The sequence below is a fragment of the Streptococcus sp. HSISS3 genome (assembly GCF_000448605.1).
Taxonomy (GTDB): domain Bacteria; phylum Bacillota; class Bacilli; order Lactobacillales; family Streptococcaceae; genus Streptococcus; species Streptococcus raffinosi.
Genome location: NZ_CM002130.1, coordinates 1,530,787 through 1,572,471, shown reverse-complemented (window position 1 = coordinate 1,572,471; position 41,685 = coordinate 1,530,787). Strand labels below are relative to the sequence as shown.

Here is a 41,685-nt window from a genome sequence, read left to right as displayed (position 1 = left end):
ATCAATGGCTTTCTTACCTCAGCTTTAATGGTAACCGCCGTTATGTAGCTGTGGCAAAACTTGCTCAACAAGAAAGCAAACCAAGCGGTACTATCAATATTGAAAATCTCTCTAACCTTGGTTTTGATGTTCATATCACCAATGTTTCTGGTGGCGACAAGGCTATCCAAGGCGTCAGTGTTCCAGTTTGGACAGTTAAAGACGGCCAAGACGATTTGGTATGGCACCAAGCTGACAGACAAAGTGATGGTAGCTACAAGGTTCGTATCAATGTTGGTGACCATAAGTCTGAAGCAGGCGAATACATTGTTCATCTCTACTATGTCCAAGACGGTAAGATGGTAGGTATCGGAGGCACTAGCACAACTGTTCCAGTTCAAAATGCAACCCGCCACAACCTTCCAGCTTCAGGTTCATATACCTTTACGGCTCGTTCTGGCATCAAGACTCAACCTTTGGTAGCTAACCCAGATGTTAGTTACTACGATGCTGGTATGTCAGTCAACTATGACAAGGTTGTCAATAATGACGGCTATACATGGCTTTCTTATCTCAGCTATTCAGGAAATCGTTTCTATGTGGCTATCACACCAACAAGTGTGACTAAACCAGTAGAACAACCAGTTCAACCAAGTACACCATCTTCTGGTACCTATACTTTCAAGGAACGCTCTAGCATTAAAGCAGAACCAAGTGTGGCAAGTCCAGAGTTGGCCTACTATGCTGCTGGCATGTCCGTTAACTATGACAGATTGGTGACTGCAGATGGTCATACATGGCTCTCTTACCTTAGTCGTGGAGGTAGCCGTCGTTACATTTCTATTGATGGTAAGGCAACAGCAGTTGCTCAACCAACAAGTCCAAGCCTAGCAGCAACCGGCACTTATACCTTTACCCAACCTAGCTCTATCAAGACTCAACCAAGTGTTGCAAGTCCAGAGTTAGCCTACTATGATAAAGGTATGTCCGTTCGCTATGACAAGGTCCTTACAGCTGATGGCCACACCTGGTTGTCTTATGTAACCTATAGCGGTGCAAGACGCTATGTGGATATTTCTTAAGAGTTGTAACATCACTCTCTTTTGAGGGTGGTGTTTTTTTAGTTTCAAGAGTTGAATAAATATATTGTTCAATATGTTTTGGAAATATTTGCCGTAAATTAGCGAAAGTTGTAAAATCAAGGTGAAAGTATAGGATTCGTTCTATACGTAGCTAATTCATCAAGTTATTGAAAGAAAATGATATAAAACGGAGGTACTGAGCATGTTAGATATTTTTGTTTTAGAAGAAGATTATTTTCAACAAGCTCGTCTTGAGGATGCTATCCACAAGTCCAAACAAATATATATTTTAAGAATTGGGAAGGTTGATTTATATGATAAACCCGATCAATTATTAGAGCGTATTACGGAAAGGGGTTCGCATTTACTGTTTTTTCTAGATATTGGATCTGACAGTGATGTCGAAGGGGGAATATTGGTTGCTCAACAGATTCGTGAGCGAGATCCGTATGCAAGTATTGTTTTCATCACAGCACATCCCGAACTCCTACCTTCAACCTTTCAGTATCGCTTAGCTGCACTTGATTTTATTGATGAGAATTTGCCTGATAATGAATATGAAGATAGGCTTATTTCTGATATTGGATTAGCACTTTCTAAAAATGGTTTGAGCCAAATAGAGTGTGCTTTTACGGTAGATACAAAGAATGCAACTATACAAGTTCCTTTTCATAAGATTCTTTATTTTGAAACATCTCCAACAGTTCATAAGGTGATTCTTCATACAACAGAAGAGCAAATCGAGTTCTATGGTCAATTGTCAAAAATTGTGAAACAAGATTGCAGACTATATAAATGTCATAAATCATTTGTTGTAAATCCCGAAAACATTGTGAGATTGGACAAAGAGTTAGGTATTATTTATTTTGAAAACGGAGAGTCATGCTTGGTTTCAAAAGCTAAACAAAAAGAGATTGTTGCTAAGATGCTTGTTCCAAAAAACATGGCAGTTTGATGTATATAGTATTTTTGTTTTAAAATGTTATTTTCTGATTATGACGAAATTTGAGTATTTTATGACAAGTATGAAAAAACTTAATTTTTGATGCTATACTTTTTGATGTAAAAAATTTAAGGAGATTTTTCTATTATGAAGTATAGTTATTTCAACTTTACTAGTCAACGTTTCTCAATTCGTAAGTACTCTTTTGGTGCTGCTTCTGTGCTTTTAGGGGCTTTACTACTTTCTTGGTGTACAGACTGCTCATGCTGATGAGCAAACGGCTGTTTCTGAATCAACTGCAAGTATTACTAGCGATAATGGAGTTGTATCAGAGAAAGTAACTTCTTCAAATACTGAGATTGTTCTTTCTGAAGCTACTGTTTCAGTTCCAAAGGATAGTTTGGAACCTGCTAAAGCATCTTCAAGTGCTGTGACTCCAGAAAAGACAAGTGAAAGTTCTCAGCATGTTGAAACAGTTACTACGAATGAAACTCACAAAGTTGAAAATACTACTGAAGCGATATCAACAGTAGAAGAAAAGGTTAACGTAGCGACAAATACTGATAAGTCATCTGATAAAAAAATTACTATTCCAAGCATTTCAAATGAGGCAAATAAAAAATTAAGTCCGAGGTACGTGAAGATAAGGAGACTGAAAAAGTTACTGTAACAGAGAAAATTTCTGAACCAAAAGTTCCTGAAATTATAACTGATAATAAGCCATCAACACCAAGTACTGGTTATTCGAGATTATTTAGTGTTGGAAATATTAGACGACCAATGTCGACTAATCCTAGAATTGGAGATGATTACCCAGCAGCTTGGAGGTTTGCTGAAGGATACGACCAATGGGGCTATGCGATGGGTAATTGTACATCTTTTGTTGCTTATAGATTAAAAAATGTAAATCATATTGAACCACCTCGAGCATTGGGAAATGGAGCTCGATGGGGTGCTACTGCTAGAGGGTATGGCTATCGTGTAGATAAGACTCCAGCTAGAGGATCTGTAGCCTATTTCGATGATGGCGGGTATGGACATGTTGCATGGGTAGCGGATGTCCGTGGTAATAATGTTATTATTGAGGAGTACAATTGGTATATCAATGGTGTATGTGATCATAGTTACCATACTCAAACATTACCTATTTCCCATTATACAGGTTACATCCATTTTAAAGACTTAAAAGGTGGGAATACAAGTATTCCTGATGCTCCGATGCCAACAAATAATACGGTAAGTAGTCTAGCATCGTCTGGAACTTATCAATTTACTGAGCGAGTAAGTATTAAATCCGAACCAAAAATGTCTGCCCCAGAACTAGCCTATTATGAAGCGGGAAATACTGTCAATTATGATAAAACACTTCAGTCAGATGGTTATGTCTGGATTTCTTATCTATCATATTCAGGAAACCGTCGCTATATTCCAGTACAAAAGCTTTCAACTGTAGAAAGTGCTTCAACTATATCTAATCCTTCTAAACCATCAATTCCTAATAGTGGTGTTTATACTTTTAAAGGCTATGCAAGTATCAAAGCAGAACCAAAGATTTCTGCACCTGAGTTGGCATACTATGATGCTGGAAATACCGTGAATTATGATAGTCTTATTCAGGCAGATGGTCACTATTGGATTTCTTACTTATCATATTCAGGTGCACGTCGCTATATTGCTATTAGCTAAGACATAGGGGTCACCCTATTATAGAAGATCGCAGGAAATATTTTTATATTATTTTATGAAATTGTATTGAAATATAGAAATAAAGATGTTATATTTGTAACGAAAAACAAATAAAAGGAATATTAATCATGAAAAATACAAGTAAACTTATTGGTTTAGTATTAGCCCTTATCGTAGTTACCCTCGCTATCTTTTTGGTGACTAAATTTAACAGCCATGAATCAGCGCGTGTTGGCACAAGTAGCAGTTCAGTCCAAACGGTTAAAAAGTCATCTTCAAGCTCAAGTAAGGTCGTTAAGAAGGATAAAAAATCAACTCGATCATCATCTTCGGCAGTCACAAATGAAGAAAATGACAATCAGGCCTCAGCAGTAGCACCTAAGGCTTCTTCTCAAGAACAAGCTCAAGCAGGTACTACAGATGGCGGACAAGTGGCTGAAGCAACAACACCAGCTTCTCAAGTTGGAGGAGTTGAGGGTGGTCGAGGTGCTTGGAAAGCTACTTCTGGAACATTGACACTTGATGAGGAAACCCCTGTCTATGCTGCACCAGATAAAGACAGTGGGGTTGTTTCTAAAATGCCTGCAGGTGATGTTGATTGGGATAAATATGAAATTTTACCTGATGGAAACTGGTATAGTTTTGTCAAAGATGGGCAACGTTATTACATTTCATATTCAGATGTAGGACATTGATATAAGGTTCAAAAATGAAACATGATGGCATTTAAAGCTATCGTGTTTTTACTTTATTTTCCATTTTTTTGGAAAAACAACGAATATATAAGTATAATCAGTCATTTTTTTCGATTATGACGAAAATCGGACAGTTTATGATTTAAGTGGGAACAAGTCAAAAAATTTGGTATACTAGTGGACAAGTGAGAAATATAAAGTATTTTTTGTAAAACACTTGTAATATTTGTCACCTAATGTTACAATCAATCGGTAATAACAATTTGATAGAGAGAAATAATAATATGAAACGAGAAAAATTTTTACACGAACAACAACGTTTTTCAATTCGTAAATATTCTTTTGAGGCTGCGTCAGTTCTTTTAGGAGCTAGTTTGGTCTTTGCGGGCCAAGCTTTGGCTGACGAACACCACGAAGTCGCAACGACTTCAGATGCCACTTTGCGTGCGACTTCAGATAGTGATGCCTTAACAGCGGCTGATATTTTCAGTGGCGTAGCAACGAATGGAGTGACATCAAGTGAGAAAGCTAGCGAAACTTCAACAACAAGTCAAACAGCTAGTGAAACTGCTACTAGCGAAGCGACAAGTGAAGTCAGTGCCTCACAAACAGCTGATAAAGCATCTGAAACTGCAGTTGCCCCTTCAGCTGTGACAAATCGCTCAAATCTAGCTGAAAAAGATGCTAACCTTGATGTATCTAGTATGGTGAGAGCGGCTGTTAATACTAGCTTGGTGAGCGCACCAACAGCAACTACTGACAGCGACCTTCCAAGCCAAGGAACTTATGTCTACAAGGAACGTACAGAAATCAAGAATCAACCTAAGGTTTCTGCCAAGGCTGAATTTTATGTGAATCCAGGGGATAGCGTCTTCTACGACCAAGTCGTGACAGCTGACGGCTACCAATGGATTAGTTACAAATCATACTCTGGCGTGCGTCGTTATGCTCCAGTGAAACCAGTGGCAGCTGGTAGTGGCAGTGGTAATAGTGGTAGTGGGGATGGTAAGCCTTCTAATGGCGCTCAAGTTACAACAGGGGCTTTGAACATCCCAGCGACAGGAACTTTCTACTTTACACGTGACACAGATATTAAGAAAGAGCCAAAAGCAGACCTCAAACCTACTTTTGTTTTCAGTAAGGGTGATCATGTCATCTATGACAAAGTTTTGACTGCGGATAATCACCAATGGATTTCTTACATTGGTTATGACTATGTTCGCTACTATGCCGATATTGCGACTTTGACACCTGCTAAAGCTGAAACACCAGCTGCTAAACCAACAGAGACTAATCAAGCAAAACCAGAAACTACTGGTGCTGAAAAACTTCCAGCAAGTGGTACTTATAATGTGACACGTAGCTTGAATGTTAAAAACGAACCTAAGGCCTCTGCAGAAACACTTTATACCTTGGAAAAAGGCTACAAAGTGAACTATGACAAGGTCTTGACTGCGGATAACCACCAATGGATTTCTTACATTAGTTACAGTGGTACACGTCGTTATGTGGATATTGCGACTTTGAAAACTACTGAGTCTAAGCCACAAGAAAACCGTGTTTCAGGTGACCTTACTATAAGCAACCAAACGTCTAACGGCTTTGATGTTGTGGTTACCAATGTTTCAGGTGGTGGCAAGACAGTTCAAGAAGTGCGTGTCCCAATTTGGTCAGATAAGAATGGTCAAGACGATCTCACTTGGTACCATGCCGACAAACAATCAGACGGTAGCTATAAGGTTCATGTAGATAAAGCCAGCCACAAGGGTGACGCTGGTACTTATTCTGTGCATCTTTACTATATGTTGGATGGTAAACGAACTTATATTACAGAAACCACAGCTACAGTTCCTGAATCTCAAGTAGCAGGAAAATTAACGATTACCAACCAAACGTCTAACGGCTTCGATGTTGTGGTTACCGATGTTTCAGGTGGTGGCAAGACAGTTCAAGAAGTTCGTGTTCCAATTTGGTCAGATAAGAATGGTCAAGATGACCTCACTTGGTACCATGCTGATAAACAATCAGACGGTAGCTACAAGGTTCATGTAGATAAAGCCAGCCACAAGGGCGATGCTGGTACCTATGCTGTGCATCTTTACTATATGTTGGATGGTAAACGAACTTATATTACCGAAACTACAGCCACAGTCCCTGAAACTCAAGTAACAGGAAAATTGACGATTACCAACCAAACGTCTAATGGCTTTGATGTTGTCGTAACTGATGTTTCAGGTGGTGGCAAGACAGTCCAAGAAGTGCGTGTTCCAATCTGGTCAGATAAGAATGGTCAAGATGATCTTACTTGGTACCATGCCGACAAACAATTAGACGGTAGCTACAAGGTTCATGTAGATAAAGCCAGCCACAAGGGCGATGCTGGTACCTATGCCGTGCATCTTTACTATATGTTAGATGGTAAGCGAACTTATATTACCGAAACTACAGCCACAGTCCCTGAATCTCAAGTAGCAGGGGAATTGACGATCACCAACCAAACGTCTAACGGCTTTGATGTTGTCGTAACTAATGTTTCAGGTGGTGGCAAGACAGTTCAAGAAGTTCGTGTTCCAATTTGGTCAGATAAGAATGGTCAAGATGACCTTACATGGTACCATGCTGATAAACAATCAGACGGTAGCTACAAGGTTCATGTCGATACAGCCAGCCACAAGGGCGATGCTGGTAGCTATTCTGTTCATCTTTACTATATGTTGGATGGTAAACGAACTTATATTACCGAAACTACAGCCACAGTCCCTCAATCTAATGAATCCCATGTAACAGGGAAATTGACCAATAACGGTTCTTATTACAGTGTTCGTGGTAAATACGATGATATTATTATTGTCAATAAAAAACACGGTCTTTCTAAGGACTATAACCCAGGTGAAAATCCTACAGCTAAAGCAGCCTTTGTTCGTCTTCGTGACGATATGATTAACCAAGGTTTGAATGTTGGACGTTCATACAGTGGTTTCCGTTCTTACGATTATCAAAAGACTCTTTACGACAACTACGTAAGCCGTGATGGTCAAGCAGCTGCGGACCGTTACTCAGCTCGTCCTGGATTTAGCGAACACCAAACTGGTTTGGTCTTTGACTTGACTGATAAATCTGGTAACTTGCTTGAGGATGCACGAGCTAGTCAATGGCTTAAAGATAATGCACATAACTATGGCTTTATCGTGCGTTTCCAAGCAGGTAAAGAAGCTTCAACTGGCTACATGCCAGAAGCATGGCACATCCGCTATGTGGGTAAAGAAGCTAAAGATATTCACGATTCAGGCTTGAGTTTGGAAGAATACTTCGGTATCGAAGGTGGCGATTATGCTACTAGCAGCAAACCTGCTGAAAGCAAACCAGCCACTACAGGTGCCATTAACCTTCCAGCGACAGGAACTTATACCTTCACAGGTCGTGCGTCAATCAAGGCAGAAGCTAAGGTTTCAAGCCCAGAATTGGCCTACTATGATAAAGGTATGAGCGTTAACTACGATAAGGTTTTGACAGCTGATGGTCATCAATGGCTTTCATACATGACAGCAAGCGGTGCCCGTCGTTACGTTGATATTGCAACAGTTAAAGCTACAGAAACTAAACCAGAAGCCAAACCAGTTGCTAAACCAGCGGACCAACCAAGTCTTCCAGCGACAGGAACTTATACTTTCACAGGTCGTGCGTCAATTAAGGCAGAAGCCAAAGTTTCAAGCCCAGAATTGGCCTACTATGATAAGGGTATGACTGTAAACTACGACAAGGTTTTGACAGCCGATGGTCATCAATGGCTTTCATACATGACAGCAAGCGGTGCCCGTCGTTACGTTGATATTGCAACAGTTAAAGCTACAGAAACTAAACCAGAAGCCAAACCGGTTGCGAAACCAGCGGACCAACCAAGTCTGCCAGAATCAGGCACTTATACCTTTACAGGTCGTGCGTCAATCAAGGCAGAAGCTAAGGTTTCAAGCCCAGAGTTGGCCTACTATGACAAGGGTATGAGCGTTAACTATGACAAAGTTTTGACAGCCGATGGTCATCAATGGCTTTCATACATGACAGCAAGCGGTGCCCGCCGTTACGTTGATATTGTTGCAGCTAAGGCTGAAGCAAGTCAACCAACTGCGAAACCAAGTCTCCCAGAGTCAGGCCGTTATACCTTTACAGGCCGTGCGTCAATTAAGGCAGAAGCCAAGGTTTCAAGCCCAGAATTGGCCTACTATGATAAGGGTATGAGCGTTAACTACGATAAGGTTTTGACAGCCGATGGTCACACATGGCTCTCATACATGACCGCAAGTGGTGCTCGTCGTTACGTCGATATTGCTTAATGAGATAAAGAATCAGGTTGGACAACGTGTCCAGCCTTTTTTGATAGCCTCTCTTTATCAGGAGATTGAATTTTTCAATTTTTGTGACGTCTTTTGGAGTGCTATAATGGTTAATATAGAATCGAGGTTACTATGAAAATCGCATTGGTACAGATGGATGTTGCTCACGGACAGCCTGCTGAAAATGTAAAACACGTGAAAGAGATGTTGGAAAGGGCGCTTGATGACAATCCCGATGTTATTGTGCTTCCTGAAATGTGGAATACAGGCTATGCTTTAGATGAACTTGACGGTATTGCGGATAAGGATGGACTGGAATCTCAAGCTCTCTTATCTCATTTTGCCAGAGAACATGCTGTGGCTATTCTCGGAGGGTCTGTTGCCATTGAGAAAGATGGCAAATTCTACAATACAACCTATGTCTACAATAAGTCTGGGGACTTAATCAATACCTACAGTAAGGTCCATCTTTTCGGATTGATGGCGGAGGACCAGTATATGTCGGCTGGGACTGTGGAGTCTGTTTTTGAGCTTGATGGTGTGACAGCGGCTAGTGTTATTTGTTACGATATTCGTTTTCCTGAATGGGTGCGAACACAGATGGCGCAAGGGGTCAAGGTGCTTTTTGTGGTAGCTCAGTGGCCTGAGCCTCGTGTGCAACAATGGGAGATTTTACTCAAGGCGCGTGCGGTTGAAAACCAAGCCTTTGTGGTAGCTGTTAACCGTGTCGGAGCAGGACCAGACGATGTCTTTTCGGGACATTCCATGGTTATAGATCCTCTGGGAAATGTAGTCTTGCAGGCCAAGGAACATGAGGAGGGCATTTTTACGGCTGATATTAATCTTGAAGAGGTGGACCGAGTTCGAGGTCAAATTCCCGTTTTTGAGGACCGTCGCACGGACTTGTATCATTAAGGAGTGTTTATGTTATTTGAAGAATCTGATTTATTGAAAGAATTGCCAAAACAGTTTTTTGCAGGGTTGGTAGCCAAGGTGAATGCCAAGATAGCTGAAGGTGCAGATGTGATCAACCTTGGCCAGGGAAATCCAGACCAGCCGACTTATGACCATATTGTTGAGGCCTTATGTACCTCAGCCCATAATCCAGCTAGCCACAAGTATTCTCAGTTTCGTAGCAATCGTCCCTTCAAGGAAGCAGCTACAAGTTTTTACAAGAAACATTATGGGATTGATTTGGATGCGGAGCGTGAGATTTGTGTCACAGGTGGGGCTAAGATTGGCCTTGTGGAATTGCCTTTAGCCTTGATGAATACTGGTGACCTTTTGCTCCTGCCTGACCCAGGTTACCCTGACTACTTGTCGGGAGTGATTCTGGCCCGTGTAACCTATGAGACCTTTCCTTTGACGGCTGAAAATGATTTTTTGCCAGATTTGGAAGCTATTCCTGAGGAGACAGCTCGTCGTGCTAAGTTTATCTATATCAATTACCCTAATAATCCTACGGGGGCTGTGGCGACAAAGGCATTTTATGAAAAATTGGTTGCCTGGGCTAAGACCTACGAGGTAGGAGTGGTGAGTGATTTGGCCTACGGGGCTTTGGGTTATCAAGGGGATGAGAATCCTAGTTTTTTATCGGTACCCGGTGCCAAGGATGTAGGAATTGAGTTTTATACCTTCTCAAAAACCTTTAATATGGCAGGTTGGCGCTTGGCTTTTGCGGCTGGAAATGCTGAGATGGTTGAAGCCTTAAACCTCATTCAGGACCACCTTTTTGTGGGAATTTTTCCCGCTTTGCAGGATGCTGGGATTGCTGCCCTCTTAGATCCTAAATCTGAGGAGGCAGTGGCCAAACTAAATGCGGTTTATGATAGCCGTCGAGATGCTTTTACGCAAGCAGCAGCTAAGATTGGCTGGCAGGCCTTTCCATCTAAAGGTTCCTTCTATGCTTGGATGCCTGTACCTGAGGGCTACACCAGTGAAAGTTTTGCAGATCTTTTGCTTGAGAAGGCCCATGTTGCTGTGGCACCAGGCAAAGGATTTGGACCAGCGGGAGATGCTTATGTTCGTATCGGACTGCTAGTAGAGCCTGAACGTCTTGTCGAGGCCGTCAATCGTATTGCAGATTTGCATTTATTTGATCATTAAATAGCATTTATGAAACAAGTGGTTGGAAAATACTGCTTGTTTTTTCATATTTTTGCATTTTTCTCTTGACAAATGAATAAAAATACAATAAACTAATCACATATTTATTCAAAAGGAGTGCATAAATGAAAATTTCAATCGTTGGTATCACTGGTTATAGTGGTTTAGAGTTAGTTAAAATTTTGAATAATCATAAAAAAGCAGAACTTGTTTCTATTCACGCAACCAAGGAAGTAGGCCGACGATTGTCTGAAGTGTATCCCTATTTGACAGGTGTTTGTGATTTAGAAATAGAAGCTTTCGATGCCCAAAAGATTATGGAAAAGGCAGACTTAGTCTTCTTTGCCACACCTTCTGGAGTTGCTAGTTCATTGGCAGAAGAATTTGTTCAGGCTGGCTTTCCTATTATTGATTTATCTGGAGATCATCGCTTGCCGGCTTCCATTTATGAAAAATGGTATAAAAAATCACCTGCTAAGGAAATGATTTTGAATAAATTTACATACGCATTGTCAGAATATACAGATGTAAAGGATAAAAAATTTATTGCCAATCCTGGATGTTACGCGACGGCGACAGAATTGGTCTTGATTCCTTTGGCTGCTGCTGGTTTGATTGAGATAGATAGCGTCATCGTGGATGCTAAGTCTGGTTTGACTGGTGCTGGTAAGGCGCTTAGTGAGTCTAGCCATTTTGTCAATGTTCACGATAATTATGTGACCTATAAGCTCAATCATCATCAGCATATTCCAGAGATTGTCCAGACTTTGAGGGCTTTTGATGCTGATATGCCGGAGATTCAGTTTTCAACGTCGCTTTTACCGGTTAATCGTGGGATTATGGCTACCGTTTATTGCAAATTAAAGAAGGATGTAGCTGTCTCTGATGTCGCTTCAGCCTTTGCAAAAGCTTATGATGATAAACCTTTTGTACGTGTGCAAGATAATTTACCAGAGCTCCATAATGTCATTGGATCGAATTTTACTGATATCGGATTTGCCTATAATGAGAAAACCAATGTTCTGACGGTTATTTCAGTCATTGATAATTTGATCAAGGGTGCTGCTGGCCAAGCGGTTCAAAATCTCAACCTCATGCAGGGGTGGGATGAGACAGAAGGTTTGCTTATGACACCGTCATACTTGTAGAGATAAGAACAGAAATAGGAGAAAAAATATGAAAGTCATAGATGGAACGATTGCCAGTCCGCTTGGTTTTTCAGCTGATGGGCTACATGCAGGATTTAAAAAGAGAAAAATGGATTTTGGTTGGATTGTCTCTGAAAAGCCAGCCAGTGTGGCAGGGGTTTACACGACCAATAAGGTTATTGCAGCTCCTTTGATTGTGACCAAGACCTCGGTAAAAAAGGCAGGGAAAATGAAGGCTATCGTTGTTAACTCAGGTGTGGCTAATTCTTGTACAGGGACCCAAGGATTGGAGGATGCTTACACCATGCAGGAGTGGACCGCTGAAAAGTTAGGTGTTGAACCAGATTTGGTTGGTGTGGCTTCTACAGGGATTATTGGTGAGTTGCTACCAATGGATATCTTGAAAAATGGTCTTTCCAAGATAGTGGTTAATGGTAATGCTGATGATTTCGCCAAGGCAATTTTGACGACAGATACAGCGACTAAGACCATTGCTGTGACGGAGACTTTTGGACGTGATGTTGTGACTATGGCTGGTGTTGCTAAGGGTTCAGGTATGATTCACCCTAATATGGCGACCATGCTCGGTTTTATTACCTGTGATGCCAATATTTCCAGTGAGACTCTCCAATTAGCCTTGAGTCAAAATGTAGAAAAGACTTTTAATCAGATTACGGTTGACGGAGATACTTCGACTAATGATATGGTGCTTGTCATGTCAAATGGTTGCACGCTCAACGAAGAGATTCTGCCAGATACACCCGAGTTCGATAAATTTTCAAAAATGCTGAATTTTGTGATGCAAGAACTGGCTAAAAAGATTGCCAAGGACGGTGAAGGTGCCAATAAGCTCATCCAAGTTGATGTGGTCAATGCTCCGAATGCCCTTGATGCCCGTATGATGGCCAAATCTGTTGTCGGTTCCAGTCTGGTCAAAACAGCCATCTTTGGTGAGGATCCTAACTGGGGACGTATTTTAGCTGCTGTTGGTTATGCTGGTGTGGATGTACCTGTGGATAATGTAGATATTATGATTGGCGGCCTGCCGGTCATGTTAGCCTCTAGTCCTGTGACCTTTGATGATGAAGAAATGAAAGACATCATGCATGAGGACGAAGTGACCATAACAGTAGACCTTCATTCAGGCCAAGAAAAAGGAACCGCATGGGGTTGTGATCTCTCTTACGATTACGTTAAGATTAATGCCCTCTATCACACTTAGACTGTCTAAGGAAAAGGAGTTAACTGATGCTTACTGAATATATTGTAATTAAGATTGGTGGAGTAGCCAGTAAACAGCTAACTCCTGAGATACTGACTAAACTGTCAGAATGGCAGCAGGCTGGTCAAAAAATAATCATCGTCCATGGGGGTGGCTTTGCAATCAATCAACTCATGGAGGAACATGACATCCCAATCCACAAGATCAATGGTCTGCGGGTGACGAGTCAGTCAGATATGGGGCTAATCAAAGAAGCCTTAGTTGATATGGTTGGGAAAAACTTAGCAGGTGAGCTTACAACTGCAGGTTTGCCAGCCTATCAGGTCGTAGATGAGCTTCCAGACCTTGTCCATGCTGATTTCTTAGATCAAGAGACTTATGGCTTTGTGGGTGAGGTCAGCCATATCACTAATCAGACCCTAGTGGCACTCCTTGCTCAAAGCAAGCTTCCTTTGATTCCTAGCTTGGGTTACAGTGAGCAGGGTGATTTGCTCAATATCAACGCCGATTACCTTGCTAGAGCTGTGGCAATTAGTCTAGGTGCCAAAAAACTTATTCTTATGACAGATGTCAAAGGTGTTTTAGAGAATGGACAGGTTTTGGAGCATCTGAATCTTGTGGACGTTCAGAAAAAAATAGATTCAGGTGTGATTACTGGGGGCATGATTCCTAAAATTCAAAGTGCTGTTCAGACGGTTGAATCTGGTGTTGAGCAGGTCATTATTGGTGATAACCTGACAGATGGTACCATAATCAAGGAGTAAACGATGACAAAACTATTTTCAAATTATAAACGGGCAGCGATTGATTTTGCTTCGGCCCATGGTAATTATTTGACAGATACAACTGGCAAGACCTACTTGGATTTTTCATCTGGTATTGGGGTAACTAACCTTGGCTATCATCCCCATGTCAATCAGGCTCTAACAGAGCAGGTGGGCAAGATTTTGCACCAGCCTAATCTTTATGATAATCAGTTGCAAGAAGATGTTGCTGGACTTTTAATTGGTGACAAGGATTATCTGGCCTTTTTCTGTAACAGTGGTGCAGAGGCCAATGAGGCAGCCATTAAAATCGCCCGTAAGGCATCGGGTAAACAAGAAATCATTACCTTCCAAAATTCCTTCCACGGTAGAACCTTCGGATCCATGTCTGCCACTGGTCAGGATAAAATCAAACAAGGTTTTGGTGAAGGTGTGCCCCATTTTAGCTATGCCATTTTCAATGACATAGACAGTGTTAAGGCCCTAGCCAATAAAGAAACGGCGGCCATTATGCTTGAGTTGGTCCAAGGGGAGTCAGGTGTTCAACCTGCGGATAAGGACTTTGTTAAGGCCTTGTCTGAGTACTGTCAGGAAACTGGAATTTATCTCATCGTAGATGAGGTTCAGACAGGTATTGGTCGTACTGGTAAGCTCTACGCTTATGAGCACTATGGCATTGAACCAGATATCTTTACCTTGGCTAAAGGTTTGGCAAATGGGGTGCCAGTTGGAGCCATGCTTGCTAAGTCATCTCTTGGAGAAGCCTTCTCTTACGGAAGTCATGGCTCTACCTTTGGAGGCAATAAGCTGGCTATGGCGGCTGCTAAGGCCACGCTTGAAGTTATGTTAGCACCTGGTTTTCTTGACACTGCTCTTGAAAATGGAAATAAGCTACAAGCAAAATTGCAGGCGGCTTTATCTGATAAAGAGACGGTTACCACTGTCCGTGGCTTGGGTTATATGATTGGAATCGAGACTACTGGCAATCTAGGAGAATTGGTTCAAGCGGCCAGAGATAAGGGATTGATTGTCTTAACTGCAGGAACCAATGTGATCCGTCTTTTGCCACCAATCACACTAAGTGATGCTGAAATTGAAAAGGGTGTGACCATTCTATCAGAAATATTTGACTAGACAATAGAAAAATCACTTGACCGTTAATCAAGTGATTTCTTTTACTTATTGTCAGTAGCAATCTCGCTGAGAAGCCCTTTAGAGGTTGTTGTTGGTAGGATGCGGACACGATTAAGTGAGAGGAGGCCATCCTTAGCACTAGCCAGTCCTTCGTTGGTAGTCAGTCCTAACTTGTAAGTTTTCTTAGCCAAGTCCAAGGTCGTTTGGTTGTAGCGACCTGACGGATAGGCAATGGTATTGACCTTGGTATTGAGTTTATCTTCAAGAAAGTCAATAGAATCCGTTAATTCAGCCTTTTGCGTTGCCTTGTCATTGACAGACAAATCAGGGTGGTTAACCGTATGAGATTGGAAGCTCATGCCGTGTGCCATCATTTCTTTCATCTGTTTAACAGTGAGATTTCCAGCGTTCCCTTTCTTGACAAAGCCAGTGATAATATTATTGGTTGCCTTAGCCTTGTATTTTTTGAGAATAGGATAGGCAATCGTATAGAAGTCTTCGTTACCATCGTCAAAGGTCAGCCAGACAACCTTCTTAGCAGGTAGGGCGTTTTCAGTGAAGGCTTTGTAGGCTTCTTCAGGAGTTAGGAAATAGTAACCGGCATCTACCATGGCCTTTATTTGTGCTTCAAAATTGTCCGGAGCAACAATCAGGTTGGCGTTAGAGGCCTCAGATGGATCCATAACGTGAACAGCATGGTACATGAGGATAGGAATTTGAACAGGATCGTCATAGGTCTTCCAATTGGCTGTACTCTTAGACTGACTCGTCTGGGCATGTTTTTGATTGGTTTTCGACTGGTTTGGACGGTTTAACATAAAAACGGCCAAGATACCGAGAAGTGCCAGATTTATGACAAGTAGAAGAAAATTCATCTTCTTTCGTTTAGGTTTGGTTGATTTTTGAGCTTGAAAAGTCATTGTATCCCCTTTCAAATAGGTCTAACTATTATTTTAACAAAAATAAGGTGGAATTGCACAGAATTTTCAGTAAAAAAGGATACTTGCCACCTTAAATGGCAACAATATTCTGTCAATTCCGACAGAAATATGGTACAATTAAAAAAATGTATGTTTTTAAGGAGAAATCGTAAATGTCTATTAAAATTGGATTACTTGGCTTTGGTACAGTAGCTAGTGGTATTCCTTTCCTCTTGCAGGAAAATGGTGAAAAGGTTCTTGCAGCCTCACGTGATCAGCTTGAAATTGCAAAAGTTTTGGTCAAAGATGACGAGGAAAAAAATCGACTTCTTGCTGCTGGTAACGACTACAATTTTGTCACAAATGTTGACGAAATCCTTAACGACGATGACATTCAAATCGTGGTCGAATTGATGGGACGTATCGAGCCAGCCCGCACCTTCATCACTAAAGCGCTCGAAGCTGGTAAAAACATTGTTTCTGCCAATAAAGACTTGATTGCCACTCATGGAAAAGAGTTGATTACCCTTGCTCAAGATAAGGGTGTGGCTTTCTACTACGAAGCTGCCGTAGCTGGTGGTATTCCAATTTTGCGTACTTTGGCTAACTCTTTGACATCTGACAAGGTGACACGTATCCTTGGTGTGCTCAACGGAACATCTAACTTTATGATGACTAAGATGGTTGACGAAGGTTGGTCATACGAAGATGCCCTCAAGACTGCTCAAGAACTTGGTTATGCTGAAAGTGATCCAACCAACGACGTTGAAGGTATTGACGCTGCTTATAAAGCCGTTATCCTAAGCCAATTTGGTTTTGGTGCTACAATTGATTTTGACGATGTGTCTCACAAGGGAATTACGAACATCTCTACTGATGATGTAGCTGTCGCTCAAGAATTGGGTTATGTCATCAAATTGGTTGGTGATGTGCGTGAAGTAGAATCAGGAATTTCAGCAGAAGTATCACCAACATTCTTGCCAAAAAATCACCCACTTGCTAGTGTCAACGATGTTATGAATGCAGTCTTTGTTGAATCTATCGGTATTGGCGAATCAATGTATTATGGTCCAGGTGCTGGTCAAAAACCAACAGCAACATCTGTTTTGGCAGACATTATCCGTATTGCTCGTCGTCTTTCAGATGGCAATGTTGGGAAACCATTCAACGAGTTCCGTCGTGACTTGCCGTTGGCTAATCCAGCGGACGTTAAGAGCAACTATTACTTTGCCCTTGATACGCCAGACGAAAAAGGAAAAATCCTTCACTTGTCTCAAATCTTCAACTCAGAAGATATTTCATTTGAACAAGTTTTGCAACAAAAAGCAAATGGCACAACAGCTCGTATCGTTGTGATTACACATGCTATGTCTAAGACACAACTCCAAGCGGTTACTGAGAAACTTGAAGCAGCAGAAGACTTCACTGTTGTTAACACATTGAAAGTTTTGTCTAACTAATTGATAAGCCCGTATTGGTGCGTATAAGAAAGGTATCAAGGAGAAAAGTCGCTGATGGCTTTCCTCCTTTTGGTGTATTATTATGAAAATTACTGTTCCAGCAACATCTGCCAATATTGGTCCAGGCTTTGACTCTGTGGGTGTTGCCGTTTCTAAATATTTGACAATCGAAGTGCTTGAACCGGCAGATGCATGGCATATTGAACATGATTTGGGAGATATTCCGTCAGATGAAAACAATCTCCTCATTTCAACAGCCTTGCAAGTTAAGTCTGATTTGAAACCTCATAAATTGGTGATGACATCAGATATTCCCTTGGCGCGTGGGCTTGGTTCTTCAAGCTCTGTTATTGTCGCAGGGATTGAGTTAGCCAATCAATTGGCAGTTCTGAAGCTCTCGGACGATGATAAACTTGATATTGCAACCAAGATTGAAGGCCACCCAGACAATGTTGCCCCAGCTATCTTTGGAAATCTTGTTGTAGCCTCTTATGTGGATGAACATGTTAATAGCATCGTGGCAGATTTTCCGGAGTGTGCCTTTGTGGCCTTTATTCCGAGCTATGAACTCAAGACCTCTGATTCACGTGGGGTGCTTCCAAGTGACTTGCCTTACAAAGAAGCTGTAGCTGCATCATCCATTGCCAATGTTGCCATTGCTGCCCTCTTTGCAGGGGATTTGGTCAAGGCGGGACGTGCTATCCAAGGAGACATGTTCCACGAACGCTATCGCCAAAAATTGGTCAAGGAATTTGCGACCATTAAGGAATTGTCAGGCCAATACGGTGCCTATGCAACCTATCTCTCAGGTGCTGGTCCAACAGTAATGACTCTGACACCCAAGGACAAGTCTGCAGCCTTCAAAGCAGCTATCGATGGTCTTGGATTAGACGGTGAAACCTTCATCCTATCTGTGGATAAAGCAGGTGTTGTCGTTGACTAGAAAGAATCAAGGGTTGCTCTTTGGACTTGCAACCTATATTCAATGGGGATTTTTATCCCTTTTTTGGAAGCTTTTAGCAGGTGTTTCAGCCTATAATACCTTCTCATGGCGGATTGTCTTTACTGTAGTGACCATGCTGGTTTATGCGCTAATAGCTAAACAAAATACACGTTTTAAAGGGGAACTTGTGGAACTTTGGCAGGATAAGAAGGCCTTGCTTCGTATGCTGCTTGCCAGCTTTCTCATAGCAGCCAACTGGTTGATTTATATCTATGCTGTGGGTCATGGGCAAGCGACACAAGCTAGTTTAGGTTATTATATTATGCCTATTATTTCTATCCTGTTTGCTCTTATTTTTCTTCGAGAATCTCTGAGCAGAACCATGTGGGCAGCAGTAGTTTTAGCTTTTATAGGAGTATTGGTTCTTGTTCTTAATACAGGAAAACTTCCCATGGTTTCTTTAGGATTAGCCCTGAGTTTTGGTTTTTATGGCTTGATCAAGAAGGGGGTCAAGTTGTCTAGTGATGTGGCTATGTTAGTGGAAAGTGGTTTTCTTCTTCCTTTTGTAGTAGTCTATTTGGCCTTCTTTTCACCAGAGTCATTTTCCTCATACTCGAGCATGGAGATGTTTCTCCTAGCCATCTCAGGTGTGGTGACGGCTGTTCCCCTTCTCTGCTTCTCTGAGGCAGTTAAAAGGGCACCGCTTAACCTTATCGGCTTTATCCAGTACCTTAATCCTACCATTCAACTGCTTGTGGCTATTCTCATTTTTGGTGAGACTGTTACTATGGGAGAATTGAAGGGGTTCATCTTTATTTGGATAGCTATCTTGGTCTTCGTGACCGGTCAATTAGCGACTATTCGTAGAAGTTCCTGATGTCTGTCAGGGACTTTTTATGAGTTTGTTATAAAAAAGGCCAAGTTTATCTGACAATTTTAGAACTTTAAGATATAATAGTAGTATTAGATTAAAATAGCGGAGAATTTTATGCGAAAAATGAAAAAGCTTGTGGGCTATGTGTTCTTACTTGCTATCCCAGTTGTCATCGCTGCAGCCCTGTTTATCTATAACGGTTCAGGTTATCGCTTGTCAGAACAAGATGCAGCAGATGTTGCCTACAAAAATGCAGGTGTTAAAACCTCTGAGATTTCCCAATCAACAGTCTCAAAAACACGTACAGGCTTGCATGGCAGTTATAAGGTTAGTTTTACAACACCAGACAACCACTTTGATTACACCATTGATGGTCAATCTGGGTCTATTTTGAGTCAGAAGAGCGACCATCCAACTTCTAATGATGAAGATGATGCTCAAAAGACTGACGACGATAAAGACAAGACACAACCTAGCGAAGATAAAGATACCCCACCGGTATCTAAAGACGCCGCTCAAACGACAGCCCTTAATCATGCCGGCTTAGCTGCTGGTTCTGTTACGAACTTGACGACAGATTTGAAGACTGAAGGAGACGGTAAGGTTTATAATATCAGTTTTGATTACGCAGCTAGTGGTCTACGTTATAAATACGCAGTTAATGCCGAGTCAGGAGCTATCGTCGCCTACACAACAGAGTACATCTCAGGAAGCGCTGCAACCCCAGCCCAATAGCTTTTTAGTTGTCTGAAAACCTTCCGTAGTTGTTAGCAAAAGTCCTTGCATTTTCTCTGAAATGGTGTAAACTTAAGGTGAAAACGGTAACAGTATTTTCGAAAGTTACCCAAAATCAAGGAGGCTTTGACCATGAAAGAATTTCAAGCATTTAAAGACACGCTTAGCAACAAGGCTCTCAAAGCCATTTACGAAGAAAGTAAACTGGAAGTTCAAGATGAAACGACCGAAGGCACCGAAGCCTTCTCACTAGCCTTAGCAACCCAAATGGCTATCAATCTACTCGAAAGCTATGAAAAATGGCTTGAAGAAGAAAGAGCTAAGGAAGAAAAATAAGATGAAATCCTTGTCGACAGATAGGGGTTTTTCTAATGGGAATAAAATGAGGAATTGAATTCATGTTTAAAGGTGAAATCTGTAGTCTGACTTATTTGCAAATTCAGGGCCCCACAATTTCATTTGTCTTGGTCTTAAAATTGTGATAAAATAAGACCATTCAGAGGTGCTTTGAAACCCATTTGTCACAGGAAGCGGTGGTACTGAGAAATCCGCACAAATGTCAAAGCTGGTTGCTGATGGTCAAATTGAATCAAGAAAGCTGTGAGTGGTTACCACTCAAAACTGGGTGGTACCGCGGATACATATTCGTCCCTGTCATGGTTATGGCAGGGATTTTTTATAGCTTTTAAAGAAGCAAGACCGAAGGTCGCAGGTGAATTTAGAGATATTGATGCAGACGGAGCGAAAGCGAGGTCTACGTTCCTATCAGAGGAGGGTGACATGAAGCAATCTTTTGAGACCAGTAAATTGTACTATGGTTTTCCCATTTTTATCTTGGGTTACCAGGACCAGACCTATGGCTATAATGTGACGACTTGTAGTTCTTCTTATAGTCTAGGAGATTGGCTGGTCATTGGTGTTGGTGCTGAGGAAAATGCAGCTGACCAGATTAAGCATTATCAGAAGTTCACTGTGAACATCCCTGATGAAAACTTCATGCTTGAGATGGAACAGGCTGGTTTCATCAGCCATCGGGAAAAGTTGAAACACCTGGGGCTTGACTACGAGATTTCTGAACGGACCCAGGCACCGATTTTGGAGGCTTGTCCAGTCGTATTGGACTGTCAGGTAGATCGGATTATCGAGGAAGATGGCATCTGCCATATCTTTGCCAAGATTCTTGATCGACTGGCTAATCCAGAACTCTTGGACGATAAAGGCCATTTTAAAAATGACTGCTTTGCACCGACTTACTTTATGGGAGATGGTCATAAACGTGTCTATCGCTATCTAGATAATCGTGTCGACCCCATGGGAAGCTTTATCAAGAAAGCGAGGAAGAAGGATGACAAGAGCTGAGTTACCAGAACGAATTGAAACGGAGCGTCTGGTCTTACGAGTCCGTACAGTAGCTGATGCAGAGGATATCTTTGACTTTGCCAGTCTCCCAGAAGTCTCCTACCCAGCGGGCTTTCCGCCCGTTAAGACCTTGGAAGATGAGATTTATTACCTAGAACATATCCTTCCAGAGCGCAATCAAAAGGATAATCTCCCAGCAGGATACGGCATTGTAGTCAAAGGGACTGATACAATCATCGGCTCAGTTGATTTCAACCATCGCCACGAAGACGATGTGCTGGAGATTGGCTATACCTTGCACCCAGACTATTGGGGCCGCGGTTATGTTCCTGAAGCAGCGCGTGCCTTGATTGATTTAGCTTTTAAAGAACTGGGGCTTCATAAGATAGAATTGTCTTGCTTTGGCTACAATATCCAAAGTCAACGTGTCGCTGAGAAACTTGGTTTTACCCTTGAAGCTCGTATCCGAGACCGCAAAGATGCCCAAGGCAATCGCTGTGATGATTTGATATATGGCTTGCTGAAGAGTGAGTGGGAGGTGGATTGATGCATGTTTTCATCATTGGAGCTCCAGCTGCAGGGAAAATGACCATTGGTCAGGAACTTTCGAAACTCACCGGTGCGACTCTTTTTTTCAACCATCAACCAATTGATTTCGCACTCGAAATCTATCAGGATTTTACGGAAGAAATGTGGGAATTTGTTCGTAGCGTTAACTTTTCTTTTCTTGGAACAAGCGCCAGGCATCATCGGTCGGTGATTTTAACAGGTGTAACTGATTTTTCAAATCAATACCATCTTATGTATTTGAAGAATATTCAAGATTTATTAAATGAGTATCATCAAGAGATTCTCTTTGTTGAATTAGAAACGTCTCTTGAGGAGCGCTTACGTCGCAATCGAACGGAGAATCGGTTGAAATACAAACCCTTGAAACGGAATTTTGAGGTATCTGAAAGAGAAATTTTAGAGACTGATAAAACAGATCAACTTAATTCTCAAAAGCAACCGAGTGGTCTTCACCACTACCTGAAAATTGATAATACGAATCTGTCTGCAGAAGAAGCCGCAAAGCAGATTCAAGAAAAAATGAAAACAATAGAGAAAGGACACACACATGTCTAAAGAACTTTCACCTAAATACAATCCAGCCGAGGTTGAGGCTGGTCGTTACCAAAAATGGCTTGACGAAGATGTTTTCAAGCCTTCTGGCGATAAAAAAGCTAAGCCTTACTCAATCGTTATTCCACCACCAAACGTAACTGGTAAACTTCACCTTGGTCACGCTTGGGATACAACTCTTCAAGATATCATCATCCGTCAAAAACGTATGCAAGGTTTCGATACGCTTTGGCTTCCTGGTATGGACCACGCAGGGATTGCCACTCAAGCTAAGGTTGAAGCGCGTTTGGCTGAAGACGGCATTTCTCGTTATGACCTTGGCCGTGAAAAATTCCTTGATAAAGTTTGGGAATGGAAAGACGAGTATGCCTCAACTATCAAGCAACAATGGGGTAAGATGGGACTCTCTGTAGACTACTCTCGTGAGCGTTTCACCCTTGACGAAGGTCTATCAAAAGCTGTTCGTAAAGTCTTTGTAGAACTTTACAAAAAAGGCTGGATTTACCGTGGTGAATTTATCATCAACTGGGATCCAAAAGCTCGTACAGCCCTTTCTGATATCGAGGTTATTCACAAGGATGTCGAAGGTGCCTTCTACCACATGAACTACATGTTGGAAGACGGTTCACGTGCCCTTGAAGTGGCAACAACACGTCCTGAGACTATGTTTGGAGATACTGCTGTAGCGGTTAACCCAAATGATGACCGTTATAAAGATTTGATTGGTAAAAATGTTATCTTGCCAATCTTGAACAAGCCAATTCCAATCGTTGGGGACGAACACGCAGACCCTGAATTCGGTACTGGTGTGGTTAAAATCACTCCTGCTCATGACCCTAATGACTTCTTGGTTGGTCAACGTCATAACTTGCCACAAGTCAATGTCATGAACGATGATGGTACCATGAATGAATTGGCTGGCGAATTCAACGGAATGGACCGCTTTGAAGCACGCGAGGCCGTTGTTAAGAAATTGGAAGAAATCGGTGCCCTTGTTGAAATTGAGAAAATGACTCACTCAGTTGGTCACTCAGAGCGTACAGGTGTGCCTGTTGAGCCACGTTTGTCAACACAATGGTTTGTTAAGATGGACCAATTGGCGAAAAATGCTATCGCAAACCAAGACACAGACGACAAGGTTGATTTCTACCCACCTCGTTTCAACGATACCTTCCTTCAATGGATGGAAAATGTCCACGACTGGGTAATCTCTCGTCAGCTCTGGTGGGGTCACCAAATCCCTGCTTGGTACAATGCTGAGGGTGAAATGTACGTTGGTGAAGAAGCACCAGAAGGTGACGGATGGAAACAAGATGAAGACGTTTTGGACACTTGGTTCAGTTCTGCCCTTTGGCCATTCTCAACTATGGGTTGGCCTGATGTGGAAGCAGAAGACTTCAAACGTTACTTCCCAACGTCAACCTTGGTAACAGGTTACGATATCATCTTCTTCTGGGTGTCTCGTATGATCTTCCAATCATTGGAATTCACAGGACGCCAACCATTTAAGAATGTCCTTATCCACGGCCTTATCCGTGACGAGCAAGGACGCAAGATGTCTAAGTCACTCGGTAACGGTATTGACCCAATGGATGTTATCGAGAAATACGGTGCTGATGCCCTCCGTTGGTTCCTTTCAAACGGTTCTGCACCAGGGCAAGACGTGCGTTTCTCTTACGAGAAAATGGATGCGTCTTGGAACTTCATTAACAAGATTTGGAACATCTCTCGCTATATCCTTATGAACAATGAAGGTTTGACCTTGGATGCGGCGCGTGAAAATGTAGCCAAAGTGGCTGCTGGCCAAGCAGGTAACGTTACAGACCGTTGGATTCTCCACAACCTCAATGAAACTATCGGAAAAGTCACTGAAAACTTTGATAAGTTTGAGTTTGGTGTGGCTGGTCATATTCTCTACAACTTCATCTGGGACGAGTTTGCGGACTGGTATGTTGAGTTGACTAAAGAAGTGCTTTATAGCGATAACGAGGACGAAAAAGTCATCACTCGTTCTGTCCTTCTTTACACCTTGGACCAAATCTTGCGTCTCCTTCACCCAATCATGCCATTCGTAACCGAAGAAATCTATGGCCAAATCTCTGAAGGAACGATCGTGACTGCTGAATACCCAGTGGTTCGTCCAGAATTTGAAAACGAAGAAGCAGCAGCCGGCGTTGAAGCTCTCAAAGACGTGATTCGCTCAGTACGTAACTCACGTGCAGAAGTGAATGTGGCGCCAAGCAAACCAATCACTATCTTGATCAAGACAAGCGACAGCAAGCTCGATGCCTTCTTCAATGACAATGTCAACTACATCAAACGCTTCACAAACCCAGAACACTTGGAAATTGCAGCGGATGTAGAAGTACCTGACTTGGTTATGTCAAGCATCATCACAGGCGCAGAAATCTACTTGCCACTCGCAGACCTTCTCAATGTCGAAGAAGAATTGGCTCGTCTTGAAAAAGAATTGGCCAAATGGCAAAAAGAACTCGACATGGTTGGTAAGAAACTTAGCAACGAACGCTTCGTAGCCAATGCCAAACCAGAAGTCGTCCAAAAAGAACGCGACAAACAAGAAGATTACCAAGCTAAATACGATGCAACAGTTGTACGTATTGATGAGATGAAGAAGTTGGTTAAATAAACATAGAAACACGGCGGAATGCCGTGTTTTTTTGGTATAATGAAAATAAAGTGATAAAGTGGGTTATTAAATTGTCTATATCAGATATTGAGTTTGAACTTGGTGAGAAGCATTACCGTTACTTAAGACTGGCTATTGAACAGTTATCTGAAACGGATAAAACTTTTATTAAAGAGAATTTGTTAACGATTATTTCCGGACGTGACAGCTCCTTATCTTTGAAGGAGGAAGCAAGAGAATTGCTGAATTATCTTAGAAGAATTGACATTAACAAAAGAAATGGAGCAATAGCGGAATTAATCGTTATATGTTTATTGAGAACGAAAGGTTTTTCTCAAGAATATTGCTTTAGAAATTTAGAGGAAAATTCTGCTAAAAAAGGGTTTGACGGTCTTGTACTTGAGGGTGAAAAATTCTGGTTGTTAGAGAGTAAATCTAGTCAGATAGGACATAATAACAGTCATAGAAATACAATATACAGAGCATACAATGGGTTAAAGAAGCAATTGTCTGGTGAAAATGAAAAAATCAATAATCCGTGGCGGAATGCATATAATCATACAAAGATTGCCCAATCACCACATAGTTTAGTTAAAAAAGTTGCGGAATTATCAACAGACTATACTAATGGGAATTACTTTAAAATTGAGGATAATAACGTTATTATAGGATCGACGATTATACCGGATAAGAGAGGGAAACATCATATTAATGAAATTAATTTTGAGATTTCTACCTTAAATAATTTTATAAAAAACCATCAATCAAAAGATGAAATAATTATCGCAATTAATTTACAAACTATTGAAATTTTTTTGGAATACTTAGAGGAAATCATTGATGAGTAGCGATGGAAAAAGGACATTGACAACACTCTCTAAAAGAGAAGAGGTTGTAAATATTATCTTAGAATTATTGTTTATAAAAGAAAAATTAACTAATCGAGACGCAGAATATTTATTTGCAATATCATTGTTATTTATTGAAGAATTTGAAAAAAACAGATCCAGAAGTTATTATATAGAGTTTGCGTATTCAATTATTGTTAGAACATGCTTTAAAATCAATGATTACAGAGCTCTATACGATTTTTCAGTTAATTTTGGTTATTATCCAATTGCACGAAAACTTTTAAAAAGTGGTTTGGTAGATGAAGAAATATTGAATTATTTTCTTTCGGATTTAAAACTTGCTCAATTCTCAAACGGCGATAAAATGAACACGTTTGAACAAGATAAAGTATCCAAGGAAATCATTGCTTCAGAAAATAAAACATTTGCTTTTATTGCTCCAACATCATATGGAAAAAGCGAAATAATTTATCAACATATTTTAGAAAATAATGAGTTGGACAATATTGGAATTATAGTACCTACTAAAGCATTAATTGACCAAGTATTCCGAGAAGCAAAGAAGTTAAGAGAATTAAATAGAAAAATTATAACTCATGAACAGAATTATAATGATTCAGATCGACGAGTACTTGCGATTGTTACACAGGAGAGAGCGTTGCGATTAATTGAACAACACTTAATATTCGATTCCCTCTATATAGACGAAGCGCATGAACTGTTTAACTTTGATTTCGGTTTGAAACATTCAAATAGAAGCCTGTTATTAGCAAGATTACTTAAACTCAACAAGAAACTGAATCCTGAACTAAATATATACTATTTTTCGCCTCTAATTCAAAATGTTAATAATTTATTGTTAAAAAATGAAAAAGGAAATGTAGAGCAATATAAAATTAACAATAATTTAAAGGTCTTAGATATACGATATGTTAGTAATGCAAATGAACAGTTTGTTTTCGAGCAATATTTGGGTTCCTTTTTTAAATTATCTAATACGGAAAATAATTTAAAATATATTGTTAACTGTAGTAAAAATTACAAAAAAAATTTGCATTATTTATACAGGCCTATTTATATAGAACATTATGCTGAAGAATTATTTAACCAATTACCTGAGTATGATGAGTTACCAAAATCACTCGGTAATTTAATTGAAGAATTGAAGGATATAGTTCATCCTAAATTTAAGCTAATTGAATTTCTATCAAAAGGAATTCTATATCTACATGGTAGACTACCAAATAATATAAGGAATTACCTTCTGAAATGTTTTAGAGATGATACTTCAATTAAACATTTAATTGCCAATTCAGTTATTCTCGCTGGTATGAATATGCCTATTGACTCTTTATTTTTTATTTCAGGTTTCTCGGCTACTAATGAACTAATAAACTTAGTTGGTAGAGTCAATAGATTGAATGAGATTTTTTCAAATAATGGTAAACTAAATAAAATCTTAGTTCCTGTACACTTTGTGGAACTTGATAGCTATCCTCAAAATAAAAATGGTCAATTAAAGAAAACAGTTGAATCTTTACGAAGTAATATTAAGGATTCTGTAAAAAATCCACTATTAGAAAATTCTGTAGTGAATAAATCTAATTTAGAAAATTCTGAGAAAATTTTAGCTTTAGAAAGTAATATAGTTAATGATTTTGATAACCCTAGTTTTATTTCTCGTCTCACGAGATCTGGAGCTCAGCAACTATTAAATTATACTGATCTAGGTTTGATAAAATTAGAGAAAATTATATTTGAGACAGAAGTTATCCATAATGCTGATAATGTCTACAAAGAAATTTTGCTTAAAGTTAAGGAAGTTTTTTTGATAATTTTGTTTATGAAGGTGTCGATAGAGCTATAGACTATAGGTATTTTCATCCGAATAACAATGTCAAACGTTTGCGGTTTGAACCTACGATTAATTATTATTCAGGCTTTATTCCAAGTGCCTATTCTCCTCTAAAGGATAGAGTAAATAATTTAGTATCATATTGGAAAGATATTTTAAGTTCTCCTTCGGATCATAATGAAAATTTCATGCAATATGTGGGTAGCCAATTTGGAGAAAAGGCATATCAGTCGGATGATTATAATGATTCCCGGGCAAAAGTCTATATAGATTTAAATGACTATAAAACTAGAGAATATGACATGTATAACATCGCCATTATTAAACTCCAAACCGATGATGAATTTGTAGATTTTGAAATTGGTTTATTAGTAAATTCATTAAGAGAATTCAATATTATCTCAGATGATTTGTATAATTTGTTTATGTTTGGAACAAATGACATAAAAGAATTACAAATTTCGCAACTAGGATTAAGTAAAAATCTATATAATACACTAAAGAAAGATAACCAAATTCAAAACATAGAGTTTGATGATTTTTATAATCCAAGAGCAAATCACCATTTAAGAGAGTACATACTTTCTAAGCAAGGAATTGAAAAATTTGAATTAGAACAATATTTTTATAAACTATACAGAGTAGAGCTATATATCTTTTATTTTAGAAAGCAGGTTACTACATGACAAATTCTGTAAGTTCGAACCAAGCTGAGAAGTACAACATTGCAGCTTTCTTCTCAGGTGTTGGGGGAATTGAGTTGGGATTTGAACAGACCAACGAGTTCAGAGTGGTGTATGCCAATGAGTTTGATAAGTATGCGCGTCAGACTTATCAGTTAAACTATCCAGATACCTATTTGGATGGTCGTGATATTCACTACGTTCATCCAGAGGATATTCCCGCTGAGCGCGTTGATGTGATTATGGGGGGGTTCCCTTGTCAGGCCTTTAGTATTGCGGGTTATCGCAAGGGCTTTGATGATGATCGTGGAGATCTTTTCTTTGAGTTGCTTCGCATGATTGAGGGGCGTAAACCTCGTGCCATTTTCATCGAAAACGTTAAGAACATGGTCGGGCATGATCATGGCAATACCTTCAAGGTTATTCGTGAAGCCTTGACCGAGAACAATTACTTCATCAAGTGGAAGGTTCTCAATGGGAAAGACTATGGGAATATCCCTCAAAACCGTGAGCGTATCTATATTGTTGGCTTTGATACTAAAGAAGCCTATGATGTTTTTGAATTTCCTGAAGAAGTCAATTTGACAACTTCTCTGAGTGATGTTATTGATTTTGGTGCGGAGCCTGGTGAAGCATTCTATTACAGAGAAGGTAAGCAAAGATTCTATGATGAATTGAAAGAGTGTGTGACCAGTCAAGATACGGTTTATCAGTGGCGTCGTCAATATGTTCGTGAAAATAAGAATGGTGTAGTCCCTACTCTGACGGCAAATATGGGAACAGGCGGACATAACGTTCCATTAATCTTGACAGACAGTGGTGAGATTCGTAAGTTGACTCCGAAAGAAACCTTTAATGTTCAAGGGTATCCGAAATCCTTTAGACTCCCAGAGGGGGTTTCTAACGGTCAGCTGTATAAACAAGCCGGAAACAGTGTCGTTGTTCCTGTAATTAAACGCATCGCGGAGAATGTTGCCAAGGCCCTAAACAAAGGTGTAGGTAAATCTCAACATGATCGCTCAGGAAATATCGCAATTATCTATATCAAGATGAATGGACAATTTGAAGGCGAGTCGTATGTAAAAGATTTTGTAAATAATGAAGCCGATGCATACAAAAAAATTTATGAAGAATATGATGGCAATCTTGAAGTTATTACTGATAAACAGTATGAATCGTTGATTCGTAATAAAAAAAGTAAAGAGTTCTATATGCTGTCCATAAATAGATAATGAATCTATACGTTTCGTTTTTTCCAGCTAAAATTATGTTAGGTTATCTGAAAATCGTAGCAATTTAGCGTTTTACATCATTATTTAACGAATTATATAAGAAAGAGGACTAGTGAAAATCTAGTCTTCTTTTGATATACTTAAGCAAGAAGTGAGGATTGATTGATGTGGGAACACTTAAAACAAGAACAAAAAGAAAAATACAAGACTCTCATTACCAATTTTGCTAGTCTGAGTGAGGCCTTTTCACAAAAAGCAGAAGCAGATGAAAAGAATAGCACCGAAGATTTTGTAGCTCCAATTGTTAATTCTAAATTTCAGGAAACTGTTTTTCAAAGAGCTTTTCAAGCAGTTGGAGAGGATATTGCAAATACCTCCTATGATGCTTCGGTTGTCGTTGATGAGAAGCACAAATATCTCGTCGGAATCAAATCATTTGGTCTTAATTCAGGCGACCAAAAGATTGCTCAGTTTAAGAAAGACTCACAGTCTTGGAATGAATTACTAAGTGAAATTACTTTTTATGCTGAGATTTCTCCTGATAAAGAAAGTGCAGACAGGGAAAATTATGAGCGATATGAAAAATTAGCTCGAAAAATTGCAACTTTACGGAATCAACGAATTGAATCTTCCAAAGCATTGATTAAGGGTTTTAAGTCAGATTCAACTCATGTGGAGGCTGTGTATCATGTATTAATGCCGACACCAAAAGGTAGCGTCCCTCAAATTCATGTGGGCGAGACATCTTATTTACCAGTTGATTTGGATAACTTACAAATCAAAGGGTCGACCAATCTGAAAAATCCAACGAATTTTAGGTTTACTGACGGTCATCATGATTACAAGTATACTGCTGCAGATAGTCAGCTACATATGACTTTTAATAATAAGGAAATTATTGTCGATACTTGGGATGTACAGTATGTCGAAGACCCCTTTTATCTTTTTGAGAATCTTCATTTATTGACAGCAGATAAGAAAGCTCCTGATATTTTAGAAACTGTTTCTTGGGTAATCACAGATAAAAATGGGAATGTAGAAGAAAATTCTGGTTTTAATGGCTTTAATGGCGGATCTAAGTTAGCTAAGAAAGACCGTTTACCACGTATTATAAAATTTCAGAATCGCTTTAAAAACGAGTTATCCTCAGAGGAAATGGCTTTTGCGATATATTCATTAGAGGAGATTTTATTAAAGAGTTGGAAGACTAAGGAAGAAAAACATCAAATGAAGATTATTCGTGAGAAATTAGTAGATTTTGCTTATTCAAAGAATAATCAAGATTTAATCAAGAGTATTGAAAAGTTGGTTTACCGACCTGTGAGCGAGGTTTATATTCCAATCCCAGAATCAAACCATTTTCATGCCGAGAGACCAGATTTTTTGGAAAGAATATTGGGACGTTTAAACCTGGAACAAAGGAGCTCGCTCTTTCAAAAGAAAATCGAACGTTTAAGTTGAAATTTTTACCATCTGGAGATATTATTGATGCCTATATTAACCAAGAATCTGGGAAAGCAATCCAGTCTATAGATAAACAGGATATTCTTGGGAATTGGATTTTGAGAGGGGTCTTTCAACTTGCTGAACGAGAAATCCTAACGGCCCAACGTTTAGACGAATTAGAAATCAATGGTATTCGTCTCAGCAAATTCAAAAATGGAGAAATTGGTATTGAGTTTATCTGGATTGATGTTGATAATCCTCCATCTGATGCTATTGGATGGGTGGCGAAGGACAAATAATTATTTACAAATTTCTAAAATAATCACCCCCCCTTCAGCTTCCTTTAAGCAACCCAAGCTATACTATAATCATTCTAATAAGTATTGCTGAACATGGTTCGGTAGAACTCACACCTCTGACGATGAGTCAGACAGTGAAACTTTCTTTTTTCATAAATTTCCCAAACAAGTCTAACCTGCCATAGTTAGGCTTGTTTTTTTTGGAATTAGCAGATCAGCCTTTTCATTAAAAGTAAACGCTTACGCAAAATAGTGAAAACGTTAGGCAAAGTCAGTGAAAACGTCTAAAAAACCGTCAATTCGTTGACTTTCGTGGAAAATAGGACTAAAATAACAGGGTAAAAAAATTAAAAGGAGAATTCTACTATGAATTTAACTATCTTAGGCCTCGGTTTGGCCGTTATGGGTGTATCTATTGGTGAGGGTATCCTCGTTGCCAATGTCGCTAAAGCTGCAGCTCGCCAACCTGAGATGTTTAGCAAACTTCAAACATTGATGTTTACTGGTGTTGCCTTTATCGAAGGTACCTTCTTCGTATTGTTTGCCCTTAGCTACATTGTCTAATAGACAAATAAAAAGATGAAGGAGGGATGAGCAGTGGAAACTACAAGTAATCCAACCGTCTCATTATTTGGGATTGATTTTGACTTGACTGTCCTTGCCATGTCTCTCTTGACAGTAATTATCGTTTTTGGAGTGGTTTTCTGGTCAAGTCGTAAGATGACCATTAAACCAAAGGGAAAACAAAATGTACTTGAGTTTATCTATGAATTTGTGAACAGTACCATTTCTCAAAATCTTGGAAAGTTCACGAAGAATTATAGTTTACTCTTGTTTGTAATTTTCACCTTTGTGTTTACAGCAAACAACATAGGTCTGCTTGTATCTGTTAAAAGTGAGCATTACAATTTTTGGTCTTCTCCAACATCGAATTTCGGTGTTACTATCACTCTTTCTTTGATTGTTACCCTCATTAGTCATATTGAGGGGATTCGTAAAAAAGGGTTTAAAGGCTATCTCAAAGGCTACCTTTCACCATATCCAGCAATGCTCCCAATGAACATTTTGGAACAATTAACCAACCTTGCGTCATTGGCTTTGCGTTTGTTTGGTAACATTTATTCTGGTGAGGTACTAACTGGCTTGATTCTTCAATTGGTGACATGGTCTGTATTTGCAGCACCTGTATCCTTTGCTTTGAACCTTGTCTGGGTTGCCTTTTCAACCTTTATCGGTTTCATTCAAGCCTATGTCTTTATTATCCTAAGTTCAAACTACATTGGTGATAAAGTCAACGAAGAATAATTAAGAAAGGGAGAAATTAAATGTCATTACTGATTAATAGTACGACACTTGGTAATATTATTATTACGCTCGGCTCTGTTTTTCTCTTGTATTACCTCATTCGTAAATTCGCATGGGATCAAATTACAGGAATCTTTGCTGCTCGTGAAAAGAAAATTGCCACAGATATTGATAGTGCTGAAAATGCTCGTCAAGAAGCAGAAAGCTTGGCACAAAAACGTCAAGATGAGTTAGCTGGTGCTCGCACAGAAGCAGCTCAAATTATTGACGGAGCCAAGGAAACTGGTAAAACTCAAGAATCAAAAATCATTGCAGAAGCACATGATGAAGCTAAACGCTTAAAAGATAAAGCTAATCAAGACATTGCTCAAAGTCGTGTGGAGGCACTTGCTGGTGTTAAAGGTGAAGTAGCAGACTTGACTGTCCTCTTGGCAGAAAAAGTTATGAAACAAAACCTTGATGCCAAAGCGCAATCTGACTTGATTGATAGCTATCTTGATCAATTAGGAGATGCTTAATGGATAAGAAAACACAAGCTCTTGTTGAGCAGTATGCCAGAAGTCTGGTAGAAGTCGCTTTTGAACAAGACGCCGTGTCAACAATCCAAGAAGAAGTAAGGCAAATCCTAACCGTTTTTGCTGAAACAAAACTAAAAACCTTCTTGTCACAGGAAAATGTGACAAGCGAGGCTAAGAAAGAAAGTTTGAGTTTGTTTCAAGAGTCTTGTTCAGTATATATGAACAACTTTCTTGAGGTAATCTTACTTAATGACCGAGCTAACATTCTCTATGATGTGTTGAAGTTGGTCCTTAAGCTCTTTGATCAAGAAGACAATACTTACGATGTCACTGTGACCTCAGCAAGTCCCTTGTCTGAAGACCAAAAAGCACGACTTTTGGCGATTGTTTCACAAAAATTTGAGATTAAGACACGTCGTTTAGTAGAAAATATTGATGAGAACCTCATTGGAGGATTCGTCATCAAAGCAAAAAATAAGGTTGTTGACACGTCAATTCGTAGTCAATTGCAAGCCTTTAAAACGAATTTGAAATAGAAAGTGGTGTGACTTTTGGCAATTAACGCACAAGAAATTAGCGCTTTAATTAAAAAGCAAATTGAAAACTTCCAGCCAAACTTTGACGTCACTGAAACTGGTGTCGTTACCTATATCGGTGACGGTATCGCACGTGCTCGTGGTCTTGATAATGCCATGAGTGGTGAGTTGCTCGAATTTGAAAATGGTGCCTATGGTATGGCCCAAAACCTTGAAACTAATGATGTTGGTATCATTATCTTGGGGGATTTCGTTGCAATTCGTGAAGGCGATATTGTTAAACGTACTGGAAAAATCATGGAAGTTCCAGTTGGTGAAGCCCTTATTGGTCGTGTAGTAAACCCACTTGGGCAACCAGTTGATGGTCTTGGTGACATCGAAACAACAGGTTTCCGTCCAGTTGAAACACCTGCTCCAGGTGTTATGCAACGTAAATCAGTTTCTGAACCATTGCAAACTGGTCTTAAGGCCATCGATGCCTTGGTTCCAATTGGACGTGGTCAACGTGAGTTGGTTATCGGGGACCGTCAAACTGGTAAAACGTCAGTAGCCATTGATGCAATCTTGAACCAAAAAGGTCAAGATATGATCTGTATCTACGTGGCTATTGGTCAAAAAGAATCAACTGTCCGTACACAAGTAGAAACGCTTCGTAAACATGGTGCTCTTGATTACACAATCGTTGTGACTGCCTCTGCATCACAACCATCACCATTGCTTTACATTGCGCCTTACGCTGGTGTAGCAATGGCCGAAGAGTTTATGTATAATGGCAAACACGTCTTGATTGTTTATGATGATTTATCTAAACAAGCCGTGGCTTATCGTGAACTTTCATTGCTTCTCCGTCGTCCACCAGGTCGTGAAGCCTATCCAGGGGATGTCTTCTATCTCCACTCACGTCTTTTGGAACGTTCAGCTAAGGTTTCAGATGATCTTGGTGGTGGTTCAATCACTGCCTTGCCAATCATCCAAACGCAAGCCGGTGATATCTCAGCTTATATCGCAACAAACGTTATTTCTATCACAGATGGACAAATCTTCTTGCAAGAAAACTTGTTTAATTCAGGTATTCGTCCAGCCATTGATGCAGGTTCTTCTGTATCACGTGTAGGTGGATCAGCGCAAATCAAAGCGATGAAGAAGGTTGCAGGTACGCTTCGTCTTGACTTGGCTTCATATCGTGAACTTGAAGCCTTTACGCAATTTGGTTCAGATTTGGATGCTGCAACTCAAGCGAAATTGAACCGTGGTCGTCGTACAATCGAAGTTTTGAAACAACCGCTTCATAAGCCACTTCCAGTTGAGAAACAAGTTGTTATCCTTTACGCTTTGACACACGGTTTCTTGGATAGTGTTCCGGTTGATCAAATCTTGGATTTTGAAGAAGCACTTTATGACTACTTTGATAGCCATCATGAAGACGTCTTTGAAACTATCCGTAAAACTAAGGATCTTCCTGAGGAATCTGTACTTGATGAAGCTATCCAAGCTTTCAAAGATCAGTCAGAATACAAATAGAAATAGGGAGGACAGCATATGGCAGGCTCTCTAAGAGAAATCCAAGCAAAAATTGCTTCAACTAAGAAAACGAGTCAAATCACAGGAGCCATGCAAATGGTTTCTGCCTCAAAATTGACACGTTCTGAGCAAGCTGCTAAAGATTTCCAAATCTATGCCTCAAAAATTAGACAGATCACAACAGATCTTCTACATTCAGAATTGATTAATGGTTCATCAAATCCAATGTTGGATGCACGTCCAGTTCGTAAGACAGGTTACATTGTCATTACTTCAGATAAGGGATTGGTTGGAGGTTACAATTCAACAATTCTTAAAGCTGTTTTGGACATGATTAAGCGTGACCATGATTCTGAAGATGAATATGCTATCATTTCTATTGGTGGAACAGGGTCTGATTTCTTCAAAGCCCGTAACATGAATGTTGCTTTTGAACTTCGTGGCCTTGAAGATCAACCTAGTTTTGATCAAGTCGGTAAAATCATTTCCAAAGCTGTAGGAATGTATCAAAACGAACTGTTTGATGAACTTTATGTGTGTTACAACCACCACGTCAACAGTTTGACTAGTGAAGTTCGTGTGGAACAAATGCTTCCTATTGCTGATTTGGATCCTAATGAATCTGAAGGTCATGTATTGACCAAATTTGAGTTGGAACCAGATCGTGATACTATTTTGGATCAACTCTTACCGCAGTATGCTGAGAGTCTTATCTACGGTGCTATCGTAGATGCCAAAACAGCTGAGCATGCAGCTGGTATGACTGCAATGCAGACTGCCACTGATAATGCTAAGAATGTGATTAACGATTTGACAATCCAATACAACCGTGCGCGTCAAGCTGCCATCACTCAGGAAATCACTGAAATTGTTGGTGGTGCTAGTGCACTTGAATAGCTAAAGATTTGTCTTATTTGACATACAAGAAAAAGGGATGATTGTCATCCAGAAAACTATCATAAGGAGAAAACAATGAGCTCAGGCAAAATTGCTCAGGTTGTTGGTCCTGTTGTAGACGTAGCGTTTGCAGCTGGTGAAAAGCTTCCTGAGATTAACAATGCATTGGTCGTTTACACTGATGAAGAAAAGTCTAAACGTATCGTGCTCGAAGTAGCTCTTGAACTTGGAGAAGGTGTGGTTCGTACCATTGCCATGGAATCTACTGATGGATTGACTCGTGGACTAGAAGTTCTGGACACAGGTCGTCCAATCAGTGTTCCAGTTGGTAAGGATACTCTTGGACGTGTCTTTAACGTCCTTGGTGATACGATTGACTTGGATGCACCTTTTGCAGATGATGCAGAGCGTGAACCAATTCATAAGAAAGCACCAACCTTTGATGAATTGTCAACATCTACTGAAATCCTTGAAACAGGGATTAAAGTTATCGACTTACTTGCCCCTTACCTTAAAGGTGGTAAAGTCGGACTTTTCGGTGGTGCCGGTGTTGGTAAAACCGTTCTTATTCAAGAGTTGATTCACAACATCGCCCAAGAGCACGGTGGTATTTCCGTGTTTACAGGTGTTGGTGAACGTACACGTGAAGGTAATGACCTTTACTGGGAAATGAAAGAATCAGGCGTTATTGAGAAAACAGCCATGGTCTTTGGACAAATGAATGAACCACCAGGAGCACGTATGCGTGTTGCCCTTACTGGTTTGACAATTGCGGAATACTTCCGTGATGTCGAAGGTCAAGACGTGCTTCTCTTCATCGATAACATCTTCCGTTTCACTCAAGCAGGTTCTGAGGTTTCTGCCCTTCTTGGTCGTATGCCATCAGCCGTTGGTTATCAACCAACACTTGCTACTGAAATGGGTCAATTGCAAGAACGTATCACATCAACTAAAAAAGGTTCTGTTACATCAATCCAAGCCATCTATGTTCCAGCCGATGACTATACTGACCCAGCGCCAGCTACAGCATTTGCTCACTTGGATTCAACAACCAACCTTGAACGTAAGTTGACACAAATGGGTATCTACCCAGCCGTTGACCCATTGGCATCAAGTTCACGTGCCCTTTCACCTGAAATTGTTGGTGAAGAACACTATGCTGTTGCGACTGAAGTTCAACGTGTGCTTCAACGTTACCGTGAATTGCAAGATATTATCGCTATCCTTGGTATGGATGAATTGTCAGACGAAGAAAAGACATTGGTTGGACGTGCACGTCGTATCCAATTCTTCTTGTCACAAAACTTCAACGTTGCTGAACAGTTCACAGGTCAACCAGGTTCTTATGTACCAGTTGCTGAAACTGTTCGTAGCTTTAAAGAAATTCTTGAAGGTAAGTATGACAATCTTCCTGAAGATGCCTTCCGTAGCGTAGGCCCAATTGAGGATGTAGTAGCCAAAGCTAAAGAAATGGGCTACTAATGAGGTGAAGATATGGCACAAATGACCGTACAAGTGGTAACTCCAGATGGTCTTAAATACGACCACCACGCCAACTTTATCCATGCGGTTACTAAAGATGGTCAAATTGGTATTTTGCCAGGCCATATTAACTTGATTGCACCACTTGAAGTGGATGAACTCAAGGTTCGTCGTGTGGATGATGAAAACCACGTTGACTGGATTGCCGTAAATGGTGGTATTATTGAAGTCAAAGATGACCTCATTACTATCGTTGCCGATTCAGCTGAACGTGAACGCGACATTGACGTTTCTCGTGCCGAACGTGCCAAGCAACGTGCCGAACGTGACTTGGAAGAAGCAACTAAATCTGATCGTGTTGACGAAGTTCAACGTGCTCAAGTTGCTCTTCGTAGAGCACTTAACCGTATCAGTGTCGGTACTAAATAAGAGTAAAGAAAACGAGACTTTGTTCTCGTTTTTTTATATGAGTTAAAAGAGTGCGGTGTTGATTGAAGACTATAGAGCCGTATTAGTAAGAGTTGCATCAAAAAGGCTTTATTATAAGGTGATTTGAAAAAATTTAATGTTTGAAAACGGTTAATTAAGCTTTTGCTTTAGTTTAAGGTATCAAAGTGTTATAATATAAGCTGTTAGCTTTGTGTTTTTTGTAAACTATAGAGTGACGTAATAGAAAGTATGAGTTTTTTAAGATATGAAAATTGAAAAGAAGCATCTTTTGGACTATACCATCTTAATACCTTATTTAATCTTGTCCGTAGTCGGTTTGATTGTGGTATATTCAACGACGAGTGCTCGTTTAGTAAGTTTTGGTGCTAACCCATTTGCATCCGTCATCAACCAAGGAGTCTTTTGGCTAGTGTCCTTATTTTTTATCTTTTTCATCTATCGGTTGAAATTGAATTTCCTCAGAAAAGATAAAGTTTTAGGAACCGTTATTTTATTTGAAGTTCTTCTTCTGGTTGTTGCTAAGTTTTTTACCAAAGAAATTAATGGTGCTAATGGGTGGATTGTACTTGGGCCCTTGTCATTCCAGCCAGCAGAGTACCTTAAGATTATTGTAGTTTGGTTTTTAGCACACACATTTTCAAAGAAACAGTCTGCGATAGAACGCTATGATTATCAGGCCTTAACTAAGAATAGATGGATCCCTAGAAAACGTAGTCAACTTAATGACTGGCGGTATTATTTATTGGTTATGATTGGCTTAGTTGCCATCCAACCTGACTTGGGGAATGCGGCCATTATTGTATTAACAACGGTCATTATGTTCTCAATTTCAGGGGTTGGGTATCGCTGGTTTACAGCTCTTTTTGCTAGTATTGTTGGTCTGTCATCTGCATTTCTGGGACTAATCGCTTTGGTTGGGGTAAAAACCATGTCCAAAGTACCAATCTTTGGTTATGTTGCCAAGCGTTTTGCAGCCTATTTTAATCCTTTTAAGGATTTAACAGGTTCAGGTCTTCAGTTATCCCATTCTTATTATGCTATGAGTAATGGGGGTTGGTTCGGTCTTGGCCTCGGAAATTCAATTGAGAAAACAGGTTATCTACCGGAAGCTACAACTGACTTTGTCTTTTCAATTGTTATCGAAGAATTAGGTCTTATTGGTGCAGGTTTAATCCTTGCTCTGCTTTTCTTCCTCATTCTTCGGATTATGATTGTAGGGGTTAAGGCTAGAAATCCATTTAACTCTATGATGGCTCTTGGCGTCGGTTCCCTTTTGCTTATGCAGGTTTTTGTCAATATCGGAGGAATCTCAGGTTTGATTCCATCCACAGGGGTTACCTTCCCTTTCCTTTCACAAGGTGGTAACTCGCTTTTAGTGACATCAGTCGGGATTGCTTTTGTCTTGAATATTGCTGCTAACGAAAAGCGTGACAATATTGTTCAAGCCATTGAAGAAGAGTTGAGCCAGACACAGGAATTAGAAAAACAAGACGAAAAAATAGTACCTCTAAGAAGAAGCCGTTGAAGTTCGGCTTCTTTTTGCATGTAGGTAAAGAAGATAGATGATATAAGGGTGTCAGTAATGTAATGGTACGAGAGTATCATCTCTTAATGAAAAATTCATGATGGCTTCTAAATAAAAAGAAAATCTGAAAACCATATAAAATACTTGCAATTCTATGACATTTTGATAGAATAGTAGAGTAAAGTTAGACTGTATTGCCTACTGTCTATCTATAAAATATATTTTATTGGAGGCTTTTCCTAAATGGCAAAAGAAAAATACGATCGTAGTAAACCACACGTTAACATTGGTACAATTGGACACGTTGACCACGGTAAAACTACTTTGACAGCTGCTATCACAACTGTTTTGGCACGTCGTCTTCCAAGCTCAGTCAACACACCAAAAGACTACGCTTCAATCGACGCTGCTCCAGAAGAACGCGAACGCGGTATCACAATCAACACTGCACACGTTGAGTACGAAACTGCTAAACGTCACTACGCTCACATCGATGCGCCAGGACACGCGGACTACGTTAAAAACATGATCACTGGTGCCGCTCAAATGGACGGTGCGATCCTTGTAGTAGCTTCTACTGATGGACCAATGCCACAAACACGTGAACACATCCTTCTTTCACGTCAGGTTGGTGTTAAACACTTGATCGTCTTCATGAACAAAGTTGACTTGGTTGACGATGAAGAATTGCTTGAATTGGTTGAAATGGAAATCCGTGACCTTCTTTCAGAATACGATTTCCCAGGTGATGAAATCCCAGTTATCCAAGGTTCAGCACTTAAAGCTCTTGAAGGTGATACTAAATACGAAGATATCATCATGGAATTGATGGATACTGTTGACGATTACATTCCAGAACCAGAACGTGACACTGATAAACCATTGTTGCTTCCAGTCGAAGATGTATTCTCAATCACTGGTCGTGGTACTGTTGCTTCAGGACGTATCGACCGTGGTGTTGTTCGTGTCAATGACGAAGTTGAAATCGTTGGTATCAAGGAAAAATCCAAAAAGCAGTTGTTACTGGTGTTGAAATGTTCCGTAAACAACTTGACGAAGGTATTGCCGGTGATAACGTCGGTGTCCTTCTTCGTGGTATCCAACGTGATGAAATTGAACGTGGTCAAGTATTGGCTGCTCCTGGTTCAATCCACCCACACACTAAATTCAAAGGTGAAGTTTACATCCTTTCTAAAGAAGAAGGTGGACGTCACACTCCATTCTTCAACAACTACCGTCCACAGTTCTACTTCCGTACAACTGACGTAACAGGTTCTATCGAACTTCCTGCAGGTACTGAAATGGTTATGCCTGGTGATAACGTGACTATCGATGTTGAATTGATTCACCCAATCGCCGTTGAACAAGGTACAACATTCTCTATCCGTGAAGGTGGACGTACTGTTGGTTCAGGTATCGTATCTGAAATCGAAGCTTAATTAATATTAAGTTCCCAATACAATTATTCGTCAGACAATAATGGCTCTTTGTCAACTGTAGTGGGTGACGAAAAGCTAACATCTAGAGAGAACCTGATAGGTTTTCTCTTTTTGTATGTTCAGAGTGATGAAAACACGCTTCCTAAAGTTAATAAAGTTTCTAAAACCGAAGCCCAGACGTTTAATATCTTTGATAAGCTTATTGGTGCCCTCCAATTTTGCATTTGAGTAATGTGTTTCTAGCGCATTTTTGATGTATGGTTTGTGTCTAAGGAAGGTCCTAAAGACAGTTTTGAAGTAATGATTAACCTTGCTTATATTCTCCTCTATGAGCTCAAAAAACTCATCTACCCTCTTCTCCTGAAAGTGAAACAGCAACAGCTGATAGAGGTTATAATAATTAGCGAGTTCTTCTGAGAAATTCAGTGTCTTCTTAACGACTTCATGTGGACTTAAGGTTTGACCAAAGGTCTTCGAGTGAAATGACTTACAAGAT

The 41,685-nt window shown here is 40.0% G+C and carries 36 protein-coding genes and 3 pseudogenes; 37 read left to right on the top strand and 2 right to left on the bottom strand.

Translation table 11 applies throughout. From position 1 onward, the window contains the following. The 13 genes from HSISS3_RS07385 to HSISS3_RS07330 all read left to right on the top strand — a co-directional run. Positions 1 to 1,061: SH3 domain-containing protein (locus HSISS3_RS07385; protein WP_042771927.1), on the top strand; the 1,061-nt coding region annotated here is incomplete at its 5' end. A 202-nt stretch (positions 1,062 to 1,263) separates the two neighbouring features. After that, positions 1,264 to 2,016, top strand: coding sequence for a response regulator transcription factor (locus HSISS3_RS07380; protein WP_008533927.1), 753 nt, complete (start codon positions 1,264 to 1,266; stop codon positions 2,014 to 2,016). A gap of 135 nt (positions 2,017 to 2,151) precedes the next feature. Further along, a complete protein-coding gene (locus HSISS3_RS12355) occupies positions 2,152 to 2,274 on the top strand; it encodes a YSIRK-type signal peptide-containing protein (protein WP_239499747.1) in 123 nt (40 codons plus the stop codon). Between the two features lie 130 nt (positions 2,275 to 2,404). Next, the gene (locus HSISS3_RS12350; RefSeq protein ID WP_021152256.1) at positions 2,405 to 2,674 is read left to right on the top strand and encodes a hypothetical protein; all 270 of its coding nucleotides are present in this window, start codon (positions 2,405 to 2,407) and stop codon (positions 2,672 to 2,674) included. 110 nt (positions 2,675 to 2,784) lie between these two features. Beyond that, positions 2,785 to 3,690, top strand: coding sequence for an SH3 domain-containing protein (locus HSISS3_RS12345; RefSeq protein WP_021152255.1), 906 nt, complete (start codon positions 2,785 to 2,787; stop codon positions 3,688 to 3,690). Positions 3,691 to 3,818: 128 nt separating this feature from the next. Continuing rightward, entirely contained in the window at positions 3,819 to 4,385 is a 567-nt protein-coding gene (locus HSISS3_RS07365; protein WP_021145917.1) for a hypothetical protein, read from the top strand. Positions 4,386 to 4,669: 284 nt separating this feature from the next. Beyond that, the gene (ldcB, locus tag HSISS3_RS07360) at positions 4,670 to 8,716 is read left to right on the top strand and encodes an LD-carboxypeptidase LdcB/DacB (protein ID WP_021152254.1); all 4,047 of its coding nucleotides are present in this window, start codon (positions 4,670 to 4,672) and stop codon (positions 8,714 to 8,716) included. Positions 8,717 to 8,848: 132 nt separating this feature from the next. Beyond that, entirely contained in the window at positions 8,849 to 9,631 is a 783-nt protein-coding gene (locus tag HSISS3_RS07355) for a carbon-nitrogen family hydrolase (RefSeq protein WP_021145914.1), read from the top strand. 9 nt (positions 9,632 to 9,640) lie between these two features. Continuing rightward, positions 9,641 to 10,822 carry a pyridoxal phosphate-dependent aminotransferase gene (locus HSISS3_RS07350; protein WP_021152253.1) on the top strand — a complete coding sequence of 394 codons (1,182 nt, stop codon included), beginning with the start codon at positions 9,641 to 9,643 and terminating at the stop codon, positions 10,820 to 10,822. Positions 10,823 to 10,947: 125 nt separating this feature from the next. Then, positions 10,948 to 11,970 (top strand): N-acetyl-gamma-glutamyl-phosphate reductase, encoded by a 1,023-nt coding sequence (gene argC / locus HSISS3_RS07345; RefSeq protein WP_021152252.1) that lies wholly within the window; start codon positions 10,948 to 10,950, stop codon positions 11,968 to 11,970. A 28-nt stretch (positions 11,971 to 11,998) separates the two neighbouring features. Continuing rightward, positions 11,999 to 13,192: a bifunctional glutamate N-acetyltransferase/amino-acid acetyltransferase ArgJ gene (gene argJ, locus HSISS3_RS07340; protein ID WP_021152251.1), complete on the top strand. Its 1,194-nt coding sequence runs from the start codon at positions 11,999 to 12,001 to the stop codon at positions 13,190 to 13,192. A gap of 26 nt (positions 13,193 to 13,218) precedes the next feature. Continuing rightward, entirely contained in the window at positions 13,219 to 13,956 is a 738-nt protein-coding gene (gene argB, locus HSISS3_RS07335; RefSeq protein WP_021152250.1) for an acetylglutamate kinase, read from the top strand. 3 nt (positions 13,957 to 13,959) lie between these two features. Beyond that, the gene (locus HSISS3_RS07330; protein ID WP_021152249.1) at positions 13,960 to 15,090 is read left to right on the top strand and encodes an acetylornithine transaminase; all 1,131 of its coding nucleotides are present in this window, start codon (positions 13,960 to 13,962) and stop codon (positions 15,088 to 15,090) included. 41 nt (positions 15,091 to 15,131) lie between these two features. Here the strand turns inward: HSISS3_RS07330 and HSISS3_RS07325 are convergent, their stop codons facing one another. Then, on the bottom strand, positions 15,132 to 16,010 hold the full coding sequence (locus HSISS3_RS07325) for a polysaccharide deacetylase family protein (RefSeq protein WP_021145905.1): 879 nt from the start codon (positions 16,008 to 16,010) through the stop codon (positions 15,132 to 15,134). 173 nt (positions 16,011 to 16,183) lie between these two features. Here HSISS3_RS07325 and HSISS3_RS07320 point away from each other — a divergent pair, with 173 nt between their 5' ends. The 24 genes and pseudogenes from HSISS3_RS07320 to tuf all read left to right on the top strand — a co-directional run bounded on the left by HSISS3_RS07320 (position 16,184) and on the right by tuf (position 41,189). Continuing rightward, positions 16,184 to 17,470 carry a homoserine dehydrogenase gene (locus HSISS3_RS07320; RefSeq protein WP_021152248.1) on the top strand — a complete coding sequence of 429 codons (1,287 nt, stop codon included), beginning with the start codon at positions 16,184 to 16,186 and terminating at the stop codon, positions 17,468 to 17,470. A gap of 82 nt (positions 17,471 to 17,552) precedes the next feature. Beyond that, complete coding sequence (thrB, locus tag HSISS3_RS07315; RefSeq protein WP_021152247.1) at positions 17,553 to 18,413, top strand: homoserine kinase; 861 nt, start codon at positions 17,553 to 17,555, stop codon at positions 18,411 to 18,413. Further along, on the top strand, positions 18,406 to 19,290 hold the full coding sequence (gene rarD / locus HSISS3_RS07310; protein WP_021152246.1) for an EamA family transporter RarD: 885 nt from the start codon (positions 18,406 to 18,408) through the stop codon (positions 19,288 to 19,290). Before thrB ends, rarD begins: the two co-directional genes overlap by 8 nt. A 111-nt stretch (positions 19,291 to 19,401) precedes the next feature. Then, positions 19,402 to 20,022, top strand: coding sequence for a PepSY domain-containing protein (locus tag HSISS3_RS07305; protein WP_021152245.1), 621 nt, complete (start codon positions 19,402 to 19,404; stop codon positions 20,020 to 20,022). Between the two features lie 132 nt (positions 20,023 to 20,154). Next, entirely contained in the window at positions 20,155 to 20,358 is a 204-nt protein-coding gene (locus HSISS3_RS07300; RefSeq protein ID WP_021152244.1) for a hypothetical protein, read from the top strand. 444 nt (positions 20,359 to 20,802) lie between these two features. After that, on the top strand, positions 20,803 to 21,381 hold the full coding sequence (locus HSISS3_RS07295) for a flavin reductase family protein (protein ID WP_021152243.1): 579 nt from the start codon (positions 20,803 to 20,805) through the stop codon (positions 21,379 to 21,381). Then, positions 21,368 to 21,928 carry a GNAT family N-acetyltransferase gene (locus HSISS3_RS07290; protein ID WP_021152242.1) on the top strand — a complete coding sequence of 187 codons (561 nt, stop codon included), beginning with the start codon at positions 21,368 to 21,370 and terminating at the stop codon, positions 21,926 to 21,928. Before HSISS3_RS07295 ends, HSISS3_RS07290 begins: the two co-directional genes overlap by 14 nt. Further along, positions 21,928 to 22,506, top strand: coding sequence for an AAA family ATPase (locus HSISS3_RS07285; protein ID WP_021152241.1), 579 nt, complete (start codon positions 21,928 to 21,930; stop codon positions 22,504 to 22,506). Before HSISS3_RS07290 ends, HSISS3_RS07285 begins: the two co-directional genes overlap by 1 nt. Then, positions 22,499 to 25,150 (top strand): valine--tRNA ligase, encoded by a 2,652-nt coding sequence (locus tag HSISS3_RS07280; RefSeq protein ID WP_021152240.1) that lies wholly within the window; start codon positions 22,499 to 22,501, stop codon positions 25,148 to 25,150. Before HSISS3_RS07285 ends, HSISS3_RS07280 begins: the two co-directional genes overlap by 8 nt. Before the next feature lie 71 nt (positions 25,151 to 25,221). Continuing rightward, the gene (locus HSISS3_RS07275) at positions 25,222 to 25,998 is read left to right on the top strand and encodes a hypothetical protein (RefSeq protein WP_042772080.1); all 777 of its coding nucleotides are present in this window, start codon (positions 25,222 to 25,224) and stop codon (positions 25,996 to 25,998) included. Next, the gene (locus HSISS3_RS07270; protein WP_021152238.1) at positions 25,991 to 27,868 is read left to right on the top strand and encodes a DEAD/DEAH box helicase; all 1,878 of its coding nucleotides are present in this window, start codon (positions 25,991 to 25,993) and stop codon (positions 27,866 to 27,868) included. Before HSISS3_RS07275 ends, HSISS3_RS07270 begins: the two co-directional genes overlap by 8 nt. Positions 27,869 to 27,906: 38 nt before the next feature. Continuing rightward, the gene (locus HSISS3_RS12340) at positions 27,907 to 28,542 is read left to right on the top strand and encodes a hypothetical protein (protein ID WP_240472083.1); all 636 of its coding nucleotides are present in this window, start codon (positions 27,907 to 27,909) and stop codon (positions 28,540 to 28,542) included. Next, positions 28,539 to 29,771, top strand: coding sequence for a DNA cytosine methyltransferase (locus HSISS3_RS07265; protein ID WP_021152236.1), 1,233 nt, complete (start codon positions 28,539 to 28,541; stop codon positions 29,769 to 29,771). Before HSISS3_RS12340 ends, HSISS3_RS07265 begins: the two co-directional genes overlap by 4 nt. 165 nt (positions 29,772 to 29,936) lie before the next feature. Then, a pseudogene (locus tag HSISS3_RS07260) lies at positions 29,937 to 31,516 on the top strand (hypothetical protein). A gap of 366 nt (positions 31,517 to 31,882) precedes the next feature. Further along, the gene (locus HSISS3_RS07255) at positions 31,883 to 32,080 is read left to right on the top strand and encodes a F0F1 ATP synthase subunit C (protein WP_004183077.1); all 198 of its coding nucleotides are present in this window, start codon (positions 31,883 to 31,885) and stop codon (positions 32,078 to 32,080) included. Positions 32,081 to 32,113: 33 nt separating this feature from the next. Further along, positions 32,114 to 32,821 carry a F0F1 ATP synthase subunit A gene (gene atpB, locus HSISS3_RS07250; RefSeq protein WP_021152233.1) on the top strand — a complete coding sequence of 236 codons (708 nt, stop codon included), beginning with the start codon at positions 32,114 to 32,116 and terminating at the stop codon, positions 32,819 to 32,821. A gap of 20 nt (positions 32,822 to 32,841) precedes the next feature. Beyond that, positions 32,842 to 33,339 carry a F0F1 ATP synthase subunit B gene (atpF, locus tag HSISS3_RS07245; RefSeq protein ID WP_002887571.1) on the top strand — a complete coding sequence of 166 codons (498 nt, stop codon included), beginning with the start codon at positions 32,842 to 32,844 and terminating at the stop codon, positions 33,337 to 33,339. After that, on the top strand, positions 33,339 to 33,875 hold the full coding sequence (locus HSISS3_RS07240) for a F0F1 ATP synthase subunit delta (RefSeq protein ID WP_008533962.1): 537 nt from the start codon (positions 33,339 to 33,341) through the stop codon (positions 33,873 to 33,875). The genes atpF and HSISS3_RS07240 overlap by 1 nt, the downstream gene beginning before the upstream one ends. Before the next feature lie 15 nt (positions 33,876 to 33,890). Then, a complete protein-coding gene (gene atpA, locus HSISS3_RS07235) occupies positions 33,891 to 35,396 on the top strand; it encodes a F0F1 ATP synthase subunit alpha (RefSeq protein WP_008533963.1) in 1,506 nt (501 codons plus the stop codon). A gap of 18 nt (positions 35,397 to 35,414) precedes the next feature. Then, the gene (locus HSISS3_RS07230; protein WP_002887573.1) at positions 35,415 to 36,293 is read left to right on the top strand and encodes a F0F1 ATP synthase subunit gamma; all 879 of its coding nucleotides are present in this window, start codon (positions 35,415 to 35,417) and stop codon (positions 36,291 to 36,293) included. Between the two features lie 75 nt (positions 36,294 to 36,368). Further along, entirely contained in the window at positions 36,369 to 37,775 is a 1,407-nt protein-coding gene (gene atpD / locus HSISS3_RS07225; RefSeq protein ID WP_002887574.1) for a F0F1 ATP synthase subunit beta, read from the top strand. A gap of 12 nt (positions 37,776 to 37,787) precedes the next feature. Then, positions 37,788 to 38,204, top strand: a complete 417-nt coding sequence (locus HSISS3_RS07220; RefSeq protein WP_002887575.1) for a F0F1 ATP synthase subunit epsilon — start codon at positions 37,788 to 37,790, stop codon at positions 38,202 to 38,204. Positions 38,205 to 38,469: 265 nt separating this feature from the next. After that, a complete protein-coding gene (locus HSISS3_RS07215; RefSeq protein WP_021152232.1) occupies positions 38,470 to 39,750 on the top strand; it encodes a cell division peptidoglycan polymerase FtsW in 1,281 nt (426 codons plus the stop codon). A 243-nt stretch (positions 39,751 to 39,993) separates the two neighbouring features. Continuing rightward, positions 39,994 to 41,189 (top strand): annotated as a pseudogene (gene tuf / locus HSISS3_RS07210) (elongation factor Tu). 82 nt (positions 41,190 to 41,271) lie between these two features. On the opposite strand, the pseudogene HSISS3_RS11725 reads toward tuf, so the two are convergent. Further along, a pseudogene (locus HSISS3_RS11725) lies at positions 41,272 to 41,685 on the bottom strand (transposase); the annotation flags it as partial.

Excerpts from the sequence above, each read along its gene's own strand:
- HSISS3_RS07380 (WP_008533927.1), top strand. The coding sequence starts at position 1,264 with ATGTTAGATATTTTTGTTTTAGAAGAAGATTATTTTCAACAAGCTCGT.
- HSISS3_RS12355 (WP_239499747.1), top strand. The coding sequence starts at position 2,152 with ATGAAGTATAGTTATTTCAACTTTACTAGTCAACGTTTCTCAATTCGT.
- HSISS3_RS12345 (WP_021152255.1), top strand. The coding sequence starts at position 2,785 with ATGTCGACTAATCCTAGAATTGGAGATGATTACCCAGCAGCTTGGAGG.
- HSISS3_RS07365 (WP_021145917.1), top strand. The coding sequence starts at position 3,819 with ATGAAAAATACAAGTAAACTTATTGGTTTAGTATTAGCCCTTATCGTA.
- ldcB (WP_021152254.1), top strand. The coding sequence starts at position 4,670 with ATGAAACGAGAAAAATTTTTACACGAACAACAACGTTTTTCAATTCGT.
- HSISS3_RS07355 (WP_021145914.1), top strand. The coding sequence starts at position 8,849 with ATGAAAATCGCATTGGTACAGATGGATGTTGCTCACGGACAGCCTGCT.
- HSISS3_RS07350 (WP_021152253.1), top strand. The coding sequence starts at position 9,641 with ATGTTATTTGAAGAATCTGATTTATTGAAAGAATTGCCAAAACAGTTT.
- argC (WP_021152252.1), top strand. The coding sequence starts at position 10,948 with ATGAAAATTTCAATCGTTGGTATCACTGGTTATAGTGGTTTAGAGTTA.
- argJ (WP_021152251.1), top strand. The coding sequence starts at position 11,999 with ATGAAAGTCATAGATGGAACGATTGCCAGTCCGCTTGGTTTTTCAGCT.
- argB (WP_021152250.1), top strand. The coding sequence starts at position 13,219 with ATGCTTACTGAATATATTGTAATTAAGATTGGTGGAGTAGCCAGTAAA.
- HSISS3_RS07330 (WP_021152249.1), top strand. The coding sequence starts at position 13,960 with ATGACAAAACTATTTTCAAATTATAAACGGGCAGCGATTGATTTTGCT.
- HSISS3_RS07325 (WP_021145905.1), bottom strand. The coding sequence starts at position 16,010 with ATGACTTTTCAAGCTCAAAAATCAACCAAACCTAAACGAAAGAAGATG.
- HSISS3_RS07320 (WP_021152248.1), top strand. The coding sequence starts at position 16,184 with ATGTCTATTAAAATTGGATTACTTGGCTTTGGTACAGTAGCTAGTGGT.
- thrB (WP_021152247.1), top strand. The coding sequence starts at position 17,553 with ATGAAAATTACTGTTCCAGCAACATCTGCCAATATTGGTCCAGGCTTT.
- HSISS3_RS07305 (WP_021152245.1), top strand. The coding sequence starts at position 19,402 with ATGCGAAAAATGAAAAAGCTTGTGGGCTATGTGTTCTTACTTGCTATC.
- HSISS3_RS07300 (WP_021152244.1), top strand. The coding sequence starts at position 20,155 with ATGAAAGAATTTCAAGCATTTAAAGACACGCTTAGCAACAAGGCTCTC.
- HSISS3_RS07295 (WP_021152243.1), top strand. The coding sequence starts at position 20,803 with ATGAAGCAATCTTTTGAGACCAGTAAATTGTACTATGGTTTTCCCATT.
- HSISS3_RS07290 (WP_021152242.1), top strand. The coding sequence starts at position 21,368 with ATGACAAGAGCTGAGTTACCAGAACGAATTGAAACGGAGCGTCTGGTC.
- HSISS3_RS07285 (WP_021152241.1), top strand. The coding sequence starts at position 21,928 with ATGCATGTTTTCATCATTGGAGCTCCAGCTGCAGGGAAAATGACCATT.
- HSISS3_RS07280 (WP_021152240.1), top strand. The coding sequence starts at position 22,499 with ATGTCTAAAGAACTTTCACCTAAATACAATCCAGCCGAGGTTGAGGCT.
- HSISS3_RS07270 (WP_021152238.1), top strand. The coding sequence starts at position 25,991 with ATGAGTAGCGATGGAAAAAGGACATTGACAACACTCTCTAAAAGAGAA.
- HSISS3_RS07265 (WP_021152236.1), top strand. The coding sequence starts at position 28,539 with ATGACAAATTCTGTAAGTTCGAACCAAGCTGAGAAGTACAACATTGCA.
- HSISS3_RS07255 (WP_004183077.1), top strand. The coding sequence starts at position 31,883 with ATGAATTTAACTATCTTAGGCCTCGGTTTGGCCGTTATGGGTGTATCT.
- atpF (WP_002887571.1), top strand. The coding sequence starts at position 32,842 with ATGTCATTACTGATTAATAGTACGACACTTGGTAATATTATTATTACG.
- HSISS3_RS07240 (WP_008533962.1), top strand. The coding sequence starts at position 33,339 with ATGGATAAGAAAACACAAGCTCTTGTTGAGCAGTATGCCAGAAGTCTG.
- HSISS3_RS07230 (WP_002887573.1), top strand. The coding sequence starts at position 35,415 with ATGGCAGGCTCTCTAAGAGAAATCCAAGCAAAAATTGCTTCAACTAAG.
- atpD (WP_002887574.1), top strand. The coding sequence starts at position 36,369 with ATGAGCTCAGGCAAAATTGCTCAGGTTGTTGGTCCTGTTGTAGACGTA.
- HSISS3_RS07220 (WP_002887575.1), top strand. The coding sequence starts at position 37,788 with ATGGCACAAATGACCGTACAAGTGGTAACTCCAGATGGTCTTAAATAC.
- HSISS3_RS07215 (WP_021152232.1), top strand. The coding sequence starts at position 38,470 with ATGAAAATTGAAAAGAAGCATCTTTTGGACTATACCATCTTAATACCT.